Here is a 57,183-nt window from a genome sequence, read left to right as displayed (position 1 = left end):
GGCAACTACTCCGCCGTCGCCGACCTCGTTCTCACCCGCGCCGACACCATCGTGCTGCTCGACCCGCCCCGACACGTCGCCAAATCACTTGGCGCACCCTGCGCCGAGCCTTCACAGGCCAGGAACTCTGGAACGTCAACCGAGAACGACCCCGCGACCTGTTCACCCTGGACAAACAACGATCGGTGATCGCCTGGGCCTGGACACACACGGCAAAGCCCTCACCCGCTTCACCGCCGCAACGACCCCACCAACCACGCCCGGTCAGCACGCACTGCTTCCCCCACGTACCGATCCCCCGCTACAACTGAGCTTGTCAGTAAGACGCACTCAGGGCGCGCGGAACGGTGTAACCCCGGGAAGTATCAGTACTGGCGAACGGTGATGTCGCCGCTGGTCACCGGTTGTGTCGGAGCGAGGCCCGGCGCGCATGACGAGGACTCGGTCGCCGGCAGAAAACCGGCCAAGTCTTTGTTCCCAGGGCCGTTGTCGACCGCGGTCGCGTAGAACACCGATCCAGTCACGGTGCCGTCATCGACCCGCATCAGCAGGCCCGCGGTGTTACCCACGACGTCCGTGCAGATCACCTGGCCCTGTTGGAGCAGCTGGTTGACGACCGGCGGTGCCGGATGAGCCGCGACACGACCGCTGGCGTCACGGGGGTCCGCGCTGTGCTGAATCGCGCGACCCTTGGCCGAGAACACCGCCGTACTGAAATCCCCGTATACCTCTCCACCCCCACGGCCATGAGCCTGAGCGGTCGCCGGTACGACGAACAGGCCAACAGCCACAACGGCCACCGCGAAAGGAGTGCGCATCACGAAAGTCATACCCAGGAAACGACCCCACCAGCACTGCGTTATAAGTTAGACGACTGACCTGCTGGATTTCAGCCGTGTGGGTGGGCCGCAGCGACGTCCGCCACCGGTCCGCCGCTCGCTGAACCGCCCCCTCGCGGGCAGATCATGGCGAGGTGGTTGTTCGGGTGTGGTGAGTAGCGCGTCGATGGTGACGGGGCCGCCGCAATGTGGGCAGTCCCGCTGGGCCGCGATGCGCGGCAACGGCACCGCGGGCGCCGATGGGGTCACCGCCGGAGGCAGCGTCCCCAGGGGCCAGGCGGTACTGGTCGCGGATGTGGTGCGGTTGACCTCTCGACGGGCAGCCGCGCTGCGCTTGCACTCGCGCGAGCGCAGCCGAGGGCGCCACGGCGAGCGGCGCACCCCACTCGAACCACACCTAGGCCGTAACGGGCTAAGAAGCCAGTACCTGTGTCACCCAGGGGCCCGGTGCTACGAGCCTGTTCGCGCTCCCGCGGGTCGCTCGCCACCACGGTAGGTGGGTGTCATGAGGGGCTTAGCAAGCGATGCCATCCAGAGCATGCTCGATGAGCAGCCAGCCTTGATCCAGATAGTCCTGCCACCAGGCGCGTATAGCTTTATGACTACGGCGTTGGTAGACCTCGACCATCTGTGACCCGAGCTGAGGCCATGGGCTCCCACCCCGTGCCACCTGGGCCCTCGCCACCACCGGGATGAACAGGTCGACCTGTTGCCAGGCCATCCCCATGATGCGACGCTGCCACTGCACCTGCGACGCGGTCGGGATGGTCATGTTGCGCAACCGCTCGTTGGCCTCCAGCCGTACCGACAACGGTGCGGTGAGATCGTCCCTGGCCGCCGCGACACCCGCGAGGCGAGCGAAAAAGTCGTCGGACTGGGAACACACTTTCTCCGCCGCCAACTGCGGGTCAAGGACCCTGCGCAGCTCATAGGCTCGCAGCAGATCCGCGCGATTGACCGGTCGCACCCTGACCCCGTTCCCATGACGAACGAGCACCCCCTCGACCACCAGCCTCGCCAGCGCGGTGTCGATGACATCGAACGACACCTCGAATTCTTCCGCCAGCTCTCGCGGGGACACCTCACCTCCCGCAACGAGCTCGCCAGACCGAACCGCGCCAGCAACATGCTCAGCCACCCGGTCCACGCCCTGGAGCGACTCGACCGACGCCAGCCACCGCGCACCAACCCTCGCCACGAAACCTCCCCCGGCGACATCAAACCTCGGCCACCCACACGACGGCGAAGAAGTTGACCAGTCATCTATTACACCAAATATCTCATCAACCCTCCAATATCACAAACCCGAATACACCGACACGCACGACTTGCGCAAGAACAAGATGCGCGACGCAACGATTATCGAGGCTTCGGTTCGGGGACAATTCTCGCCGTGTCCGTTCGGTGGCTGACGTCCTGGACTTCCGGGGTTTTGATGGACCATGCCACCGCGGCTCCGATGAACGCGACGGTCGCGGCGATGGTGAATGTGTGGTTCAACCCGGCGGTGAAGCCGGTCTTGATGTGGTCGGCCAGTGCTGCTCGTGCCGGTTGTGGTGTCGCGGCGAGTAGTTCTGGGGTGCCTCCGCCGGCTACCGCGGCGGCGAATCCGGGGATTCCGGTTCCGGTGCCGGAGACCGCGAGTTGGGACTGGACTTCGTGGGCGAACAGCACGCCGAGGATGGCGATGCCCAAGGCGCTGCCCAGGCGTTGGAATGTGCTGTTGGCGCCGGAGGCCATGCCCGCCTGGTCCGGGGGTACGACGCTCATCGCCGCGGAGATCAGCGGTGCGCTGGCGAGTCCGACTCCGAGGCCGCCGAGCAGCATGCCGGGCATCAGGGCTGGCCAGCTGGAGTGGTTGTCCAAACCGCGAAACAGCAGCACCGAGCATCCACACACCAGCAGGCCGACGGTGATCTGGGTGCGTTCGGCGATCCGGGTGTGCAGGTACTTCCCGGACAGGATCGAGGTGGCGAGTTGGACCAGGCTCAACGGCATGAAGACGAGGCCGGCCTGGACCGGTGACATGCCGAGCACGGATTGAGTCCACAGGGCGAGGAACAGGAACAGCGAGAAAACCGCGAAGGGCATCGTCATCGCGGCGATCGACACCGCGAGGAAGGCCCGGTTGCGTAGCAGGCCCAGATCGAGCATCGGTTCGTCTCGCCTCAGCTCGATCACAACGAACGCCGCCAGGGCGAGCGTGGACACCAGGTACATCCACGGCGCCCAGGCCGCGGTGTCGATCAGGCCCAGCAGCAGGCAGGTCATGGCGAAGGAGAACAGCAGCACTCCGGGCCAGTCGACCCGTCGCGCGCGCGGGTTCGCCGACTCGGCCAGCACAGCCAGACTCAACCCGACGGCGGCCGCGCAAATGGGGACGTTGACCAGGAAGATCCACCGCCAGCTCAGGTACTCGGTGAGGACCCCGCCCGCGATCGGCCCGATCGCGGTCGCCCCGCCCAGGACCGCGCCCCATACTCCATACGCTGTTCCGCGGTCGCGGCCGCCGTAGGTTCTGGACAGCAGCGCCAGTGTGGTTGCGAACATCAGCGCACCGCCCACACCCTGGGCGACTCGTGCCCCGATCAGCAGCATCGGGGTGGTCGCCAGCCCGCAGGCCAGCGAGGTCGCCGCGAACAACACCAGTCCGATGAGGTAGCCGCGTCGGCGTCCATGCAGGTCAGCCAGCGTGCCGAAGGTGAGCGGCAAGACCACGAGGCCGACGACATAGCCGTCGACCACCCATTGCAGATCGCTGAAACGGGCGTTGAGACTGGTGGCCATCGCGGGCAGAGCAACGTTGACGATGGTCAGGTCGAGCAACAACACAAAGGTGCCCAGGCAGATCGCCACCAACGGCCACCACTTACTCATCCCGAACCCGTCCCTTTCCGGCGGTCACACTGGCGGGGTCGCCGCGTGCGGTACTGGGAACTGGTACCACCGGTATCGACGGACACAACCCACTGCTCGGTCAGTTACGCTGTATTCCTCCATGAAAGCTTCTATTTCGGCGGATTCCGCCAACCTCGATGAGTCGGATCGTGCGCTGGTACGCGCTCTTCAAGGCGAGGGACGCGCATCGTGGAGCCGGCTTGCCGCGACGCTGGACGTCTCGGAACAGACCGTGGCCCGCCGCTACCGCCGGCTGCACACCGCCGGTCTACTCAGAGTCGTCGGACTGCCCAGCAGCAGACGTGTCGGCTACACCGAGTGGCTGTTTCGCATCCAGTGCAACCCCACCACCGCACCGGCGGTCGCGGTGGCTCTCGCCGGGCGAGAAGACGTGCAGTGGGTACATCTCCTGGCCGGTGGCACCGACATCATCTGCTTCCCCCGAGCACGCTCCGCCCGCGAACGCGACGACCTCCTACTAGAGAAACTCCCGCGCACCGGTCGAGTCCTACAAGTGACCGCGCAGTCCATCCTGCGAGAGTTCCGCCCCGAAGAGCCGGCATCTACGACCGAGTCACCGAAGCCGCAACTCGACCAGGACGATCACCGCCTGCTGCGCGCGCTGGCCACCGACGGCCGCGCCTCGTACACCACCCTCGCCACCCGCATCGGCAAGTCCGAAACCGCGACCAGACGCAAGACCGAACACCTCATCGAAACCAGCAACATGATCTTCGAACCCGAAATCGACCCCGCACTGCTCGGACTCGACACCGAAGCCGTGCTCTGGCTCGCAGTCGCACCCGCGCAACTCGACCACCTCGGCCACGCCATGAGCCGACACCCAGGAGTCGAGTACGTCGCCGCGACCACCGGACCGACCAACCTCGTCGCCATCCTGCACTGCCGCGACACCGACGCCCTCTACGACTACCTCACCAACACCCTCGGCGCGATGCCCGGCGTACACAACATCGAAACCAGCCCACTGATCCGCAACATCAAACGCCGCGGCTTCATCATGGACGGACCCCGACTACTCGACCCCCCACCACAGAACTAAAACTGATGACCGCCGCGGGTGTGCTCTTAGTGCCATGGGGACATCAACTCCGCTAGCTGGACCCTCGCTCGAGACAGTCTGCCCCGGACCGAAGCCGGGCGCGTACCGATGATGTGCGCGATCTCCTCGTAAGACCGGCCGTGGACCTCATGCAACAACCACACCGCCCGCTGATTTGGCGTCAGCTGCCCCACCGCCTCCGACATCCACGCCGCGCTTCAACTTTCGAAACCGGGGCCCTCGTGCCCGCGTTCGCTTCACGAAGGCCCGTAATCGATCTTGTTGACTGCCGCGCGAGCGTAGCTCCCACCGATCACCACAACCGCCCTCGCCGCGAACCCACGGGATCAATGAATCACTGTCGGTTGGCAACCAGCCCAGGCCCTAGCTCTCAAGATGTCAATCTAGATCAAGCAGATCCAGTGCATACCTCTCACAGCCATCCAGGTGTTCCTCGACCGCGGCGCTGGCCCTGGCGGGATCACCATCCCGGAATCCCGCGATCAGACGTTCATTCGTGTCATCACAGTCACCAAGCTCGTGCGGGTGTGTACCCAGACGTCGATAGTGGACACCGAAGTGGGCACTCACCAGCCTCAGGAGCGGGATAATGGCACCGACCTCAGGGTATGAAGCACCAGGCATCAGCAAACCACCACGAATGACCGTATACAGCTGGTTGATCTCTGAAGGCCCGAGTTCACCAAACGCGATGAGATCCGCGTTGCGTTCCAGCTGGGCCAGCCCACGTGAACTGATCGATACCGCTGAGCGTCTCGCCATCGCCGGTTCGACGCGCCGGAGCAGGGCGAAGATGTCCCGAATGTCATGGCGCCCCAACCCCTCGCCTAGCAACCGAACCGGGTACGCCGCGCTGAGTGCACCACGCGATCCTCGCCCCCCAGTGATGTCCTCGACCGAACCACCGAGAACCGGCTCCACCTGGGCAACGTCGCTACCCACAGCAGGTAACAACACCCCGCCACTCGGCAAAGCTTGCTCGGCACCTGAACAAGGAACAAGGTAAAGAGTCATCCGCTCCGACTCCCCGCTGCTGCGATACGTCCTACTCCTATGAGCAATCGCCAGCCGACTTGAGCCTCTCCCCCACCCAAGCCTCAACCAACGACATCGCCCCTACCCACCTCATCCCGTGACTACACGAGCCCTGCGTGCCGGATCAACTATATTCAATCGTGGCGATCCCAGCGGGTGACCGACTAGAAGCACGTACTCGGCGTCGGCCGATACCCCGTGGGCCCGGAGGACAGCTTCCCAGGTTGGGGACCTGCCGACGTTCACCGAGACCAGCGCAGGGCGAACCACAGTTCCATCCGCGTCTCCGGGTCGGCGAGATCGACGCCGAGAGCGCGCTGCGCCTGGCCGACTCGCCGACGCACACTGTTGCGGTGCACGCCGAGCGCGGTCGCAGTCCGGTCCCAGCTACCGTGATGTGCCAGCCAGCTGCGCAACGTGTCGGACAGCGGTTCGCCGGAGCGGCCTCGGTCAAGCTCGCGCAGCGGAGCGAGGAAGCGCGCGGCGAAGTCCGCGGCCGCGGACGGGTCGACCGCGGAGTCCAGACCGACGGAGCGAGCGAGCACCGGCCGTCGCAACCCGATCGCCCGCTCACGTAGCACGCTGACCTCGGCCAGAGCACCCTCGAGCTGGTGTGCTTCGACCGGGCTCCCGCCGACCGCCAGCCAGCCGTGCTCGCGCAACGCCAGGAGATCCTCGATGCACGTGCGGGCCGACGCGATCGCGGTGAACCGAGGACCGTCGTGCACCTCGACCAGCGGAGTGCCCAGGTACGAGCACAACCAGTGATATCCGGCCTGGCTCTTCGCCGGTCCCGACCGGTACGGCACACCTGCCAGCACTCGGTACGGACCGGCACCCAACAGCATCGCCACCGACCGCGCCCGAGCCTCGCCGGAGAGCAGCATGCCGGTCAGTGCGGCACCAAGAGTCGGACTGACCGGGTCCACCAGACCGAACAGGGCGGTACCGACCGCGAGCACCGCACGATCCGCCCCGCTGAACCGCTCGGCGCGGCCAACGACCACCAGCTGGGACTCAGCAGCCTTGGGAAACACCGGCTGAGCCACCAGATAGCCACCTCCGATCAGCTGGGTGGCCGCGCTGCGCAGACCACTACCCACCCGTAACCGGGTCAGCAAGGCGCTGACCTCGCAGGGGAAGGGCAACGGCGCACCGTGCGCCACAACAGGTCTACCGCGCGCATCGACCAGACACACCCAGCCGAACAGTCGCTCAGCCAACCCCGCCGCCAACTCCTCGACCCCATGCACAGCCGCGGTGGTCAACCCTTCCCTGGCCTCCGCGACCCGCCGTAGATCACGATGGCCGATCTCGCTCAGTGCCATCGCGATCGCCCTGCTGACCGCGATGAACGGGGTGCTCTGTGGGATCACCAACAGCGGCATCCCCTGCCGTACACACGCCCGGCGCAACTCACCCGGTAGCTCAGTGCTGACCGGCGGCGTGATGCCGAACCCCAGGGCAGTCACGCCGGCAGCCGACACTCCACCCACGTAGCGATCGACCTCGGCGGGATCCGAAGGCAGATTCACCCCGGTGAGCATCAGTAACTCGTCACCGACCAGGTGGGCGGCCGGCTCGCGCAGCTCACAGGCATGCGCCCACCGCACCGGACGGTCGAGTGCCCCGACCGGCAGCGTCTCCGCGACCGGGGCAATCGCCAACTCACACGCGTTGATCACAGTGCGCAATGGAACTGTGGCCTGGGCATCGACCACATCCGCGTCCTGGGACACTTCGACCCACTCCCACGCCGAACCGGGTCACATCATCACATGCACGAGGGCGTGATTCCATACCTAATATAACGCCAGCTGTGACGCCGACCTCCGACGAGGGAGCTGTGATGATCAGGCTTGGCCTGCCGTTCGGCGATCCCTCATTCTTGATCGACCCCTATCCGACTTATGCGCAGCTACGCCGCGAAGCACCGGTCTGGTGGGCCGACGACGTCTCGGCCTGGATCGTGAGTCGGTACGAGGACATCTGTTCCATCCTTCGGAATCCCGAGACATTCAGCTCCGCGCGCCCTTGGGCCGGTCCGGACTACGACCGGAACTCCGGTGTGTTGATCGTGACCGACCCTCCTCGACACCGCCCCGAACGCCACAAGTTCACCGGCGCCGGTTCGTTCTCGGCGCGAACCGCGCATGCCTGGAAGCGGCGGGTCGAGTCCATCTGTCTCAACACGGTCTCCACGCTGAGCACGGACACTTTCGATGCAGTCACCGATGTCGCGTTGCCGAGTGCCGTCCAGTTGTTCACCGAATACTTCGACCTGCCGGAGCCCCGGCGTGGCACGGCGCGCTGGCAGGACGGGATCCTGCCCTTCTATCACCCCGGGACGAGCTCGATGATGCCCAGCATCCTCGACTACCTGAAAGAGCTGGTCGCGGCCCGGCGACGCGATCCGGACGGAGATCCGATCTCGGCCGCGGTGCTGGCCAACGAGGCATCCAGGACATTGAGCGACGAACAGCTCGCGTGGAACTTCTACGACGCGATACTCGCCGGAGCGTCCTCGACCGCCGCTGTCGCGGCCGAGTCGATCGGGCTGCTCGCCGAGCACCCGGACGCTCAGGACCCGATCCACTGGACCTCCCCCACCGCCATCGAGCGCTCGGTCAACGAGCTGCTGCGTTATGCCGGCCACATCCACCGGGTCGCGCGCATCGCGCGACGCGACGTGCACCTCGCCGGCCAGCTGATTCGCCAGGGTGACACGGTCCATGTGCTGCTCGCTTCCGCCCACCGCGACGAAGCGGCCTGGGAACGCGCTGACCAGCTCGATCTCTCCCGGCCGATGACGCCGATCAACCTCGCGTTCGGCCACGGCCCGCACATGTCGCCCGGCGCGACACTCGCCCGCACCTTCATGATCGTCCTGCTGCCCACACTGCTGTTCAAACGGCGTCCGTTGCGCCGATGCGGCGACATCGAACGGACCTACTCCCGATCGCTCATCAGCACACCGCAACGTATTCCGGTCACCGTCGCAGCCTGAGTCGGAAAGCTGTTCACGCACCCGAGAGAGGTCACGGACATGGTCATTCCCAACCCAGAATTAGCCAAGGTCACGGATAGTGAACCGAAAGCACAGCTGCTCAAGGTCGAGCAGCACGGAATCGACTTCATTCCGTACAGCGAACGGAAGATGACGCTCACCTCGCTGGGCGCCTATTGGACCGGAACGAGCCTGTACTACTTCAACTTCGTCATCGGTACCACCGTCTACCTCCTCGGGCTGCAACTCTGGGTCGCCTTCCTGGCAATTCTGACCGGCAACCTGCTGTATTTCATGGTGGCGCTGGGAGCCATTCCGGGGCCACGCACCGGAGTGCCCACGCTGACCCTGTCGAGGGGCGCGTTCGGGGTCACCGCGAACCGGGGGAATTCGATCCTGTCCTGGGTCGAAGCTGTTCTGTTCGAAATCCTCAACATCGTCTTCGGTTCCTTCGCCATCATTGCTCTCTTCGCCTTCTTCGGCTGGACGGACTCCGGAACGACCGGCAAGGTCATCGCTGTCGCGGCCGTTCTGGTCGTGTCGGTCACCGTCGCGACATTCGGCAAGGATCTGATCGTCTGGGTGCAGCGGTTCTTCGCTATCACCGTCGGCGTCGTGTCACTCGTGGTGATCGCCTTCACGGTGGGTCGCCTCGACCTGTCAGCACAGTTGGCAACACCGAGCCAGACGCCCGGAATCGCGGTCTTCCTCATCGGCGCCGGCATCATCGCCAGCGGCCCGCTGCTGTCCATGGTGATGGCGGCCGACGTCGCCCGCTATCTGCCTCAGCACATCTCCGGGCGGCGCACCTTCTGGACCGTGCTGGTCACCTCCGGCGGCACGTCGATGGTGCTGTCGCTACTGGGCGCCATGCTCGCCGCGCAAGCCGATCTGACCAAGAACCCGGTCGCCGGGGTCAGCGGTCTCCTCCCGACCTGGCTGTATCTGCTGTTCATCTTCGCGGTGATCGGCAGCTCGGTCGGAAACTGCATCATCAGCCTGTACTGCTCGGCGCTGTCCATGCTCGCCATCGGCGTGCCGCTGCGGCGCTGGCAGGCGACCCTGGTGGACGGCGTCCTATCCGCCATCGGCTCGTTCATCATCCTGTTCGTGACGACGGAATTCGAGCACTGGTTGAACAACCTGCTGTCCCTGCTGGTCATCTGGGTGGGTCCGTGGTCGGCGACCTGGCTGGTCGACGCGTTCCGTCGCCGCTGGACCTATGACGCCGTCGATCTGCACAGCGCGGACGGCGGCCGGTACGGACGGGTCAACCTCAGCGCGGTCGTCGCGACACTCACCGGCGCGCTGGCCGCTGTCCTGACCATGAATGCGCCGGCGTTCCAGGGTCCGTTGAGCGCGGCCCTGTTCGGCGGCGCGGACGTCGCGTGGCTCGCCGGTCCGCTCGTCGCGGCGGTCCTGTACGTCGTGCTGCCCGCCAAGCGGGTCGGTGCAACCCGATGATGCGCGATCGAGCCGACGTTCTCGGCGCTGGTGAAGCGCTCGTGTTCAGCCACGGGATGATGCTGGACCGGCGGATGTTCGAGCCGCAGGTCGCCGCGCTGGCGGACCGCTACCGGACGGTCGCGTTCGACCACCGCTCACGGACCGACGAGGGCGGCGAGCCGTTCAGCCTGTACGACCTTGCCGAGGACTGCCGCATGCTGCTCGACGAGCTGGACATCGAACGCTGCGTACTGGTGGGCATGTCGATGGGCGGTTTCATGGCGCTGCGCTTCGCGCAGAAGTACCCGGACCGGCTGCGCGGGCTGGTGGTGATCGGCGCTTCCGCGCAACCGTACGCGGACGTCGAGCAGGACATGTGGGAGCTGCATTTCGGTGCACACCGCGAAGCACAGCGGCTCGCCCCGGACTTCGCCCGCGCCGAGGCCGAATCGCATTTTGCCCTGCGCACCCGGCAGTACAACCCGCAACTGGTGGACCGGTGGGCCGAGCGCATCGCGGGGCGCGGCGGGCGGGAGACGTTCAACGAGACGCTGAGCTGGTCCCGGCAGGACGACATCCGGCCGGTACTCGCCACGATCACCTGTCCGGTCCTTGTCGTCCACGGCGACGAGGACGACGCGGTGCCGCTCGGCTATGCGCTCGACACCTATCAGCGGCTCCCGAACGCGCGGCTGCTCGTCGTCCCGTTCGCGGGGCACGCCGCCAACCTGGACGACCCGGACATGGTGAACCGGGCGATCGAGCTGTTCGTCGACTCGCTCGACTAGATCGGACTCGGACTGCGCGCTCCCGACGTCGTCACGATCAGTATGTGACTGGTCCGCGCAGGCAGTCTCGCCGCACCGTGACCAAGTGCTGCGAGCTCAAACGACCTGCGACTGCACGTCGGCCGCTCCTTCCGGCACGGTCCAGCGATGCCTCGGATCGCGACGGCCGGCACATGGCATGATACTTGCTATCACATGTACGGGGGCCGCAACGGGGACTTCGGGGACGCACTGCGCGGGGAGGCCAGCATGGGGGAACTCGAGACCGTCCAGGAGATCGACGGCTCGATGCTGGTCGAGCGTGTGCGCGACGATCTGATCGAGTCGATCCAGCGCTGTGACCTTCTCCCCGGTCAGGCAATATCGCTGCGGGCGACGGCCGAGCAGCGGCGGGTCAAGCTCAGCACACTGACCATGTTGCTCCGCCCGGACGAGCGGAACGGCCTGCTCTCCATCCGGGGCGACGTCGCGGTCGTCGCGCCGCTCGATGCCACGAGTCTGACCAGCGCCTTCCGGATCGGCCGGGCCATGGAGTCATCGGTGATCCCCAGAGCCTGCGAGCTGGTCTCGCCCGCTCACCTGGACCGCCTCGCCCGGCTTCTCCCCCAGGCCGAAGGCGTCTCCCGGGACTACGACACGCACTTGGTCACCAAGGCGACGAGCTTCTTGCACGAACTGGTCTTCCCCGCACTGACGGTGATCGACCGCCGGGTCGTCCTCTCCATCAACCACGTCTGCCGGCGCCACAGCAACGTTGCGATGCGCTATCTGGCCGGCCCGCGCTACGGCGCTGATTTCAGCCCGTACATCGATGACCTGCACGAGGTCGTCGGGCTTCTGCGCGCTGGCCATGTCCGTGCCGCAAGCTCACTGGAGCGACAGCTGTGCGGACGGAACATGGCCTTCGCCGAAGCCAGCCTCGAGATCCCGCTGCCGACGGACGACGAGCAGCCGATCGCGCAGGTCATCCCCATCATCACGGCCGCTGCCTCGCGCAAATCGTCCTGAGTCGGTCGGCCGAGTCACCCGACCTGAGGTCCTGATCACCTGGAGCTCGGACCTACCGGCGTTGACCTGCGGGAACGGCATCGGCACGACGTTAGTGAACGCTCACGCGAAGGGGACTTTTCAGCAATTTGTGCCAGCAAAGAGGTCGATTGCGTGTCCTTGGGTTGATGTAGCGGTCTAATCTTGCGCCTCCAGCAACGTCGCTGGCATCGGGTGTCCTGGAAGGGTTGACTGCGTTGTTGGACGCGCTGGATCGTCGGTTCGTCGGGGCGCTGCACATCGCACCGAGGGCTTCGTGGGATGACCTGGCATCGATCCTGGTCGCCGATCCGAGCACGCTCAAACGTCGCTATGACCGACTGTTGCGTGACCGGGTGCTCCGGGTGATCGGACAACTCAGCTGGGGGATGCATTCCACATCCATGCCGGTCCACGTCTTCCTCGACATCGTCGGCGATACCCCGCTCGCGGTGATCGAACGGCTGCGCGGGCTGCCTCATATGCAGAACCTTGCACAGCTGTCGGGCAGATATCCGGTCTACGCGTCGGTACACGCCCCGTCCGAGGAGGCCACCAGTCGTGCGGTCGACCAGCTGTTCGCCACGCCCGGTATCCGTAGGGTCAGCGCACTACCGTCGCTGCGCACGGTACGCCGAGGTTCGTTCTGGGACCCCCAGTTCGTGACACCCACCGAGCGGGAGGAACTCGTCGCGCTGGCAGATGTGGCCGCGCCCGGCGATTCGAACACCGTGTCGCCGAACAAGCCCCTGACCGCACAGGAGCGGGCGGCCGTCTCCGCCCTGGTGCGGGACGGTCGCGCCACTGCCGCGAGTGTCGGGCGAGCCGGGGGCCTGTCCGCCTCGGCCGCTCATCGGCTGGTCCGCAGAATCCTGACCGAAGGCTGGGTGAAACCCCGGGTAGAGATACAGCCCGAGAGCCTGGGGTTCTTCTGCAACTTTCACCTTCGACTGCGGGTCAGACCGGGGAGAACCCCGGATGTACTCGCGATGCTCGCGACCATGTCGCAGGTGCGTCTCGCCGCGCACGTCGCTGGGGACATGTCCGTGTTGTGCGCCGGCGTCGTCGCCGACCGCGCCGAGCTGGCCGCGTTCCTCGACCGGCAGGTCGCGGACATCCCCGAGGTCGACATCGCCGCCGTCGACGTCGTACTCGCGGAGCGTCGTCGCTACTGGCTCGACCGCGACCCCGTCCGAGGCCTCGGCAGTTTCACTCCGCCGGAACTGAACTAGAACGGGCAGATGAGAGGCGGCCCGATCGGGTCGTCCGTCCCCGAGTCACACACTGATCGAGGCGCTGGTTCCTCAGCAATGCGCCAGGTCAATGCGAACGTTCCTATAACTGTTAGCGCTGTGAGATGCACATGGAGCATAGCCATGCGAGTCCTGATCATCGACGATAACCGCACTATCACCAACTGGCTGCAACCGGTTCTGCTGCGAAAAGGAATATCCACTGTCGTACGCAAGTGCGGCCGGGGCGTATCTGCCGATCTCATCGGCATAGATGCAATACTACTGGAACTAGAATTACCCGACACCGACGGAATCTCTTTATGCCGACTCATTCGTGAATCATTCACGGTGCCGATCATCGCTACATCGAAGAGCAGGAAGATTTCCGAGAGAGTGCTCGCCTTGAACGCCGGCGCTGACGACTATCTCTCCAAACCGTATTTCACGGAAGAACTCGTGGCACGCCTCGAAGCGCTGCACCGCCGATATCGCGTCACGACCGAGGCAAGCCCCCCGATGCTGACGAGCGTCGCTGGCGTAAGTCTCGACCTGACGCGGAGGACCCTAGGCTCGGGGGCTGACGAGATTCAGCTCACCCCCAAGGAATGCGACATACTGAAGTTGTTGCTGTCGGCGCGAGGATCGATATGCGAACGCACGCGCATCCTGGCGAGAGTCTGGGGCCGAAATTGGCCAGCTGGTGACCGCACCTTGGACGTACACATGGCGACCTTACGTGCGAAACTGCCGCCGAACACTATTCACACCATCAAAGGAGTGGGATACCACATTGGCTCAAAAGATGCCGGCATAGGTAGCGAGAACAGTCGAGTGGCGCAATAGGAATCCCGCTAGAGCACATCCGCGTCTGTACCGAATCTGCTCGGCATCCGCCCGGCCGAACCGTTCCCAGTCAGTTCGAGACGCGGTCCGCTGCCTGGCGGTGTGCCCGCGGCCCGACGCCATTCCATCGCCGAAACGCGTGGCTGAAGTTTGACGTCTCCGAATAGCCGAGACGCCGTGCGACCTGCTCGACCGTGAGATTGCCGTTGACGAGCAATTCCTCGGAGATGCTTGCCCGCACCTCGTTCAGCAACGCTCGATAGCTGGTTCCCTCGTCCGCGAGCTGGCGGCGCAACGTCCGCGAGGAGATGTTCAGCGCGCTGGCGATCTGGTCCGGAGTCATCGGCGCATTCGCCCGAGCGGTGAGCAGTTGACGGACCTTGCCGGCTATGCCGAGATCGGTCACCCGACTCTCGATCAACTCCCGACACTGCCGCGCCGCAAACTCCGCTGTATACGGCTCGGCCTGCGGAAGCGGGTCATCCAGTACGGCCTGCTTCAGAGCGATACTGGATATCTCGGCATCGAACTCGACCGGGATTCCGAAAGCGTTCTCATACCGGTGCACGAGCGACGACGGTGGCGCGGGGAAGGCGAACTTGACCGAACTACAGGTGACATCACGAGCCATGGATTCGCGTTGGATAACGTTGATCGCCGCGAAATCCCGCTCCACTACAAACCTGCGCACCTCGGCCGGTACGTTGCTGACGTCGTACGCAAGGACGACTTCCTCCTCGGTCTCGTGCGTGATGTATCGACCGAATGAGTAGGTCAGCGCAACGAACCGCAGTCCGATCTCCGTCGCGACACGCATCGTGGGACTGCTGACCAGCGCGAAACCATAGATGCCGTATGCGGTCAGGTGGTAGCGACCGCCCGCAACCAGCCCAAGCCCGACCGTGTCGTCGATACAGGAGACCAGATTGGCGATGACCGCCAGTTCTTGGGCCCTGTCTATGTCCCCGCCGGCGCGCAGATCCTCAAGGGTCAGCCCGGTATCACGCAGGCAGTCTTTGATCGACATACCGTGCTCCACGCCGAGCTTGGTGAGCAACTGGACGCTGACCGGCGCACGACGCTGCGTGGACAACTCCACGATACGTTCACTCTCCTCACCGACCGGCTACCTGACCTATTATAATGTATACGGTCAGTAGTGGGGAGTCCCGCTCGGCCATCAGGCGACAGCGATCAGGCGACAGCGTCGCCGGTGGACAGCGTGAGGTGAAGGGTGTGACCTGAGGTGTGTTCCCCCGGCACAGTCCAGTCGATGTCCTCGATCCTGTGATGGACTCCGGCGTTGGCCCGCTCCTGGAGCCATCGGCCGGTCGCTATCAACGCAGTGCTCTCATCCGGAGCACACAGCGCAAGTACCTCCAAACCACCCTCGATCGGGTAAGTCACCACCTGCACGCCGCCTGACGTACTCATCATCGGGCTGGCGCTGAGGGCATACGCGTGCTCGCTGCTCATTGGGGCGCTCCTCGCTGAGCTTGGGCTCGTGGCTGGATGGGCTTGCCGCACGGTGGGGTCGTGATGATCTGGCCGAGCACCTGCCGAGCACGCTGGACTCGGCCCCGCTCATGACGGGCCTGCCAGTCGGCCTGTACTGGCGGGGTCTCCCTCAGGGAGAGGAAATCGCCGGCCATCCCGACAGAAGCGCCCCCCTGTTCGAGGAGCACCAGGTAGCCGTCCTTGTCGAGGTATCCGATGTCGCCGGTGTGCAGCCAGCCGTCGCGCAGCGCGGCCGCCGTGCACTCGGGTTCACCGAGGTAGCCCCGCATGACGTTGGGCCCGCGCGCGACGATCTCCCCCTCGATTCCGGCGGTCACCGGGTTGCCGGCGTCGTCGACGACAGCTACCTCGACACCGGGTATCGGGATACCGGCGGTGCCGGGCTTGCGGCGCCTGCCGAGTGGATTGGCGGTGAGCGCGCCGGTGGACTCGGGCAGCCCGTAACCCTCCTGAACGGCAACGCCATAGCGGTTCCTGAACGCCTGTGCCGCCCGGCTCGACTCGATGTCCGCACCGCAGGTGGTGAATCGCACCGAGGACGTGTCCGGCCGGACATGGCTCGGTAGCGCGGTGAGCGCTCGGTGCAACGGGGGCACGGAGGAGAAGTAGGTGATGCGCTGCCGCTCGACCGTTGCCCACAGCGTGTGCGGGTCGAAGTCGGGCAGGATCAGCGTCGAACCGCCCGCCGCGAGTGGAGCCACGACACTCGTCATGATCGACTCGACCGAGAAGAGCGGTAGGACGAGTAGCGCGCGCTCGTTCGGGGTGAACTCGTTGTTCGCCGTGATCATCGCGGCCGTCGTGGAGACGTTGGCGTTGTCGAGCATCACGCCCCGGGGACGGCCGGTCGGGAAGTCGGTGTAGGCGATCAAGGCCAACGCGCTGGGCTCGATGTGCTCACCGATGCCCTCGACCGGCGCCGCGTCCGCCAGGTCGCTCGCGTCCAGAACTACGTCGGTGTGCACCAGTGGTGCCGACCACGCGGTTGTCACCGCCACCCGAACACCCGCGTGGGAGAGCTGGTACGAGATCTCGTCCTCGGTCATCGCCGGGTTCACCGGCGTGAGTGCGGCGCCCAGCGACCAGGCGGCATACATCGTGACGACGAGCTCGACCTGGTTGGGCAGTACCGCCGCCACGACATCGCCCCTGCCGATCCCCTGTGCGGCCAGCGCTCCGGCGGCTCGCTGCACCGCGGCACGGAACCCCGCATAGTCGAGCTTGGTGTAGATGTCCGCAACGGCCGGACCGGACAGAGTGCTGTCCAGCAGTGGGCGCAGATGCACGGTCTGGGTGATCACGGGTCGTCCATTCATCTGAGGGCTGTGTTACTCAGGGCCGGTGTTGATGAGTCACGGACAGCACGAAAGCCGGAATGCCCTCGACCCACGGCTGGTTGGCGAGCATGTCGGCCACCGCGACCTGTCCGCGCTCGAACTCGCCGGTGGCGGCGTCCACGAGGCGATAGTCCTGTCTCGGGCGACCGAACGGCTGGGACTCCAGCACGATCACCCGCACCTCACCGGGGTCGAAGTCGCAGCGCCTCTGCAGCGCCTCGATCAGCTGTTCGTTGTGCAGGTGGCCATCACCGAAGTTCCAGCCCAACACGGTTCCGGCGACGAACTCTCCGTCCACCGGCACGTAGTCGGTCTCGTGATCCGGCCCGCAAGCCCGGGGAATCAACCCGAACAGGGCACGGCCGTGGGTGTGCATCGCGCGGAACGCGTAGCCCTTGTGCGAGAGCAGGTCCGCCACCTGTTCTCCATAGAGCTTGATCAGCTGGGTTCCCGGCAGTGTGGCCGCCTTCGGAACGTTCCGCTCGATCTTCTCGACGGCGGTCGGCTTCAAGCACCACATCGAGGTCGCCCAGTTGCCCGCGTAGTAGCGCATCGCGGGCAGGAACGAGAACACCCCGGGATATCTGTTGCCCAGCACGACCGGGGTGAGGACACCGACCGCGATCAGCCCGACCAGGAACGGATGGGTCAGGGCGGTGAGGCCGTACTGAGCGTTCCACACGAACAGGTACCCGATCCCGAACAGCATGTAGACGTTCCACTCGAGCGGCACCGCCATGGGCACACAGCTCAGGATGTGCAGATGGAACGCCACCATGACGGCGGCGGCCACGATCGTGACGGCGCCGCCGTTGGAGGCGAACAGGGCGAGCGGGACGAGGAACTCGACCGCGGTCCCGAGGTGAGCGAGTGCGGCGGAGACAGCGGAAGGGCGCAGGTCGTCGGGATGGCTCCGGTAGAACCTGCGCTTGAGCGCCTTGCCGCGCAGCAGTGGGCTGTTGGTCATCATCACCGCGACGACGTGCGGAAAGTGCCGGTTCAACTTCGAGGTCGCCGCCGCCCACCAGACGAATAGGAACAGCATCTTCGCGGCCACGATCATGTCCAGACCGGGCAGCAGGAACACGACCGCCATCGCCCAGTAGACCTCGGCACGGGCGGCGAGGAAGATCACCTTGTCTCGCAGACCGAGCATCGGCAGGACGATCAGCAGCGGCAGCAGCACCTGCGGCGACAGCGTTCCGATCGCGGTCGGCAGGTCGGTACCGGAGCGGGTGGCCGGCGAGAGTAGTGCATACATCGCGCAACCGAGCACCCCGACATACAGCGCGACATCGACGACGGTACGAGTGTCACCACCGGTGCAGGGCACTCTGTTCGGCCACGGTGGCAGCCGGATCGTGCCCGGCCGCATCCAGTGCAGAGGCCCACCGATCGGCGGGAAGAACCGCAGTGTCAACGGGCCGAACCCGCAGCCGAGCCCGAGTACCTCGAACAGCAGGGTGAAGATCACGACCTTCTGGAACACCACCGGCTCGGCCCACCAGGACGACAGCTGATGCAGCGAGCCGATCCCGGGCGTGAGCTGGACAAACAGCAGAGCGCCCGCGACGTAGGCGACGATCTTGACGACGTAGATGAGGTAGACGCCGTCCGGAGTACCGAAGCCGTGTTCAGCCCAGTGCCCCGTCATCGTCCTGATCCGCGCCATGCGGGGCTTTTCGCGCCACTGCGCGTAGTCGAGGTCAGGAAGTACCGGGCGGATCAGGTTCACGACCGCGTGACTCCTATGAGGCGTTCTGATATACGGATATATCGCATTGAGTATGCGAAGATAGCCGCGAGACGAATCAGGCCGAAGGTGCATCAAGGACACATAGTTGTGATTTGTGGCCACCAACAGCCACACGGTCACCACTCGAATCGGGTCGCACCACTCAACCGACCCTCGCGCCACGGCGGCACCTACCCGCGACTGGAACCACGTGCTATAACAGATTTAGTGGTCGGTTTGTGCTTGAGACAACGACGAAGGAGTCGGTGGCGTGGGCTTCCTCTCCCCGAAAATGCCACCGTTCAACGTGCACTTCTGGCATTGGGGGCGCCGCTCGGAGCGGATCAGACCCCTGTGCCAGCACTGGGGCGAACACGGTATCGGCCTGCCGGTATTGATCAACCTGTTGTACTGGCTCAAGCTCGTCGGCTATCTGGCGGGCGCGCTGTTGTTCATCACCGCGACGCCGGGAATCGGCCCGCTCGCCGAGATCGGTACCTGGTGGACGCAGCCCGTGGTGTTCCAGAAGCTGGTGATCTGGAGTCTGCTGTTCGAGGTCTGCGGCCTCGGGAGCGGCAGTGGCCCGCTGACGGCGCGCTTTCTACCCCCGGTCGGCGGCCCCCTGTACTGGCTGCGTCCGAAGACGGTGCGGTTGCCACCGTGGCCGCGAACGGTGCCCTTCACCCGGGGTACCTATCGCACCTGGTTCGACGTGGTGCTGTTCGCCGGCATGCTGAGCGCCGCCGTGTGGGCCTTGCTGTCCCCCGCCGACGTGGTCGGTGCCGGGTCCTCGGGCACCGTGACCATGCTGGGGCCCGTCGCGCTGCTACCCCTCGCGCTCCTGGTCCCGCTGGTCGGACTGCGTGACAAGACGATCTTCGTTGCCGCGCGCTCCGAGGTCTACTGGCTTCCGCTGTTGATGTTCCTGCTCCCGTTCGCCGACATGATCGTCGCCGCCAAGATCCTCCTGATCCTGACCTGGTGGGCCGCCGGGACGTCGAAACTGGACAAGACCTTCAAGTTCTGCCTGGCCGCGCAGGTCAGCCAGACACTGATCTCGCCACGACCCCTGCGCCGGAGCATGTTCCGCCGTTTCCCCGACGACATGCTCCCCTCCTGGCGGGCCAGCCTGCTGGCCAAGCTGGTCCCCCTGATCGAGTTCACCGCGCCACTGGTGCTGCTGCTGTCCACGAACCGGACGGTCACACTGGCAGCGGTCGGCGTGCTGGCCACGTTCCACCTGCTGATCATCCTGATGATCCCGATGGGCGGACTCATCGAGTGGAACGCGTACCTTCTTTTCGCACTGGTGTACCTGTTCATCGGCCACTCCGGGGTCAGCCTCGCCAGCGCTGAGCATTCTCTGGTCCCGGTGCTGGTCACGGTGCTGACGGTCACCCTGATCGTCTGGGGCAACCTGCGGCCGGACCACGTCTCCTACCTGATGGCGATGCGGTACTACACCGGTAACTGGGCAGTGTCGATGTGGGCGTTCCGTCCCGAGGTCCTCCCCACGATCGACAGCGCGGTGGTCAAGTACGGTGGGTTCGCCAAATCTCAGCTCAAGCACTTGTTCGGCGAACAGGTCGCGGAGGTGCTCGCGCACAAGTTCTTCACCTTCCGTTCCCTGTACCCACATGGCCGGGCCCTTTTCGGGCTCATACCGCGGGCCGCGGGTGCCGATCACGAGAGCTACTACGTCGCCGAGGGCGAGATCGTCGCCCACGCGATCGTCGGCTGGAGCTGCGGCGACGGCCACATCCACAACGAACAGCTACTCGGGGCGTTGCAGGAACGCTGCCACTTCCAGCCAGGTGACGTTCGGCTGATCGTCCTCGAGTCGGCGCCGTTCGGATCGGATCGACAGGAGTACCGGCTCGTGGACGGAGCCACCGGTGAGATCGAACGCGGCCACGTCCTCGTCGGGGACCTGGTCAACCGCCAGCCATGGGAGGTCGACAATCTCCCGGTACGCATCACCCGTCAGGTCGATGTCGCATCCACCGTCGCTGTCCACACCGAGGCAGTTCCCTACGTGCCGGCCCAGCTCGACGAACAGGACACACCCGACCACACACCAGCTCCGACCGCGCAGGCTCCCCTCCGCGCACCGCACGACAACTCGACGCGTCTGCACGAGTGACCAGCACAGGAGTACCCATGACACCGATCGCCGACCGTATCCCACCGCGCGCGGTCAACATCATGATTCGCACCCTGTACGCACTACCCGCACCGATCCGCAGGGCGATCGCCGGACGGCCGGTGCGGCACGACGGCCAGCAGCTCGATCTGAACGTACAGCTGCTGCTGCGGCTGACCTCGCTCGCCAGCGTGCCGCTCGACCAAGGCAGTGCGGGGGAGGGGCGTCGGCAGTATCAGCGGCTCACCGCGAGCATGGCCCGTACGCCTACCGACCATGTCCGCGCGCGGGACACGCACATCCCCGGCAGAGCGCACGACATCCCGGCGCGCCTCTACACCCCGACCGACAAGACCGGGTTCTCAGGTCTGCTCATCTACTTCCACGGTGGTGGCTGGGTGATCGGCGACATCGCCAGTCATGATCCGGTCTGCCGGTACCTCTCCTCTCGCGCGGGCGTGCGTGTGTTGTCGGTCGACTACCGACTGGCGCCCGAGCACCCGTTCCCCGCCGCGTTGGAGGATGCGACGGCGGCCTACGAACACGTGCTGAGTCACGCGCCCGCCTTCGGCACAGACCCGTCAGCCGTGGCGGTCGGCGGCGACAGCGCCGGCGCCAACCTGGCTGCTGTGGTCAGCGCGAACGCCTCCAGGGGCACCAAACCGCGGTTCACGCTCATGCTCTACCCGGTCACCGACGTCCTCACCCGCTACCGGTCACAGGACCTGTTCGAGCGCGGATACCTGCTGAGTGACGGCGACATGTCCTGGTTCATTCGGAACTACCTGACTGACGAGCAGCTCGCTGACCCCCGGGCGACAGTGCTGCTGCACGAGGACCTCACCCACTTTCCGGCGACCTACCTGGCCACCGCGGGGTTCGACGTACTGCGTGACGAAGGCGAGGCGTTCGCTAGCCGACTCGCCGAGGCAGGCGTGGCGGTCGAGCTGCATAGACAGGCCGACCTCATCCATGGCTACGCCCACATGGTCGAGCTGGGCGGACGGCCGCGCGAAGCACTCGCCGAAGCCGCGGACGCACTCCGTACCGGGCTCACCTCGGCACGCACCGCGGCAGCGGCCGACAACTAGCTACGGTCCATCACGTGTGCTGCCGCGTTACGAAGACCATGGTGATTCGTAACGCGGCAACAACGGCCTCGGGACCGGCGAGCTGAGTCAGTCCTGGTGGTCCTTCACGTAGCCCGCGAGCTTCGGCTCGGCCGGCACGTTCTTGTACTTGGCCATGGACCCGACTGACGCTCCGAGAAAGCGCGACTCATTGAGCAGCAGACTCGTCGGATTGACCGCGGGCATCACTGCCTTGGTACACACGGCGCGGTCGATGCGGGACTTGTCGGCGGGGCCATCGTGCGTGATCGCGTCCTTGGCCAGTGCGAACGCAACCGGGTCGGTGCTGCCCAGCATGAAGTGATCAGCGACGTGCCCGGGGCAGATGCTCTGCACCGCGACATTGCGGACGTGGCCAGGGCCCTTCGTGCTGAGTGAGGAGCTCGAGTCCGACGGCAGGTTCGGGACGACGATCTCGTCGGTGTAGGTGTAGATCTCGGTGTAGTCGATACCGGGGTAGGTCTCCTGCCCGGAGTTGAGCTCCGTGAGGAACTTCGAACCGACCGACTGCTGCCAGAAGGCCTCGGGGCAACCGTGCCGTGCCGCGCAGTACGTGTTGAACATCTTGGTGCCGTGGTTCGACGAGGCGAGACCGACGATCTCCTCGAGTTTGTCCCGGGTGTCCGGGAAGTACTTCAGCGCCCAACGGCCGATCATGCCGCCCTGGCTCCAGCCGATGATGGTGACCTTGCGGTCCGCCTCGTCGTACATGGTGCGGATCGCGTCCACCACGTACTCGGCGCTGATCTGAATGTCGCTGGTGCCGTTGTTCGGCAGGTTCAGGGTGCAGTACGGCCGGTCCAGGTCACGCAACGCGGGCTCGTAGTTCCAGTCGAAGTTCTTCTGACCCTGTGACGTGGTCCCGTGGATCAGCAGCACCGGGCTGCCGGTCCCGCCCCCCAGTTCGTGGCATTCGAGGGCCTTCTCGAGGCGGTCCGCCGACACCCGCAACTTCGGGCTCGAGTCCGTCGAAGCGGACGCCAGTGGAACACCCAAGGAGACCAGCGCGACGGTCGCGACAGCGATGCCCGTCGCCCATTTCCGTGTCCTGTACATACGCGCTATAACGACTAACAGTCCGCCAGGTGTCGCATCGCCAATGCAAAGGTCCAGCTAAGACGGGGTTTTCCGCTGGATGTACGCACAGGTGCATGTCCGCAAGTCGAGCGATCCGAGCCGATTGGGGACACTGTCGCGGCCACCTCGGGGCCTTAGTGGACAGTACTGTGACGCGAACGTGTCCACTGCGGATCTGGCCGGTAGCTGCGAACACGACGAAGCGGCGCGGCCTCACCACGGTAAAGACCATCATCGATCGACGCCGCACCGCCGCGGCCTCTGCATAGCGGTCTCCGACGATCACATCGGTCACGGAGATTTGCGCATGCTCGGCGTAACGGGCCGCCCGAGACCCTGCCAGGTCGTGTGCAACGCCGTCTGGCCGGCCGACACGACGCCCCTGGGTATGCCCGAGGTGACCGGGTTCCGACTTGATGGCGAACCGACGCCGTCAGTGGTCGACCGCGTCGCGCTCAACCTGGTCGAGATGGCGCCGCATCAGCATTCGAGCCTGATCCGCGTCACGGACGCGCAAGACCTCGAGCAGCTCACGGTGGACCGCGACGTGCTCGTCACGCTCCCTGGGGATGGTCTCACCCCACGCTCCCGCTCGCCCCGGACCGAGACACAGATACCGCGAGGTCGCATACAGCAGCATCTCGACCACTCCCATGTCCCAACGGGTCATCGCCGGCCACAGCAGATCCAGATGCACCCGGTGGTGCACCTCCCGGTGACGCTCGACGGTCACCCCGGGATCGGCACACGCCGCCAGCTGGTGCTCGACGCGTGCGAGACCGGCAGGCGTGTGCAGCTCGGCGGCGGACGACACGAGCACCGGTTCGATCTGCCTTCGCAGCCAGAGAATGCTCGCCAGGTCGCCGGGCGTCATCGGGGCGACCACGGCGCTACGCCCACGCTGGGCCACCACGAGGCCCTCGGCCTCCAGGCTGCACAGCGCCTCACGAAGCGGGATGAAACTGACGCCCAGCTGTCGGGAGACCTCGCGCAGGGACAGGCGCTCACCCGGTGCGAACCTGCCGGTGACGATGGCGGAACGGAGTGCATCAGTGACCCAATCGGCCACCGACCGCCTGCGCATCGAACCAGCATTCGCCAGCTCAGTCATCGGACGTCGTGCAGTCCGTCAGACGCCAGCCCATACTTGCGATAATATATCAATTGCTTCACTGCCGTCCAGCGAGTGAGTCGACTGCTCAGCGAGTGCTCATGGTCAAGTCCCCTCGTGAGTCGCACGCCGACGCCGGGCGGACGCACCGATGGGTAGGACGGTCGCCATCGGCTGATCGTCATCGGAGAGCTGCGGGTAGTCGAGACTCTGTTGTCCGAACGCATGCAGCCGCTCGAACAGCGTGAGCTGGAGGTCGACCGCGGGAGCGATCAGGCCCGCCCGCAGCAGGTTCACGATTTCTCGCTGCACGTCGCAGTAGGCGTGCGCGGCCCCGGTCCCGAGTGAGTCCGTCTGCAGGCCGGCAAAGACGTTGTAGCGCTTGCCATGATCGATCAGCATCTGTATCTCGCGTCGATCGAAACGACTCGCACCCGCGTACAAAGTCTCGATCACCCCGGCGCCGTTGAGCACGAAGTCGTCCGCGAAGTCGAGCCGGCCGGCGTCCGGCGGAGGCAGCAGGGACCCGATCTCGGCGAGATGCGCCGGCGTGAGCAGCTCGAAACTACGGGGAATCAACGCACGCTCGATGCGCATGCCGAACCGCTGCGCGGCGCTCAGCTTGTCGCCGTCGAGCGGCGCGACGATGGCGACATCTCCTCGAACGGTGAGGAGGTCTTCGTATTCGAGGCGCTGCACCAACAGAACGAGCGTGGCGAACCTGACCCGCTGCTCATCGGCCACGTCACGTAGCCGGATCGCCTGTCCGGGGCGCAGCTCGCAGCGGTGGATGGCAGTCCTGATCCCGTCCCGGACCAGTTCGGCGCCGCTCGGCCCATCCAGGTCATGGATTCCTCGCATGCGGGCTGAGCCCATCGCGCCATTCTGGGTGATCCGGTATCCGTCGCCTTCACCCTGCCCCGGCCGACGACCGCCCGCGACGTTGATCGAGTTCACAGGGCACCTCCCCGAAGCGCGGCGCTGCCAGCGAATCCGGCTCGTCCTCGGTCTCCACGGGTCGTTCTTCACCGGCCACCACACATACCGGTGGCTGCGTGTCTCCGCCCGCACGGTAGGTAGCACCGTATCCGACAGACTTGTTTCTGGTGTGCTTGATGTGGCGAATGATCGCTACCATATGACCTCAGATCGGCCACCGCACCGCCCTGACTCGGCGGCGTCGGCGAGACGACGAACGCCTACGTTCCGCTACAGTCGTCGCACGACCGAGGTGCCCTCCCGGGACTTGCGCAACGATACGGCCGGGGTACTGCAACGAGTGCAGGACGGCCAGCACTTGGTGATCACAGTCAAAGGCCGGTCGGTGACCTCCCTGGTGCCGCTACCGAGGTCACAGCGGCGCTGGCTGGGCCGTGACGAGCTGGTAAGACGACTGCGAGTAGCCCAGGCAGACCCGGACTGCGTGTCGACCTGGCCCGCCTTGCCGGCGACACCACCGATGACCTCGGACCCATCCTGTGACCGCCACCCGCGGCGTACTCGACACCAGTGCGTTCATCGCCACCGAGAACGGACGGACGCTAGATGAGGCCGCGCTCCCCGCCGAGGCAGCCATCAGCGTGGTCACGCTGGCTGAACTACACGCCGGGGTGCTCGCCGCAACCGACGTCACCACCCGAGCACTACGCATGGCCACACTCAACGCCGTAGCGGACATCGAGCTACTGCCCATCGACGAAAAGGCCGCGATCGCCTGGGCGACAATGCGGGCACGCTCGGCCGAAGCCGGCCGACGGATCAACATCAACGACCTCTGGATCGCCGCGAGCGCCGCCTCCCGTGACCTACCGGTCGTCACGCAGGACAACGACTTCGAACCACTGATCGAGCTCACCGACCTACACGTCATTTCCTGTTAAGAGCGCGCCCGCGCGTACCCTTCAGCACCCCGTATCGGCACCCTGGACGGGGAAACGGTCGCCGCGCCGACCCGTTCGGTCGAGCGTTCGGCCCCAAGTGGCTTGAGAAACTCTCGGAATCCCCAGTGCACGGCGGCGCGGTAGCCGTCCAGCGACCCGGCGGTGCCGAGGACGAGCGAGCCGGTGCACACCGAGGTGATGTACCGAGCCGTCCGGCCCCGGTCACCGAGGAAACCGCGAGCCTCCGGATTGGCGATTGCTTCTGTGGTCCCGAAGCCACCGGGGACGACCAAGATGTCGACCGTGCTCGCTGAAGTCTTCGGCCAGGAGCGCGCCGAAGCCATCCAGCTCATGCTCGAATACGACGGGTCGCCACGGTGTCGGGCACCGGGCACGGATTCAGCCGAGGTGCTCAGGCGACCCGGGGGATGCTCGGCACGATCGGGGCCGGGGTGTCGTCGTCGGCGGGCAGGTGTACGTCGCCGACCGCGATGTTGACCTCGACGACCTGCAGGCCGGTCATCCGCTCGATCGCGCCGATCACGTTGCGGCGCACACCGGCGGCGACCTCGACGAGTCCGACGCCGTATTCGACGACCACGTTCAGATCGACCGCCGTCTGTCGTTCGCCGACCTCGACCGAGACACCGTGGGAGACGTTGCTGGTGGCTCCGGGGATCCGTTCGCGCAGCGCGTCGAACGCACGGGCCGCGCCGCCACCGAGCGCGTACACACCGGGTACCTCTCGCGCTGCCAGGCCGGCGATCTTCGATACCACGACGTCGGCGACGCGGGTCTGGCCCTGGTCGCTGGTCAGTGCGCTCACCGACACGGTGTCGTTCTGCGACTCCGACGCGGTGCTGGTCGACGCGGTCGCGGTGCGGGTCATGGTGGACTCTCCTGAAATGTGGGGTGAGTGTCTGGATGGGGTGTTTCGAGATGGTGGGTGGTGTGGCCCGATGGGTGGGGCGGTGATCGCGGACTACGCGGTGTCGCGGCCCCACCCGCCGGCGGCAGCTACTTCTTGAAGGCGTCCTTGAGGTCCTTCGCGGCGTCCTTGACGCTTTCGCCTGCCTGCTTCACACCGGACTTGCCCTGGTCGACCTTGCCCTCGGCTTCGAGCTTCTCGTTACCGGTGGCCTTGCCGACGGTCTCCTTGGCCTTGCCCTTGAGCTCTTCGGCCTTGTTCGAGATCTTGTCGCCGAGTCCCATGATGTGACCCCTTCACCGTCGATCCGGCAGCCCACCGTTGTGGGTGCACACCGGGTCAGACATCACCGTTCCGGAAATGCTCACGCGGCCTCTGCGGTGATCTAGAGCACTAATGTTTCTGTCGTTGAGGCCGTGACTAATAGCTGGTCGGCGATGTCTGCCCTTAAGACAGCAAGTGGTCTCTCTAAGGAGGCGATGGGTGTCTCATCCAGACGCCGGGCCGGGCGGCACCATGGTGCTGACGGCAACGGCGATCGACGACGCGACGCTGGTGGTGCGCGCCCGCGAGGGCGACCTCACCGCGTTCGAAGCGCTGGTGGCCCGCTACCAGAAACGGATCTACCAGTTGGCGTTGCGGATGACCCGTGACAGGGCGGACGCCGAAGACGTCACCCAGGAGGTGTTCCTGACCGCGTGGCGGCGCCTGCCGGAGATACAGCAGGAGGCGGCGTTCTCCGGGTGGCTCTACACCACCGCGACCAACCGGTGTCTGACCCTGCTGCGCAAGCGTCGCCCGATCACCGCGCTCGACGAACAGGACACTCACGGCGAACCGGCCTGGACCGCACCGCTCGGACAGGATCCGCAACGGTCGGCGCAGACCATGGCGCAGCTCGAGGCCCTGTCGGAGGCGTTGGGGCAATTGACCGCCGCGCAGCGAGCCGTGTGGTTGTTACGTGAAGCGCACGGCCGGTCCTACGACGAAATCGCTCGAACAATGGACACCACTCCGGACTCGGTCCGGGGCAGGTTGTCCCGGGCACGAGTTCAGCTAGCGGAGTTGATGTCCCCATGGCACTAGAGCGGACCCGCGGCGGCCACCTACTGCCGTGTGAGCGCTACGTCGAGGACGTCCTCGACGAGCTCGACACCGGCAGGCTCAGCCCGCACACCCAGGACTGCCCACACTGCGCGACGGCGCTGCGCGGTATCGAAGCACTCCACGACGCCACCCAGACGTTGTTGGCCGATCCGGCTGAACCACCGGTCGGTCTGCTCGATCAGATCATGAGCGCGGTACGCGCCGAGGTACGCCGAGGCGATGCGCTGGCCCTGCCCACCACACGCCGCAACGCCGAGATCTCCACCCGAGCCGTGGCGAGCCTGCTGCGCTTCGCCGCGGACACCGTGCCCGGGGTACGGGCTCGACACTGCCACATCGTTCCCGGTGATCGGGCCGACACGGTCGACATCGACATGTCACTGTCCGTGCGCTACGGCAACACCGTCGAGGTTCTCGTCGCGGAAGTCCGCGATCGGGTCACCGCCGCGATGTCGGCCAACATCGGCCTGCGCGTCGGCGACATCGACATCGACGTCGTCGACCTCTGGGACGAGGAGTCGGGATGAGCAACGAGCTGCCCCTCCGGCGCGGCGACGCGCCTCCGGATGACACCCACGGACCCGAAGGGCTCTCGGCGTGGTCAGCCAGTGCCGCCACCGAAAGCAACGCCGTAACCGACGTTGAGATCGACATCGAGGTAACCGCGGCGGCGGTAGCCGCCACCGCTGCTCGGGCCACGGTGGGTGTGGCGCGGCTGCAACCGGGGGTCTGGGGGCTGGTCCAGAAATTCAGCCAGCAGATGTGGGAACGCGCCACCGGCAAGACCTATCCCGACACCGCCGGCGTCGAAGTCACGCTCGACGGCGACACCATCGCGGTCGAGGTCACGCTGGTCCTGCACGGGGGCTACCAGGCCGCCGCGGTCGCCGACGCGGTCCAACAAGCGGTCCCACCTGCCGTCACCGCAGCGACCGGACTGGCTGTCAGCACGGTCACGGTCCGCATCACCGACATCGACCTCACCCCACTTCTGGCCTGAAAGGCACTCCTATGCTCGCGTTCCTGTCCAAACGACTCCAGCTTTGGCTTCTGCTCGCTCTCGGAGTCCCGCTGATCGCCTGGCTGCTGGGCTTCATCGGTGACCGCATCGAAGCCCGTACCGGACCCACCACCACAACTCGCGTTCTGCGCAAGGCCCGAGGCTGGCTCAACCGACGCTCCCGGGGTCCGCTCGCCCATCACGACGAGACACCGGACAACCGACCTACCTGACGACATCACGCGCCGTAGCGCCCCGGTACATCTCGAACACACCACGCAGCCTGCCCGTAACCAAGTCACGGCCAGCGGCGCACGTACCCATTCAGCGCCATTCCGTCCACACCCATGCCCACGAGAAAGCCACGAGCTGTGATCCCACAGGTGAGCACCACGCTGCGTGATGACGCCGCCCCGGCCCGCCTTCTCATAACTGGCGAGGTCGACCTGGCCACCGCCGAACAGTTCCGTGCTGCCCTGACCGAGGCCATCACTCGGCACGAGCGGGTGATCGTGGACCTCACCGCCGTGCAATTTCTCGGCAGCATCGGGATCGGCATCCTCTACATCCACGCCCACCATCTCATAGCGATCCTGGTCAAAGCCGACACCATCATCAGCCGAGCCATCACCATCGCCGGGCTAGACCTACTCGTCACCGTCCTACCGCACCACACCTGACCCCGAACGGCGCCAACATCCGGAACAGCCTCCTGATGTATCGCAAATCGCGCCTATCGAGACCGCACACGGCGCAGGGGGCAACACACCAGGTCAAGGTCGGTGGTGGCTACCGTTAGGAGACGGTAGCTCACCTGGATCCGCATCCAGCGGTCCTGGCCCTGGGCTCAGCAGCTCGCCACCACGTTCGCCCGACTCCACTCCCTGCCCATCCACCCGCGGACTGAACCCAACTCCCAGCCCTCACGAATGAGACGGAGCACCCGGCAGAACAGCAGGCCGGACGCCCCACGCGCCCCGACCCGGAAACCTGAGACGATCATGAAAGAGAGATCAACTACCGCTGGTCATGAATAACCGGGGTAACTACACAGTCCCGCAGGATGCGGTGCGCGGCGTTCCAGGCCAGTGCCATGGTCGGGGCGGCGTTGTTCCCAGCGGTGATTGCGGGGAAGGCTGAGGCGTCGATGACCCGCAGTGCCTGTGTACCCCGGACCCGCAGGTCGGCGTCGAGAACGGCGTCGTCCGTGGCGCCCAGGGCGCAGGTCCCTACCGCGTGGTACCCGGTCATGCCCGCTTCGAGGGCGTGACGGACGACTTCCTCGGGCTCGTCCGGGTTGGGCAGAGCGGCCGGCGGTACGCCTTCGTGGGCCACGACGTCGGTGAAAGGTTGCTCGGCGAGGACCCGGCGCAGGCGACGGACGGCGTGTACGAGAACTTCCCGGTCGTGGCTGCTCTCGACATACCGAGGGTCGATGCGGGGGGCGTCGTCGATGGTCGGGCCGCTGATGTGCACCGATCCCTGGCTGGTCGGGAACGCCGGGTAGAAGGCGAGGGTCGCGCCGGGGCGTGGAAGGCCGGGCGCGGCGCTGTGCGGGGCGAAGTACAGCTGGGTGTCCGGCCCTGGTGAGTCCGGGTCTGCCTGGAACATGCCCATCACTGTGCTGCCGCCGTGGGAGATGACGCCGGTCCCGGTCGCCAGATACCGAGCCCAGGCGACCGCCCGTCCGGTGGCCGAGTCGAACACGGGGTCGTGGCCATGCGCTCCGTCGAGATGGATCGGGACGAAGAGGCCCCGATGCTGACGGAGACCCTCACCCACACGCGGGCTCTCCACCAGCAGGTCCACCCCTGCCGCGGCGAGGACGTCCGGCCGGCCCACTCCGCTGCGTTCGAGCAGAGTCGGACTGCCTACTGCCCCAGCGCAGAGCAAGACCTCGCGGGCGGCGCGAAACCACACCGAACGGCCTCGAAGCCGTGCGGCCACCCCGGTGGCCCGAGTACCTTCGAAGGTCACACGCTCGACCTCGGCCTCGGTGACGACGGTGACGGTGCGTCGGCGGCGGGCAGGGCGGAGGAACGCGGCGGCAGCGCTGACACGTCTGCCGCGTCGCGTGGTCAGCGGGGCGTAACCGATGCGTTCCCCGACCGTCTCGTTCACATCCTCGGCGTAGGCGACGCCGTCCTTCTCCAGCGTCTCGATGAACCGGTCGCTGAGCGGATCCCGTGGAGCCGAGATGCTCACCGGCAGCCGACCTCCTGCCCCGCGCTCGGGACCGGCGCCGAGCGCGTGGTCCTCGATTCCGCGGTATGCCTCACAGAACGCCGCCCAATTCCACCCGGCGAGGCCAGCGCGTTCCCACGCGTCGTACGACGCCGGGACACCACGGTTCCATTGCTGTCCGTTGATCGTGGTGGAACCGCCCAGGACGCGACCGAAAGGCCACTGTTCGCCGGGCGCGGCGCCCAAGGGCTCGGTCGTGACAACCCGAGTCCAACGAGGGTCGCCGGCCGTGACCTGCCAAGCGCTCGGGACGAGATGGCGAGGGTGACGGTCCGAGCCGCCCGCTTCGACGACCAACACGCTGTAGCGGCCATCGGCGCTGAGTCGCTCAGCGAGCACCGAGCCCGCCGCGCCGCTGCCAACCACGACGTAGTCGTGTGCCCGGACCGGGGAGGTTGCCATCACCGATCCTGCTCGACACGGCGGTTCCCGCTGGTGCCGCCGTCGCCCATGATCTGCGCTCCGGTGACGAACGTGGCCGTCGCCGCTCCGATCTCCTCACCACCACCGGTGACCAGAACGCCATGCCCGGCGAATCTACCGCTACCCACACCACACCTCCTTCGGCCAGGTTTCCACTGGCCCACAAAAGACCACCAACGCCTGTCTGCTGATCTACCTGCTCGAGTTCGACGGCTGCATCAAGCGCCGGTGCAGCATCTGGGAACGAACCAACGCCGACCGCTGGCAGATCGTCTACCGCCGAGGCACGCGTGCGCTCGCATCTGGGCGGCCCGCACCTGGGCGATGGTTTACGAGCACCGCACGCAGCGCGAGGCTGGGTTCGTTGAGCGTGTCGGGGTGCGCCATCATGGCGGTGACGGCGCCGACCCGACGGGCGACGCCAGGGTCGTCTATCGCCGCGAGCATGATTTGTGAGCGTAACCATCGGCGCATACGAGCCCAGACGGTGCCGGGGCCCGAGGGAGCAGTCCGTTCGAGGTCAGCGCCCGCCGACATCTCCCACGCCGCATCGACGACGACACGCTGTAGGGCGAAGAACTCGACTGGCATGCGTCCCAGATCGGGCTGATCACACAACCAGTACGACAACGTGGATGCATGCAGCGCGGCTGAGGAGATGCCCTGGCCCCAGGTCGGGTTGAAGGAGGCGACCGCGTCACCGACGGCCACAAGCCGCGCTGGAAGGTGAGCGAGCTCGTCATAGCGGCGGCGTTGGTTGTCGCGCATCCGGTAGGTCGCAATCGGAGCCTCCATCTCTCCCTGGACGGCCTCGGGGAACGGCGCGGGCAGTAACGCGCAGAGTCGGCGGAACTCATCTTCCGTGCGGCCTGGCCAGTGGTCCTCCAGACCGGCGAGCAGCACCATCCAGCGGTTGTCTTCAATCGCGCTGGCCGCGGCCGCGTAGAGGTCTTCGGGCCCAGCGCCCTGGCTGTAGCGGATCAACGCCAACCCCAGGTCAGGAACTCCTGACGCACGTGAGAAGACCCCGGTCACGTAATTGACGCCCGAGTACACCCGTTCCACCCGAGGTGGACACCACCCCTCGGCGGCAAGCCAGCCGGCCGTTTGACTGTGCCGCCCCATGGCGTCGACCACCAGGTCCGCCGCGATGGTCTCGGACCGTCCCTCGGCGTCCTCAACTCGCACACCACAGACCGCCGACCCGGCGAACTCCAAGCCTCGCGCCCGGGCGAGCACGATCCGTACCTGGCCCGCCGCCAAGGCACGCCGCCGGATGAGGGCTTCGAGAAGCTCACGACTCGCGGTCAGCTGGCGTTGGCCGCGAAGGGCTACAAGGCGAGTGTCATTCTGGTAACGGGCGGTCCGGGAGAGGTCCGACAACACTCCCCCGGCCGCCTCAGCCTCTGCCATGAATCCGGGGAACCAACGTTCGAGCTGAACCCTGCCCGCCGCAAGCAGGTTGTGAATCTGGCCGCTCTGCGGGACACCGCTACGCCGTGCGGCGCCGGTCTCGACGTCGTCGCGCTCCACCACGACCACCGTCTGCGCATGCTCACACAGGACCCGCGCGGCCAACAACCCCGCAATACTGCCCCCGAGCACGACAGCGGTCCCCATCCGCGCCCCACCGCAGGCAGCGGGAGCCGGCGAGGCCAGCCGATCAAAGATCGAAACCCGATTCAACGAATGCCCTCCACCAGTAATAGACCGCTATCCAGCGCTTTCGTCAGTACCGCGATCGAATGTCGACGTGAAGTCAAGTTTTATAGCGAGCGGTCGATGTCGCGATCAGCCGCGACGGAATCCGTGGGCATCGTTGGCTGACTGCGCCGCCCGCTCACCGATGACCACGCATGGGGCCATGGTGTTGCCGGTGGTGATCCGAGTAAGAACGGACGCGTCCGCGACTCGCAGACCCTGCACGCCATGCACGGCGAGGCTCGGGTCGACTACGGACACGGCGGGGTCGATGCCCATGGCCGCCGTGCCGCTCTGATGCCAGAAGGTGCTTGCGGCATCGCGGAGGAAAGTATCGAGACCGGCACCCGCCAGTGACCCGGGCATGACCTCGCGGCGGCGGAAAGTCCGTAGCGCCTCGCTGTTACCGATATCGCGGGCGAGCCTCACGGCGGCGCGAGCGGTCCGCAGGTCGGCCGGGTCCGCGAGTGCGCCGGACATGATGCGCGGCGGGTCCGCGGCGGCGGTGCCGCTGATCTCGATACGTCCCCGACTCGCGGGCCGGGACAGGCCGATGAAGATCGACCATGCATGCTCGGGCAGACCGAACCGGGTGGCATTCCCCGGTGTAGTCAGGGGTGCCTCCGGCAGAAACCCGAGCAGGTCAGGAGAATCCAGCGAGTCGTCGCTACGGGCAAGGAACATCGACTCACCGATGTTGTTGCGCGGCCGCAGGGGCACGGCGGCCTCCCAGACACAGCTGAACGCGATGTGGTCTTGGTAGTTACGTCCAACAGCAGGCAAATCGGCGACCACAGAGACACCGAGCCGGGTGAGCAGATCGGCGTCCCCAATGCCCGAGCGCATCAACAACGCCGGAGTTGCTATCGCGCCGAGAGAAACCACCACTTCGTAGCTCGCCCGCACCTCTCGCTCAACACCGTCGATGCGTACGACAACGCCTGTCACCCGGCCGGCGCGCACAACTAGTCGTTCCACCGTGGCGGCGGTCCGCACGGTCAGGTTCGGTCGATCCCGCACAGGGGTGACGTAGCCGCGATACACCGACTGACGGGGACCGTCGCGGATGATGGTGTCGGTGAGCGCGGCCACGCCCGCCGCTCTCTCCGCGGCCGCACCGTTAATGCTGTCGACGGTCTCGAGACCGATGCTGGTGGCGGCGGCGCACAGGGCGTGCGCGATCGGGTGCGGATCGCGCGGCGGGCTGACGTACATCGGCCCGCCCGCGCCTCGGTAGCCCGGATCGGCGACGCCGTGCCAGTCCTCGATCCGCTCCCGGTAGAGCTGCAACACGGCCTCGTAGCTCCACCGCTGGTCACCGGTCACCGTGGCCAGATAGTCCCAGTCACTCCGGTGCCCACGGACCCAGGCGAGCACATTGACGCTCGACCCTCCACCCAACCCTTTGCCCATCGACAACGGCAAAGCGCGCCCATTGAGGGCCGGATCTGGCTCGGCCGCGAAGCCCCAGTCACGTTCAGAGCCCAGGTTCTCGGGCCAACGCAGCGGATCATCAACAGTCGCCGCGTCGTCCGTCGGGCCTGCCTCGAGGAGCAGCACCCGCACGTCCGGGTGCGCCGAGAGCCGAGCCGCCACAACCGATCCCGAAGACCCAGCCCCGCACACGATGACGTCGTAGCTCCTCGACAGCTCTTCACACGCGATGGTCATCGCTTCCTCTCCTGAGGCGAAGCCGTCAGTTACGTTACAATGATTGACTGTAACGTACTGCGGCCGCCGGTCGGCGCGCTGCGCCTCGCGCAGCCCGCCCCGCTCGCCGCCGAGCACCTCGACCCTGGCGTTGACCGCTGCCCTGCCGTTTGGTCCGCAGGTCAATGTGCCGCTGCCAGATCCGCGAGCTGCCCAGGTAGGCCCGGTCCAGCTCGTCGAGGTGGAAGTCGGTCTCGCTCCACTGACTGAACCGCTCGGCGGGCTCGCCGGCGTGCAGCTGGGCCCAGTCGTCATCGGACATGCCCGTCGGGCGCACCCAGTCACAGGAGTCCCGCAGCTGGTTGAGGTAGCGGCCGGGGGTCATTCGTCGTCACACCGCATCGTCGAGGACATCGGCGGCGCGCTGGGGGTGCTGGTCATGACTCCGAAGCTCGGGCTCGAGGATCTACTCGAGGCGCGAGTGCTCCTCGAGCCCGCCGCGGCACGACTCGCCGCCGAACGCGCCGACGCCGAAACCATGGAAGCGGTGCTGGCCGCCGCCGCGGCCCCACGGGACCCCCGTGACCCCAGCGGGTTCGTCCCCCACCTCGACTTCCACACCACCATCCTGATGGCCACAGGAAACCTGATGTTCACCATGATGGGCCAGCCAGTGAGCGACGTGCTGCGCACGCGACTGCAGCGCAGCGCGGTACAGGGCAGCGAGTGGGACAAGGTCGACGAGTGTCACCGCGAGATCGCCGAACACATCTCCGCTGGCGAGGCCGACGCCGCGGAACGGAGCATGCGCCAGCATCTGGAGGATCTCAAACACCTGTACGAACGCGCGGGCCGCTGGACCGCCTCCGACCGCACTTCAGAGCCGTGAAGAGTCCCGAGCCACTCCGAATAGGTAACCTGGACCGAAGCCGTGCGGAATGTTCGAGGCGCCCCTACAAGACCGCCGGACGGATCCGCCAGGACACGTTCTGCGACGTCCGTCTGACTCTGACCTTCATTGATTGTCGTCGGCTTCAGGAAGACTTCAGCCTTCGGCGATTCGTCGCGGCGAATGACTGCACGTAATTGAGAGCGGCCGTGAGTGCGTCTCGCAGTGGCGAGATATCGCGATGAGCCAGAGTGAGTAGCATACCGCCCTGGAAGGCAGCCATCAGAAAACGTGACAGCGCGACGGGATCGGCGTCGGATCGTAGTTCTCCTCGTTCGCGCATCGACTGCAGGCCGTCGCGAAAGACACCTTCCCAGCGTTCGAAGCCGTCGGCGATCTCGGGGAGCATCTCCGCGTCCGTCTTGATGATCTCGCTGGCCAGTGAACCGAAGCTGCAACCACCGCGAAGAACTTCTACCCGTTGAACGTAGAAGTCGACCCACGAACGCAACGCGGCGAACGAATCCAGGCTACCCAACGTCGGGCCTTGATACAGCGCGATGATCTGATCGGTCCGCCACGCCATCACAGCTCGAATCAAATTCTCTTTCTCTGGAAAGTAGTGGCTGAGCTGCGAGCCGCTGACGCGGGCCGCCTCGCGTATCTGCTCGTTCGTCGTACTCCGCACCCCGTGCTCGTAGATCAACTCCGCGGCCGCTTGGATGATCCGGTTCCGGGTCGCCAGTCCACGCCTGGTCAAGGGCCTACACGTAGGCGTCTCGGATCGCTGGATCGCCGCCATGGCGTCACCGTACTCCGGACCGTCTGGCGGAGTCGGAGGTCATCTTCCTCGTCACCGTGTGGCGGGCCGAACAAGGCTGCACAGGCCAACCGGTTGCGATGTGATCGGCCGACCCTCGGCGTCGCGGACCCGTGCACCAGCGTCTCCGGCGGCTACCGCCTCCGCCCCGCGACCGGGTGGCGATCCGATTGACGAGTCAGCAAGACAGTCTCGGGTGCCGGTCGGATCCACCGACGGTTCGTGCCGCCGCGCCTTAGTTACCAGGTCAGCGAGCTGAAGCCGGGGCAGCCTCCACCATACCCTCAAGGCGAAATACTGGGCTGCACGACCCATTTACACTCTCGATACTGGGTTGTGCAACCCATTCATCTCTTCGGGCGCAGCTCGGCGCTCGACCGAAACTTCCGGGCGCAAGCGCCAGTTGAGGGCCATGGCGGGGGCGACGCTCGCGGGTCGTCCCGGTGTTCATCGGACAACACACTGAAAGGCCCCGACGATGAGGTTCCCGATAACAGCGTGGTCCTGTGGACTCGCGGTGCTCGCAGCGGCGAGCCTGGTGCTCGCCGTAGTAGGCACCGCCCAAGCCGATTCCGGATCCGACGTGGTCTCTGTTCCGGTGTCGTTCGAGGTCGTGACCGACAACCAGTCCGGATTGCCCTGCGCCGTCGGTGGCGCGATCCCGTCACTGCTGCCGATCGAACATCACGAGACCGTGCGCGGCCACATCACCGGGTCGCGCCACGAGTTGGACAATCACCGCCTCAACGGCACCGTGTATACCCACGGCGACGGCTACGACGAATCCTTCTGGCGCTATCCGCGCAACAACAGCTACAACTACGCCGACCAGATGGCTCGCCGCGGTCATATCTCGATCACCTTCAATCGCCTCGGCTACGGCGACAGCACAGCCCCCAACGGCAACGATATTTGTTTCGGAACCGAAGCATCAGTCGTACATCAGATCATCGGGCAGCTACGCAACGGTGACTATCGCGGTGCCCGCACACCACACTTCGATCGCCTCGGTCTGGTTGGCCAATCCGCCGGCGGATTCATCGCCGAACAAGAGGCAGCCGGATTCCATGACATTGATGCTCTGGGGGTGCTCGATGCCGGCGAGCTGAACGCCATGCCGTTACTTGCGATACGTAGCGGGCAGCAGCAGGTTCGTTGTCTCACCGACTCTCGTCATGGCTACGCCGGGCTAGAAGCCGACGGACGCCAGTTCGCCGACGACCACATCTACAACGCCGATCCGGAGGTCGCCGACTACCTGGTTTCACACCGCACGATTGATGCCTGCGCGGGTACCCGCAACGCGGCGCAAACCCTAGCCGGTGATGGCGTCCGTAATAGCCTAATCAAGGTTCCGGTACTGGTCCTCAGCGGCGCGAACGACAAGTTCTTCCCTCATCCACAGCTGCAGGCCAAGGCTTACACCCAGAGCCGGAAGGTCACCGTCGAAGAAGTTCCGGCAACTGGACACGCGGTCGCGTTCAGCCGCGAGTACCGCAGGTTCCAAGACAGCATGAACACCTGGCTCAACAGCAACCACCTGTGACGCCTCGGGGCGGCCTTGGCACAAGGATCGGCGCCACGCCCTCGGTGTCGAGCGGCTCCCAACTGATATCGACCCCTTCCCAAAGGTTGGTGTCACCACCTAAACCGACACACGTGGCACGCCCGCCGTTGGTCCAGTTTCATCTGACCGCCACACGACACCCAGGACCTCAGCGGAAGGAGAAGATCGGGCAATATGAGCCACGACGCTGACACACCCGAAGAGTCGACACCGTTCGATGGTCCGATTCCTGAGTTCTACGAGCAGCATCTAGTACCGTTGATCTTCGCTACGTACGCCGACGATCTCGCCTCAAGGATTGCCGGCTACCGCGGTGCCATTTTGGAGACCGCGGCTGGTACAGGCGTACTCACCCGCAGGCTGGTCCAGACACTCGACCCGTCAGCAACCCTGTTCGCGACCGATATCAGCGATTCCATGCTGAGGCGCGCCCAGGACATGGGTACGGATCGACCGGTGACCTGGGCGGCAGCCGATGCGATGGCATTGCCGTTTCCTGACTCGTCATTCGACGTCGTGGTGTGCCAGTTCGGGATCATGTTCATGCGGGACAGAGTCCGCGCGCTCGCGGAGGCACGGCGAGTACTGCGCCGTGATGGCGTCCTGTTGTTCAACACGTGGGACCGAATCGAAGAAAACGAGTTCGTCGGCGTGGTCAGCGACGCTGTCGCCGCACTATTCCCCGCTGATCCTCCGACTTTCATCAACAGGGTTCCCCATGGCTACCACGACCCCCATGCGATTCGGGACGACGTGCGAGCCGCCGGGTTCACTCGGTCACTGCGGGTCATCTCGGTGCAGGCCCTCAGTCATGCAGCCTCGGCGCGCAGCGTCGCCGTGGCGTGCTGTTGTGGCACGCCGCTTCTCACCGAGATCGAAACTCGCGATCGCTCAAAGGTCGACGAGGCCATCGAGTCAGCTTCCCGGGCCATCGAAGATCGCTTCGGCCAGGGGCCGATCAGCGGGAGGCTCAGCGCATGGATTGTGAGTGCCCGCAAGTGAGCGCGTGTGAATAGACCGATGAGTCGGGAACGCGGGCACACCCGACCGGCGTATACCTTGCGTGGTCGTTCGGCTGAGGTGAGCGTCACGTTGGAGATGTTGCGCGCGGTCACGCAGGGCCGGTCCGGCGTTGTCCTCCTGCGTGGCGAACCCGGAATCGGAAAGACCGCGTTGCTCACCACGGTCGTCGAACAGGCCGCGCGGCTCGGATTTCATACCGCCCATAGCACCGCGCACGAAGACGACCGGGTTGCCTCACTCGCCTCGCTCGCGCCGGCGCTCCGGTTTGGGGTCGCCCCGCTCATCGACTCAGCCGATTTCATGGATTTGGCCCGCCTGCATGAACAACCGCTGTGGCTGGCCGAGCGCTTGGCGATGCTGCTGGAACGGCGAGCCCAGGACGGACCGATCCTGTTGGCACTCGACGACGCGCACTGGTCGGACCCGCTGACCGCGTTCGTACTGAGAGTCCTACCCAAACGCCTACTGGCGGCGCCGATCGCCTGGGTCTTGACGACTCGGCCCGTGCCAGGGGGCGGCCCGGCCGCGCGGATGGTCGAGGCAGCCGCGCCGGACCTTCAGTCTCTTTCGGTCGAGCTCACGGCACTCGACTGGGACGCCGTCCGCGCTGTGGCCCTCGACAGACTCGGGAAGAACCCGGACGCGGCCGTGCTGCACAAGCTATCCGGGGCACGGGGCGACCCGTTTCTCACAGTGCAGTTGCTCGACGGACTGTTCGAGCCCGGTGCCGGTGAGGAATCAACCGCCGCTCGGGTGCCCACCGGGCTGCTGGAGGGTGTCCGTCGCCGTATGTCGACGACCTCCGAGCCGTGCCGGGAGGTGGTGAGGGTCGCCGCCGTACTGGGTCACGGTTTCCTGCTCAGCGACGTCGCGGCGTTGCTGGATGCGGCCGCGCCGACGCAATTGACAGACCCGCTCAGCGAAGCGATCGATGCGGGTCTGCTCACCGACGATGGCAGCAGCATCCAGTTCCGGCACGAACTGCTGCGCGAGGCCGTGTACTACGACTTGCCACCCTCGGCCAGGCACTCCGTGCACCGGGCATTCGCCGAGCGCCTGCTCACCGAGGGACGCGGCTACGCTCTCGCCGCGCCGCACGTGCTCGTCACCGCGCGGCGCGGCGACACCCTCGCGGTCGACGTGCTGCGTAAAGCCGCACACGAAGTACTCGGGACAATGTCCGTCACCTCGGCCATGTTCATCAGGCAGGCATTCGATCTGACCTACACCGACGATCCGGCTTGGGGCGAGATAGCCGCTGAAGTGGTGCGGATTCTGGGGGCCGCCCGTCAGTTCACCGAACAGCGCCGGTTCGCCGACATGCTGCTCGCCACGCCGATCTCCCCGGATTTGCACGCCAGGGTACGGCTCACGCTGTTGCCGAGACTGTGGTCGATCGGGCGGAGCACCGAACTCGCGGAACTGACGTGCGAGCTCGCCGACGATCCTCGTCTCGACGCCCGTCTCGCCGGTTATCGCGCCCTGGCCCAGGGCGCCACGATCGAAACCGCTGTCAGCGACGAGGACCCGATCGCCACGGTTCTAGCGAGGACGGCCGCCGCGCAGTGGGCGGAACGAGCGGAGTATCGCCGACGCGCCTACGAACTGTTCGCCGAGGCTCGCGCTCTGGCACAGGGCGTATCCGGCCACGGAGCCCCCGAGACCGGTCAACTGGCCGCACGTGAACTCATCGCCTTGGGCCGTCTCGACGACATCGACGGCGCGCTGGGCGGGCTAGCCGACGCGAACAGGTTCGGTGATTCCTGGCAAGCACCCCAATTGGCGCTGCTGCGCGGGCAACTACAGTTGGCTGCCGGTCGGGTCGACGAGGCGGCCCAGCTAGCGGCGGCCGCCACCGATCTCATGGCGGAGTTGCACGATCACGCGTTCGATCCCGCCCTACGAGAGCTGCTCGCGATGGTGGCCCTGTTGCGAGGAGACCACACCGAGGCCAGGACCCAACTCGCGGCGGCCAGCGACGTTCCGGGCGACCTGTCCTTGGTAAGCGCGGTACTGGCCGTCCACGACAACGCCGACGCGGTCATCGCGGAAGTCCGCGCGGGAGCGCCGCTCTGGTCAGAACAGTGGCTGGTCAGTCTGGCGTGCTCGGCACACCATCGAGGCAACCAGAAGAGCGTGCACGACTCCCGGGAGCTACTCGCCGATCTAGCCGAACGCAATCCGGACCTGGCCAGCTGTGTGGGCGCGCACCTGCTCGTCGAGGCGCTGTTCAACCACGATTACCAGGCCGCGCGTGACGCGCTGCGTACCAGCCCACGCACATTGTTGGTCCTGCGCGCCGACGAGGAGTTCGGCCGCTTCGAACTCGATGCCGGGGACCGGTCAGTGGCGTTGACTGTTCTCGATGCCGTTCGTGATCACTACGCCGAGCTGGGCGCCACCGCCTCGGCGTCCCGAGTGCAGCGCATCCTGCAGGCCAGCGGAGTACGTCGTCGACGGTGGACGCCCGCTCCGCAACGTCCAGAGACCGGTTGGGAAGCACTCACGGAGATGGAAAGACAGGTCGCGTTACTGGTCGCCGGCGGCCACACCAACCGCTCCGCCGCGGAGGAACTGGTGCTTTCCCCCAACACGATCAGTACCCACTTGCGGGCTGTGTTCACCAAACTTGACGTGCACTCCCGCGTACAGCTGGCCAATCTCGTGCAGCGCAACGACACAGATCGGCCGGACACCGGTCTGGCCCAGCAGCCGTAGCCGCTGAGCCAGGCCAAGTCTTGCCACCTTCGCGCTGATGTCCTACTGGGCCGCGTGCTCGATCACCTGGATGACCTCACCGGGGTGAGAGCTCGGTAGATCATGGGCGGAGTTCACCATGGTGATGGTCGCCTTCGCCCGCTCCGCTTCGAACCGCTCCGCGGCGGGCGGGATGGCCATGTCCTGGTTGGCCACGATCGCAAAGACCGGAATTCCCCCCGGGACGCCGGCAGCGGCGGGCTCGCCCAGCGCGGCCCCGGCCACCGGACGCTGAATTGCCGCCGCGACGGCGGCATCAGCTGCTGCGCGATCACCGGCAAACAGGCTCTGGAAGCTCGAGGGCTTGACGTAGGTGTCCATGGCGCCGCCGGGGTAGGACACCGCGTAGGTTGTAGTCGGGCCGAACAGCGAACCGGGGAACTGTGTCAGCAGCTGTTGAGCGGTCTCGCCGGCATCCGGTATCAACGCCGCGGCGTAGACCAACGCCTTGACCTGCTCCCGGTTCTGCGCGGCGACCTCGGTGATCTCGATGCCACCCAGCGAGTGACCGGCGAGTACCACCGGTCCGTGGATGTTCCGCACGATCCCGTTGAGGTAGGCGGTGTCACTGGCAATGCCCCGTAGTGGCACCGCCGGCGCGATCACCGGGTAGCCGTCGCGCTGGAGTTGCATGATCTCACCACTCCAGCTCGAAGAGTCCTCAAACGCGCCCGATACCAACACGACCGTCGGCTTGCTGCCCTGCTGTTCCGCGACCGTGGCCGCAGTGGGAGCGTCGGGGGAGGCGGTCGGTGAACTGTCGTGGCCACCGTGTCCGGATACGGCCACCGCAACGATCGCGGCCACGACAACTACTCCTCCGGCGACGGTGGCCGGAACCTTCCATCCACTCATTTCCCTACTCCTTCGCCAATCTCATGGGACGCTTCTCCGCTGGTCAAAAAGTAGGAAACCAGAAACCGTCGATCGGGCGCACCGACTGAACACAGCAGTTCTGACTTCTTGCTCGTCGGATTTCCCGGTTCCGACGCACCCATTTCTCACATAAACACAGGAGATCCACTCGCTGGGGTAGCCACGAGCCACACTGGCTGTCTTGACTTTTATCTGTACCGCGCGAAACCCACATCGAGGAGTCGAGATGTCAAACCTTCCCATCATCGACAAGGCCACCGCGACCGGTCAGGCCGCGACGCTGCTGTCCCAGGTCGAAACCCGTCTGGGCTCGCGCTGCCGAACATGCTCAAGGTCATGGCGAACAGCCCCGCGCTGCGCAGACCTACCTGAGCATGTCCGACGCTTTGGCCGGCGGGGTCTTCCCCACGGCGTCACCGATACCGAGATTGCCGAGACCGTCGGTCATGTCGCACTGAATGTGCTGACCAACTACTTCAACGTCCTGGCCGCGGTGGAAAATGACTGGCCAGTAAAGGTAACCCTCGACTGATCACCTTGCGCAGCTCGTACAATCTTTGACACTGAGGATCTTGTGCTTACGAAACCCTAACCATACGGACCTACGGAACACCAAGACGTCGCCGACATGATAGAGGTTGATGGTGCGACCGGGGAACGTCCTCAGCCTAGAAAAGGGAAATCGATGAGCGAATCAGAGGCCGGCAGCGTCGAGGTATTACGAAAGTCGGAGCATGAAACCATTCTCGATGGCGCACGCCGGATAGCACCACTCATCAGGGATCAAGCAGCGGCGGCCGAGGCGGCGTGTCGACTGACCGACCCAGTCGTCAACGCATTGCGAGAGAGCGGAGTCTTTCGCATGTCGATGCCGCGGGCGTGGGGCGGACCAGAACTAGAATTTGTTCAGCAAATTGAAATTGTCGAAGTACTCGCTCAGGCCGATGCCTCAGCCGGCTGGTGTGCGATGATCTGCTCGGACAGCGGCTTCTACGCTGCGATGCTCGACGACGCACCCGCGCTAAGTCTTTATAAGAACCTTGACTTCGTTACCGCCGGACTGCTACTCCCGGTTGGTCGACTAGAAACTGTGAACGGTGGATACCGACTGTCGGGTCGATGGTCGTTCGGAAGCGGCTCGAGCCACGCCGACGTTTTTGCCGCAGGGGCACTAGTTACCAAAGACGGCGCTATAGTACCTGACAGTAACGGCCAGCCCCAATGGCGAATCGCCCTGCTTCCAGCTGACCAGGTGCAGGTACACGAAGGAACGTGGCATACAACCGGCCTGAGCGGTTCCGGCAGCAACGACTATTCAGTAGACAACGTTTTCGTCGATCACGACTACACATTTAAGCTCGGCGAGACGAGGCGACCCGAAACCCTTTATCGTTGGCGCGGAGCCTATATAACTAATTTTGTCGGGGTACCACTCGGCGTGGCCGCCGGGGCTCTTGGAAGCGCAACTGAAGCACTGGTCGATAAAGTAGTGGATCCTGCTGGCGCCCTGGCACGCGACCAACCTCGAGCGCAGGCCGCCCTCGGTCGAGCTCAAGCCATGGTCGGCTCGGCACGTAGCTACGCGTATGACATATTTGGACAACTATGGTCAACGCTAGACCGTGGCGACGAGCCGACTTACGCTCTACGCGCCGCCATTGCCGGATGCCTAGTGCACACGACCGCAGCATGCCTTGACGCGGTCAGACTACTCGTCGAGACGGTCGGCACAGCGGGAATTCGGCGAGGATCCCCTCTCGAACGCAACCTGCGCGACCTCATTACTATCAGGCAACACATCTTAGGCCAAGATAAAATGGCCGAGTGGGCTGGTGCGCTGCAGTTCGGCAAATCTGTCGATTTTCCGATCCTCTGATCCGATGCTACGTATACTTGTAGTCGGTGGAGGGATCGGCGGCCTTACCGCGGCGGTCGCGTTACGCGCCGACGGTCACGAGGTATCCATCGTCGAGCAGGCCATACAGCTGCGCGAAATAGGCGCAGGAGTACAACTGAGCCCTAATGCCACTCGAATATTGATTCACCTCGGTTATGGCCCTGGACTGGAGCGTCTAGGCGTGCGGCAAGCCACCGTGCGGTTCTTACGCTGGCGTGACGATACCATGATCTGCGAGCAGTCCCGAGAGAAGGTGTCCGAACGATTCGGATCACCTTACTACACGATGTATCGACCCGAATTGATCGAGCTCTTAGCAGCCTCCTTACCGGCTGATGTCGTCCGACTGGGTGCAGCCGCCACAAACATTCACTTCGATCAAAATCAACGCCCCGAGATCGAACTCGCCGACGGTCAACTAATTGACGCCGACTTGGTGATCGGTGCCGACGGAACCCATTCCATGGTGCGTTCGACAACTATCGGTAATGCCCCTGCCCGGTTCTCCGGAATGTGCGCCTACCGGGCACTGGTGCCAATCGATATGGCACCGCCATCACTCGCCACGCAGACCGTCCACTGCTGGCTCGGTCCGGAACGCCACGTCGTTGTCTACCCTGTAGGCCAGGGCGGCCGCTTCGTCAATCTCGTCTGTGTAGTGCCCGATCCGGATTGGCCGCATGAATCGTGGACCGACCAAGCCTCGGCTGATCAATTACGCGACCACTTCGCCGACTGGTCGCCGATCCTGCGCAGCTGCTTGGACGCGGTCACCGATCCAGTATTCCGCTGGGCACTCTATGATCGGGAACCACTCGCAACCTGGTCGACACAATCCACAACATTACTTGGCGACGCATGCCATCCCATGCTTCCTTTCATGGCGCAGGGTGCGGCGCAATCGATCGAAGATGCGGCGGCGCTGGCTGCCCAGCTACGTGATCACGATAACGTCGCGGACGCTCTCACACGCTATCAGCAGATCCGAATCCCGCACACCGCTAAGATTCAACGCCTGTCCTGGACCAACAACACCGTCTTCCACTTGCACGACGGTCCAGATCAGCGGCGTCGAGACACCGCCTGGGCAACCCGTGACAACGACACTTGGCTACAAACCCAAGAATGGCTTTACAAAAACGACCCCAAGGCATTCTCCTAACAACGCCCCACGGAGACGCTCCGAACACAGATACCCCAGAAATTCGTTGGAATTTATCTCACGAATGGATCCGTCCTGGCTGACCGCTCGCTTGACGTGATTGGCCTCGACTTTATCGAGACCCACGCACTGTAGATCGAGCGGGTTGCGCACGCGGCTCGACGCTACGGTCCCAGCGGCTGGAACTCCCGCGTGCAACATCGCGTCGGCGCCTCCGACGATTGCTCGGGACCACCTCAACGTGGAGCTCCGTGACGCAACACCGCCTGACGAGGCGATCCTGGATGACCGTCGCCGGCGGCTTCCAGGACCAATCACCCGGTCGGTGAAAGATCGTACGATCGAGCTAATGACTCTCCCAGAGTCCAGACCGCCGCTCCCAGTAGCACGATATCTTTAAGTAGAAACTGGCCGAGCGCAGACAACGCAGGAAAACCTCCGGCGTCGAAATCTGGCACATCGGGCGTGGTGAACAAAAAACTCAATGTGCTTAGGAATAGAACTACGGCGATGGCACTACCGACCGAAGCAAGACGAGCTGATAGCAACATGGAGGCAATTAGAACCGCCGAGACGATTTCCACGACGCCGATCGCGTTGGAGAGCGCTTGCACACTCAGCAGATTGTTCATCCACGACATAAAAGGACTGTGAGGAATATACGCCTGAATGCGCTGCGCTTCGGTGGCCGTGAATTTTAACCCGCCGATCCAGGCAATGACGATAGCGAGGCCATAGCGAATTATATGACCGCCCACTTGCAGAAGATGGCCATGAAATTCCCGACTGGTCAATGACTTGCCGAACACAGCTCTCCCGAGTAGTCAATGGCGCCAACCCGCGAGATCTGTTGGGCTGGACGCCGCGTGTACAATTTATTGCATCCTTAGCGGAGCTCGTCGCACATCAATAGAGCGCCAGGCGTCGCGACTACCCTACTCGCACCATAAGAGCCGCACGCCGATTCCACTGAGGTAATCCTTCACGGCCCCGTCTAATGGGGATAGTGCGCTCCGGATCATGTTTCAGCCCTAACGTCTCATCTCAACTCGAATCCACCCTGGCCCCTGACGATCGACAAGCTCGGTGAGACGCGAAAGCGAAGGCACCTCGGCCGTCCTCTCCGGTCTGGCCACGGTGCTGTTGGCCATGCTGCTACGCAGCTCACGTGTGGCGACGACCACGGCCACGCTGTGGACGGCGGTGAGCGATGTGCGCATCCGAAGGACCATTAAGCAGGTCATAAACGATCGATCCCGGAGCTCCGTGGTCCATCGACCGGCTTCCCGACCGTCGCCCGGGTCGAGGACGAGATACCTGGGTCGCGCTGCTCGTCGAGCGCCACGACCTGGCCCTGGCTCCTCTCGGTGCAGCTGAGGATTCGCCAGGAGCTGGCCAAGCCGATGCCAATGCACAGGAAGGTCAGACCGACCAGTCCGAATATTGCGCCGAACAGGAGCAGGAAACGCCCCTTCGCCATGGTCACTCCGCCTTGGCCAGCGCCGCAACCGGACCCACCGAGGGCGCTGCGGCAGGTGTTTCTGAGTGCCTTGTCTAGGCAGCTAGTCGGGCTCCGGACAGGTGCCGAACGAAAAGCGCGCCCATGACTCGTGCCCCCTCTTCAGGACTGGCGGGAGCGTGTCCGGTCGCCGACTGGAGATCCTGCATCGATGTATGTTCAGCTTGCAGCAACAGCAGACCCAGCACTCGACCGATCACTCCCCTGAGGTCAATGTGCTCCGGGAGATCTTCGGTGAACTTCTGGCGCCAGTCAGGACGCCTCTCATCGAGTCCAGCTTCCAACATTGCGATCGCTTCGGGCGAGGCCTCGTGGCTGTACTCGATCACAAGGTCCCGCACCGCCTGCACGGCTTGCTCGGGGTCTGTGGCTTAGGGATGAAGTTGTCCAGCCCCGATTCACCCATAGCAAGCCAGAGGGCACCTCGGATCCTGGCGATTGTCGCCCGCGACTGTTCCTCAGATAGGCCCTCTTTGAAGCGGCCAGCTCACACGGACGCTTTGGGCAGCGTCATATCGCTGCCAAGGCGACAGTCCGAACACTGACCCCTGTCAGGGTAGGGCTCGACGACCATCGCACACCGGCCGCAAATCCAGGCAGAAGCTGACATCGGTGCGCCCGAGTTGCGCCCGAGACGACCGACAGCGGGTGACATATCACGACATCAGCCACTGGACCTGAGCTGCGAGAACGGCACATCCTGATCCTCGTCGGCCGTGCTCGACAGGCCTTGGAGCCACCTCTTAATCAGCGGGTTCACGCCGGACCATGACCATCATGCGTTCGGAGCGCAGCCGCTCCTCAAGGGTCGGGGGTCGTCGTGGCTAAGTGCGTCTGCTCCGCCCTGCCCAGCCCGGAGCTGCTGGAGCCCCGAGGCTCGGCCATGGTGTTCGAAGACATCGACGACCTACAAGCCCGCATCGACGACCCCGAGCTGAGCGTGGATGCCAACTCGGTGCTGGTACTCGAGGGTGCCGGACCGAAGGGCTACCCGGACATGTCCGAGATGGGGATCGTGCGCACCGGACCCTGCCGGCCGCCCGAGACACAGAGCGTCACCCCAGCAGCCGTCGCAAGAAATCGCGATGGTCGTCATAGAGCCGCGAGCACGCAGCAAGGGCACCCTCGAGGTCGGCGGGTTCGCGCCCGATCACACCATGCGCCAGGTCGACGTGGTCGGCGAGGATCTCGGCGTTCATCGTTCGCCCGTGCGGGCTGACCCGGATGGTCTGCTCGATCTCCCCCGTCATGTCCTCCCAGAGCCGTGACAGCAATGGGGAGTGCGCCGCCTCGACCAGCCTGCGGTGCAGCGCGAGGTCTGCCGCCGCGGTCTCCTGGTGGAGGGCGACGTGGCGGCGCAGCTCCTCCAGTGCCTCTGCCACCGCGGTGCGCTCCTGGTCGCCCGCCCTGCCGGCTGCCAGCCGCACTGCGCCGGCCTCGATGGCCTCCCGCGCGTCCAGTATGTCGCGCAGCCCGTACTCCGAGCGAGGTTCCGTCGTGACGTCCGCGCTGGTCACGAACGCGCCGCGACCCATCTGAATGTCGACGACGTCGAGCGTGCTGAGCATGCCGAGTGCCTCGCGCACCACCGGTCGACTCACGCCGTACTGCTCGGCGAGGACCCGTTCCGACGGCAGCTTGGTGCCCACCGGGAACGCCCCTTCGCGGATCCGGCCGAGGAGATCGTCCGCGATCCGTGATCTCATCGTGGAGTTGTTGGGTGCGGCCAATTGTTCCCCCTCCCTCTGGCCTGACCGGCTCAACCAGGAGGTTAGTCCATCGGTCCCGAACAGCGGGCCCTCCAGCGTTCGCCCCATCACGCGGTCCGCGCCACTGCGAAGCCGGACGTCACGACCTGCTCGACGCGTACCCGCTCGGCCGGCGGGAGGAACGCCGCGCGGGCCGCGGTGCGCTGGAACCGCTCCAGATCGTCGAGACCATAACCGAAGACCCGGACCAGCTCGGCGAGCTCGCGGGTGAGCGAGGTCGCACTGGTCAGCCGGTTGTCGGTGTTCACGGTGACAGCGAAACCCGCGCGGCGCAGCCGGTCGAACGGGTGCTGCTCGATCGCGGCACCCCAGGGCCGCACGGCTCCAGTGTGGACGTTCGAGGTCGGACTGGTCTCCAGCACGATCCCCTCGTCGCGCACCCGCACAGCGAGCTCGCCCAGTACCTCGTCGCCGTGTTCGTCGCGCTCGACGTCCTCGGCGATACGGATCCCGTGGCCGAGCCGCAGGGCTCGGCCATCGGCCAGCGCCGAGGCAATGCTCGCCGGCCCCTCCGACTCGCCCGCGTGCACCGTCACCGGCACGCTGTGGCGGGCCAGGTGGTCGAACGCGTCGCGGTGCAGGCTCGGCGGGAAACCGGACTCGGGTCCGGCGATGTCGAACCCGACGACGCCGCCGGGGCGGGCCGGATCGTGGTGGCGCACCGTGGCCTCGGCGACCTCACGACTGTGGGGCCCGTTGCGCATGGCGCACAACAGCTGTCTGGCGATGACCGGCCGCCCTACGGCCGCCGTCGACTCCATTCCCTCGGCCAAGCCGCGTCGGACCGCGGCGATCACCTCGTCGAGGGTCGCGCCGCCGGCCCGGCAGGCCTCCGGCGCCCAGCGCAACTCGGCGTACACGACGCCGTCCGCGGCGAGGTCCTCCACCGCTTCGCGGGCGATGCGGGTGAGCGCGTCCGGCCGCTGCGTGACGATCACGGTCAGCTCGTCGCAACGCAGGTACTCCTCCAGCGACCCAGCGGCGGCGCGTTCGGCGATCCAGGCGCGCAAGCCGTCCACGTCGGCCGAGGGCAGCCGGACACCGGCCTCGGAACCCAGCTCCAGCACCGTCCGCGGTCGCAGGCCGCCGTCGAGGTGGTCGTGGAGGGCGACCTTGGGCAGACGCGCCAAGACAGCGTCAGTCACGGGGCTCACCGGGTCACGTCGACCTTGCTGGCCGGGTGCGACCCCGGGTCGAACCGGCAATCCAGCCAGACGTCGACCAGCGGGCGCGGGTCCACCGTGAGCTGCGCGCGCGGGCCGTCCTCGTAGTCAAGTCCACCATCATCGAAACCGACGGCGAGACGGACACCGTCCGCCGCCGATCCGGTCGTCTCGACCGTGCTCACAGCTGTGCCCCCTGTGTCTCGTGGTGCGCGGCATTCCGGATGATCCGGTCGCCGACGGTTCGGACGATCAACACAGACGAGCCAGCCCCACATGCAAGACATCACCTGCGTAGTCGCCCAGTAGGAACAGCACCCCGACCCGTCGCCGGCGGCAACGCGGTGGCACGCGCAACGCCACCCGACGACACGCCGTCCGTGCCGGGCGTGCACGGCCACGAAACCCGCCGGAGTCTCGTCGACGTCCACGCACAGCCGAGTCATCGCGGGCCTCCCCGCAGCGCCGGGTGCAGCACCGAGCGCAGGTACTCACGGTTCGATGCGCTGACCGACAGACCATCGCCGCCGTACTGCTCGCACGTGAGCAGACCCGCGAAACCGGCACCGACGGCCTCACGAACGGCCCAGCGGTAGTCGATCAGGCCGAGCTCGAGCGACGTCGGCATGGCGACGACGTGTCCGGTGTCCGGGTCCTCGTCGCGCATGTAGTTCTTGACGTGCCAGTAGTTGGTGTAGGGCAGCACGGTGGCCAGCACCTCGGCCCAGGGCTCGATCGGCCGGTGCAGCCGGATCAGGTTGCCGGTGTCGGGGTTGAGCCCCACGTTGGGCATGCCGATCTCCTCCACGAGTCGCACCGCGCTCGCGGCCGTGCCGAGGAAGGTGTCCTCGTACATCTCGAGGGACAGAAGCAGCCCGAGGTCGGCGGCGTGCCTGCCCAGCTCGCGCAGCCGGTCGACGGCCCGCCGCCACAGGTCGGCGTCGGTCGGGTCGTTGCCGGCGCCCGGCCGGGTCCAGAACCAGAGCACGTCGCGCTGGGCGGGATGCAGGGGTTCGTGGAGGCCGACCGACACCACCGGGGCGCCGAGCGCGGCGGCGGCCTCCAGCGAGTCGTGCGAGTAACGAAGGTTGGTCTCACCTCCCTCTGCGGCGATGACGCTGCCGCGGATGAGCGCGACCGCGGCGACGCGCAGACCTGCGTCGCGAGCGCTGCGGGCAAGCGCGTCGAGCTCCAGGGCGGTGAGCTCGCCCGGCCGTAGCCACGTGTCGGTGATCTCGACGTGGTCGAAGCCGGCATGGGCGATCTCGGTGAAGGTGCGGGCCCACTCGGGCTGCCCGAGCTCGCGGACGGGGCCGAGGGAGGTGACCGCCGGGAAGTTCAACGTTCCGGTGGCGACCGGCCAGGACAGGGCGTCGAGTTCGGTGCGGTCGTGGGACTGGACCTGCCTGACGGCGGGCGCTGTGTTCGGTGTCGTGAGGGGCATCGCGGATGTCTCCGGTTGTCGGGTCGGTCGTGGGCCGGCGGCGCGGGGCCGCTCAGTAGAGACGCATCGCCTTGCCGCCCCGTAGGTGCCGGATCCCGGCAGCGGCGAGTGCGACGACGGTGACGACGTAAGGGAGTGCCTGCAGCGAGTCCGTCGGGATGCCGGTACGTACCTGCAGGACGGTCGACAAGGCCTGGAAGCCGCCGAAGACCAGCGCGGCGATCACGGTCCCGATGGGGTGCCGCACCCCCAGGTAGACGGCGGCGAGGGCGATGAAGCCGCGGCCCTGCGTCATGTCCCGCACGAAGGTGTGGGAGCTGAACAGCGACAGCTGTGCGCCCGCGACACCGGCCATCAGGCCCGACGCGAGCATGGCCGACCACCGCACCCGCTCGGGCGAGATACCGGCCTCGACGACCGCGGAGGCGTTGTCTCCCACCGCCCGCAGCCGGATCCCCGCGCGGGTGTTGGCGTAGGCCCAGGCGAACAGCGGCACGAGCGGGACGAGCAGCCACGTGATCGGCGACTGCGAAGCGAACGCATCCAGGACCGGGACGCCCTCGAGGAAGGGCAGCCGCACCGCGGGCAGTGGCTGGGCGGTGAGCACGCCGTCGGACCGGGTGAGTGAGTACAGGAACATCACCGTCGCGCCTGCGGCGACCAGGTTGACCGCGATGCCGGAGAGCACGACGTCAGCGCCCAGGGTGAGGTGGGCCCAGCCGAGCAGTGCGGCGAGCATCATCCCGGCCACCGCCGCGCCGAGCAGGCCGGTCCAGGGCCCGCCCTCGGTCACCGAGATCGCCGCGCCGGCGAAGGCACCGACGAGCATCATGCCCTCGAGACCGATGTTGACGATGCCGGCGCGGACGGTCAGCAGACAGCCCAGTGCCGCCAGGATGAGCGGGGTCGCGAGCTCAAGGACGCTTGCCGAGAACATCGTGCACCTCCTGTCGCTGTTGCGGTGCATGTGGCCGGGACGGGTCTCCGGAGTCCGGTGGGATGGAGGCGTCCGCGCCGGCGGGCGCGTTCCCGTCCGGGGGCGCGGTGTCCGTACCGGGCGGAGGGCCACCGGCCACCACACCCGTGGCGGGCCGGCCGCGCCCCTCCCCCGTCCTACGGCGAAGGGCCGCGGCGAGCGCGATGATCAGGAGGCCCTGGACGACCACCACGACGTCGCGCGGGACGTTCGCGGTGATCTGCATGACGTCACCACCGGTGCGCAGGTAGCCGTAGGCGAGCGCGGTGAGCGGGACGAGCATGGGCCTGTTCACTGCCAGCAGGGCGACGAGCACGCCGTCGAAGCCCAGTCCTGTGGCCATCCCGAGGATGAGCCTGTGTGTGCTGCCGAAGGCGATGGCGGCGCCCGCAACGCCGGCGACGGCGCCGGAGACGGCGATCGACACCCAGATCAGCCGCGGGACGTGCAGCCCGTTGGCGTGGGCGAAGCGGGGGCTGTCCCCGACCATGCGCAGCGCATACCCGAGCCGGGTCCGGTCGAGCAGGACACCGACCAGGATGCAGGCCGCAAGCCCCAGGATCATCGTGCTCGGGATGGCGGGGGCGGTCCCGATGGTGGGGAGCCAGTTGCTGTGGGGGAAGAACTTCGACACCGGGTACCCGGCACCCTCGGGCATGAGGAACTGCTTCACCACGAAGGCGAACAGGAATGTGCCGATGTAGTTCATCATGAGCGAGGTGACGATCTCGTCGGCCCCGAGGTAGGCCTTCATCAGTCCCGGGATCAGCGCCCACAGGAAGCCCCCGACGATCGCCGCGGCGATGCCGACGGGGATCGCCATCGGCGTGGGTCCCATCATCAGCGCGACGAGCCCCGCGAGAAGGCCGCCGACGAAGACCTGGCCCTCGGCGCCGATGGAGAACATCCCCACCCGGAACACCAGGCAGACGCTGGCGCCGGTGAGCATCAGAAAGCTGGCGTAGGACAACCACTGGGCAGCCCGCCCCGGGCTCGACACCGCGCCGGTCAGCAGTCCGCCGACCGCACCGATCGGGTCCGGGGTGGCCAAGGCCATCAGTCCGATCAGGACGAGCAGCGCGGCGGCGGTCGCCGCGGCGATCGCCCCCGTGGACCGCAGGGCACGTCCGGCGCGGGGGACGCGCGGTGTCACCACCGTGCTCATCAGGCCACCTCCTGGCGGTCGGTGCCGAGCATGACGGCGCCGAGCACCGTCACGTCGAGATCGGCGGTGTTGTCGTGCTCGCCGACGATCCGGCCGTTGCGGAACACCAGGATCCGGTCGGCGATGGCGAGAACCTCGTCGAGATCGCTGGACTGCACCACGACGCCCTTGCCAGCACCGGCTGCCTCCGAGAGTCGGTCGTGCACGGCCGCGATGGCGCCGATGTCGAGCCCCCGGGTGGGCTCGCAGACGACGATCACCTCGGGATCGGCGGACAGCTCGCGGGCCAGCACGATCTTCTGGACATTGCCGCCGGAGAGCCGGCCCGCCTCCTGCCGGGCGTCACGGCAGCGGATGTCGAAGCGCTCGACGAGGTCGTCGGCGTGGCGGGCGACCTCCTTGCGGCGCAGCAACCCGTAGCGGCTGAATCGCGGATCGCGCAGCCGGTTGCCGAGTAGGTTCTCCGCGATCGAGGCGTGCCGCGCGACACCGGCCACCAGCCGGTCCTCCGGCACGTAGGCGATCCGTCTGCGCATCGCCGCCCGGCGGTCCCACCGGCGGGCCGGAGCGCCGTCGGGCACCACCGTGCCCGAGGGGGCGGGCCGCACGCCCGCGAGAACCTGGCAGAACGTCTGGTGCCCGTGGCCGTCGATGCCGACGACCCCGAGCACCTCGCCGCGCCGGACGACCGCGTCGACCGCGCTGAGGCCGGAACCGCCGTCCGACCCAGGTGGCACCGTCAGACCGCGCACGGTCAGCGCGGCGCCACCGGGGGTGCGACCGGGGCGCGGCGCGGCCGACGAGCGACCCGCCTCGCCGACCATGTCCGCGACCAGGGTGCGCCGGTCGACCTCACCGATTCGGCGCCGAGCCACGACGGCACCGTGCCGCATGACGGTCACGTCGTCGGCGAGGGCCTCGATCTCGTCGAGCTTGTGCGTGATGAACAGGACCGAGGCCCCCGTGGCCTGCAGCCGCCGGATCGCATCGAACAGCCGGAGGCGTTCCTGGGGTGCCAGCAGGGCTGTCGGCTCGTCGAGGATGAGCACGCGTGCTCCGCGGTAGAGGGCCTTGAGAATCTCCACCCGCTGCTGCTGGGCGATGCTGATGTCGCGGACGCGGCGCCCGGTCGGGACTTCGAGCCCCAGCTCGGCAGCGAGCTGGTCGATCCGTCGCCGGGCTGCGGAGCGGTCGACGCCCAGCGGTCCGGAGCGCTCGGCGCCCAGCGAGATGTTGTCCAGCACGCTGAGCTCGGACACGAGCCCGAAGTGCTGGAAGACCATCCCGATGCCGGCCGCGATCGCGTCGGCGGGAGTGCGCAGTCGGCGCTGCGTACCGTCGACGACGATCGTGCCGGCGTCGGGCCGCTCCACCCCGAAGAGGATCTTCATCAGCGTGGACTTCCCGGCGCCGTTCTCGCCGAGGATCGCGTGGACGCTTCCCTGGCCCAAGGTCAGCGAGACGTCCTGGTTGGCGTGCACGGGCCCGTAGCTCTTGTCGATGCCACGCAGCTCCAGGGCGGGGGTTGCCCCGGCCTCCGGCCGCGCGGTGACGTGTCCGTCCTCCATGGTGCGACCTATCGCCGGACCAGGGCGGACTCGTACTTGCCCGCCGCCAGGTCGGCCGTCACCTGGGTCATCTTCTCCCGCACGTCGGCAGGGACGACCCGCTCGTAGAGCGGGGTCCTCACGAGCGAGACGGAACCGTCCTTCACCCCGTAGGCGGCCACCGTGCCGACGGGCAGCTGCCCCTTGCCCGAGGCGACGACAGCGTCCTTGATCGACTTCGCCACGTTGGTGTCGGCCGAGGTCAGCACCGTGTCCTTGCCACCGACCTGCGGGGACCGCGCCTGCGCCGTCGAATTGCCGAGGGCCCAGATGTCGTTGCCGGCGGCTGCCTCGAACACGCCGCGGTCGGTCTGACCGGCCGCGGCGAAGAGCACCTCGGCGCCCTGGGAGATCATGTCCTGTGCGACGGCCTTGCCCTGCACGGGATCGGAGAACGACCCGGCGAAGGCCGAAAGCACCTTCACCTCGGGGGCGACGCTCTTGACGCCCTGCTCGAAGCCCCGCACGTAGTCCTGGATCACCGGGATGTCCTGGCCACCGACGACCCCGACGACGCCGGTGCGTTTCACCTTGTCGACGCCCGCGTGCCGCGTGAGCAGACCGGCCAGGGCGCCGGCGAGGAAGCCGGTCTCGTCGTAGCGGTAGGTGATCGAGTAGACGTTGGTGCAGCCGCACCTGGCGGCGTCGACCTGCGCGTCGAACACCACGAACTTCTTGTCGGGGAACTGTGCCGCGGCCTGCTCGACCAGCTCGGTCATCGCGAACGTGCCCGTGATGACCGGGTCGGCGTTACTGCCCGAGAGGTCGTCAAGGGCGGGCTGCCACTTGGTGGGCTCGTAGCCCGCCTCCACCACCTTCGGGGTCCAGCCCGCGGCCTGGGCGCCCTCACGGGTCCCGGCGCTGGCCTGGTCGAAAAAGCCTCCGTCCCCAGCGGTGCCGGGGATGAGCAGGCCGACGGTGCCGGCGCCCGGCGGGGAGCCGGTGTCGGCCGACGAACAGCCGGCGAGCAGGGCCACCGACACGGCGAGCGCGACGGCGGCGCCGAGCAGTCGGGGTGTGCGCATGAGCGCTCCTGGGGGGTGTCCCTATGGCACTTGTCAAGCTGCGGCTGGGAGTTTCGGGGCGTGTGAGTTGCTTGGGTGTCGGTAGAGGGCGTGGTCTCGGAGCATGGCGTAGAGGACGTCGCAGCGTCGTCGGGCCAGGCAGATGAGGGCGGCGTTGTGCTTTTTCTTTTCGGCTCGTTTGCGGTCGTAGTAGGCGCGGCTGGTGGGGTCGGACAGGGCGGCGAACGCGGCGAGGAAGAACGCGCGTTTAAGTTTGCGGTTGCCGGTGCGTGCGGGGTGTTCGCCTTTAATGCTGGTGCCGGAGATGCGGCTGACTGGTGCGATGCCGGCGTAGGCGGC

At 66.1% G+C, this 57,183-nt stretch carries 57 protein-coding genes and 1 pseudogene; 24 read left to right on the top strand and 34 right to left on the bottom strand.

What is annotated here, in order from left to right; all coding sequences use genetic code 11:
* Nucleotides 1-365: 365 nt before the first annotated feature.
* The 3 genes from G406_RS0119615 to G406_RS48185 all read right to left on the bottom strand — a co-directional run bounded on the left by G406_RS0119615 (nt 366) and on the right by G406_RS48185 (nt 3,716).
* Nucleotides 366-704, bottom strand: a complete 339-nt coding sequence (locus tag G406_RS0119615) for a hypothetical protein (RefSeq protein WP_028935133.1) — start codon at nt 702-704, stop codon at nt 366-368.
* A gap of 649 nt (nt 705-1,353) precedes the next feature.
* A complete protein-coding gene (locus G406_RS0119610) occupies nt 1,354-1,977 on the bottom strand; it encodes a GntR family transcriptional regulator (protein WP_245607165.1) in 624 nt (207 codons plus the stop codon).
* A gap of 221 nt (nt 1,978-2,198) precedes the next feature.
* Nucleotides 2,199-3,716, bottom strand: a complete 1,518-nt coding sequence (locus G406_RS48185; RefSeq protein ID WP_084216202.1) for an MFS transporter — start codon at nt 3,714-3,716, stop codon at nt 2,199-2,201.
* A 121-nt stretch (nt 3,717-3,837) separates the two neighbouring features.
* Here G406_RS48185 and G406_RS57025 point away from each other — a divergent pair, with 121 nt between their 5' ends.
* On the top strand, nt 3,838-4,800 hold the full coding sequence (locus G406_RS57025; protein ID WP_037077436.1) for an Lrp/AsnC family transcriptional regulator: 963 nt from the start codon (nt 3,838-3,840) through the stop codon (nt 4,798-4,800).
* Between the two features lie 26 nt (nt 4,801-4,826).
* Here the strand turns inward: G406_RS57025 and G406_RS0119595 are convergent, their stop codons facing one another.
* The 3 genes from G406_RS0119595 to G406_RS0119585 form a co-directional block, all read right to left on the bottom strand.
* Nucleotides 4,827-5,006 carry an RNA polymerase sigma factor gene (locus G406_RS0119595; protein ID WP_028935130.1) on the bottom strand — a complete coding sequence of 60 codons (180 nt, stop codon included), beginning with the start codon at nt 5,004-5,006 and terminating at the stop codon, nt 4,827-4,829.
* A 193-nt stretch (nt 5,007-5,199) separates the two neighbouring features.
* Nucleotides 5,200-5,835 (bottom strand): GntR family transcriptional regulator, encoded by a 636-nt coding sequence (locus G406_RS57020; protein WP_156934995.1) that lies wholly within the window; start codon nt 5,833-5,835, stop codon nt 5,200-5,202.
* A gap of 263 nt (nt 5,836-6,098) precedes the next feature.
* The gene (locus G406_RS0119585; RefSeq protein WP_245607164.1) at nt 6,099-7,523 is read right to left on the bottom strand and encodes a PucR family transcriptional regulator; all 1,425 of its coding nucleotides are present in this window, start codon (nt 7,521-7,523) and stop codon (nt 6,099-6,101) included.
* Nucleotides 7,524-7,705: 182 nt separating this feature from the next.
* Here G406_RS0119585 and G406_RS0119580 point away from each other — a divergent pair, with 182 nt between their 5' ends.
* The 6 genes from G406_RS0119580 to G406_RS55875 all read left to right on the top strand — a co-directional run bounded on the left by G406_RS0119580 (nt 7,706) and on the right by G406_RS55875 (nt 14,201).
* Nucleotides 7,706-8,863 (top strand): cytochrome P450, encoded by a 1,158-nt coding sequence (locus G406_RS0119580; RefSeq protein WP_169736735.1) that lies wholly within the window; start codon nt 7,706-7,708, stop codon nt 8,861-8,863.
* A 39-nt stretch (nt 8,864-8,902) separates the two neighbouring features.
* Nucleotides 8,903-10,327, top strand: a complete 1,425-nt coding sequence (locus G406_RS0119575; RefSeq protein ID WP_028935126.1) for a purine-cytosine permease family protein — start codon at nt 8,903-8,905, stop codon at nt 10,325-10,327.
* Nucleotides 10,324-11,097: an alpha/beta hydrolase gene (locus G406_RS0119570; protein ID WP_028935125.1), complete on the top strand. Its 774-nt coding sequence runs from the start codon at nt 10,324-10,326 to the stop codon at nt 11,095-11,097. Before G406_RS0119575 ends, G406_RS0119570 begins: the two co-directional genes overlap by 4 nt.
* Before the next feature lie 249 nt (nt 11,098-11,346).
* Nucleotides 11,347-12,105: a GntR family transcriptional regulator gene (locus G406_RS0119565; RefSeq protein ID WP_156934994.1), complete on the top strand. Its 759-nt coding sequence runs from the start codon at nt 11,347-11,349 to the stop codon at nt 12,103-12,105.
* Nucleotides 12,106-12,332: 227 nt separating this feature from the next.
* Nucleotides 12,333-13,355: an Lrp/AsnC ligand binding domain-containing protein gene (locus G406_RS0119560; protein ID WP_028935123.1), complete on the top strand. Its 1,023-nt coding sequence runs from the start codon at nt 12,333-12,335 to the stop codon at nt 13,353-13,355.
* A 144-nt stretch (nt 13,356-13,499) separates the two neighbouring features.
* Entirely contained in the window at nt 13,500-14,201 is a 702-nt protein-coding gene (locus G406_RS55875; protein ID WP_169736734.1) for a response regulator transcription factor, read from the top strand.
* Nucleotides 14,202-14,271: 70 nt separating this feature from the next.
* Here G406_RS55875 and G406_RS0119555 read toward each other — a convergent pair whose 3' ends face one another.
* The 4 genes from G406_RS0119555 to G406_RS0119540 form a co-directional block, all read right to left on the bottom strand.
* Nucleotides 14,272-15,300 carry an AraC family transcriptional regulator gene (locus G406_RS0119555; protein WP_051342374.1) on the bottom strand — a complete coding sequence of 343 codons (1,029 nt, stop codon included), beginning with the start codon at nt 15,298-15,300 and terminating at the stop codon, nt 14,272-14,274.
* A 95-nt stretch (nt 15,301-15,395) separates the two neighbouring features.
* The gene (locus tag G406_RS0119550) at nt 15,396-15,677 is read right to left on the bottom strand and encodes a hypothetical protein (protein WP_028935121.1); all 282 of its coding nucleotides are present in this window, start codon (nt 15,675-15,677) and stop codon (nt 15,396-15,398) included.
* Entirely contained in the window at nt 15,674-17,035 is a 1,362-nt protein-coding gene (locus G406_RS48180; protein WP_084216199.1) for a class I adenylate-forming enzyme family protein, read from the bottom strand. Before G406_RS48180 ends, G406_RS0119550 begins: the two co-directional genes overlap by 4 nt.
* Nucleotides 17,036-17,051: 16 nt before the next feature.
* Nucleotides 17,052-18,791, bottom strand: a complete 1,740-nt coding sequence (locus G406_RS0119540; protein ID WP_028935120.1) for a DUF3556 domain-containing protein — start codon at nt 18,789-18,791, stop codon at nt 17,052-17,054.
* 271 nt (nt 18,792-19,062) lie between these two features.
* Between G406_RS0119540 and G406_RS48175 the strand changes: the two genes are divergently transcribed.
* Entirely contained in the window at nt 19,063-20,934 is a 1,872-nt protein-coding gene (locus G406_RS48175; protein WP_281172478.1) for a DUF3556 domain-containing protein, read from the top strand.
* 17 nt (nt 20,935-20,951) lie between these two features.
* Complete coding sequence (locus G406_RS0119530; protein WP_084216198.1) at nt 20,952-22,025, top strand: alpha/beta hydrolase; 1,074 nt, start codon at nt 20,952-20,954, stop codon at nt 22,023-22,025.
* Nucleotides 22,026-22,112: 87 nt separating this feature from the next.
* On the opposite strand, the gene G406_RS0119525 is transcribed toward G406_RS0119530, so the two are convergent.
* From G406_RS0119525 to G406_RS0119515, 3 genes are all read right to left on the bottom strand, one after another.
* Nucleotides 22,113-23,120: an esterase/lipase family protein gene (locus G406_RS0119525; protein WP_037077430.1), complete on the bottom strand. Its 1,008-nt coding sequence runs from the start codon at nt 23,118-23,120 to the stop codon at nt 22,113-22,115.
* 454 nt (nt 23,121-23,574) lie between these two features.
* Entirely contained in the window at nt 23,575-24,252 is a 678-nt protein-coding gene (locus G406_RS0119520; protein ID WP_037077427.1) for a GntR family transcriptional regulator, read from the bottom strand.
* 105 nt (nt 24,253-24,357) lie between these two features.
* Nucleotides 24,358-24,996 (bottom strand): hypothetical protein, encoded by a 639-nt coding sequence (locus tag G406_RS0119515; RefSeq protein ID WP_156934993.1) that lies wholly within the window; start codon nt 24,994-24,996, stop codon nt 24,358-24,360.
* Here G406_RS0119515 and G406_RS59760 point away from each other — a divergent pair.
* On the top strand, nt 24,899-25,801 hold the full coding sequence (locus G406_RS59760) for a type II toxin-antitoxin system Phd/YefM family antitoxin (protein ID WP_425414602.1): 903 nt from the start codon (nt 24,899-24,901) through the stop codon (nt 25,799-25,801). The genes G406_RS0119515 and G406_RS59760 overlap by 98 nt on opposite strands.
* Nucleotides 25,731-26,132, top strand: a complete 402-nt coding sequence (locus G406_RS0119510; RefSeq protein ID WP_028935115.1) for a PIN domain-containing protein — start codon at nt 25,731-25,733, stop codon at nt 26,130-26,132. The genes G406_RS59760 and G406_RS0119510 overlap by 71 nt, the downstream gene beginning before the upstream one ends.
* Here the strand turns inward: G406_RS0119510 and G406_RS0119505 are convergent.
* The 3 genes from G406_RS0119505 to G406_RS0119495 all read right to left on the bottom strand — a co-directional run bounded on the left by G406_RS0119505 (nt 26,129) and on the right by G406_RS0119495 (nt 27,344).
* Nucleotides 26,129-26,476 carry a DJ-1/PfpI family protein gene (locus G406_RS0119505; RefSeq protein ID WP_028935114.1) on the bottom strand — a complete coding sequence of 116 codons (348 nt, stop codon included), beginning with the start codon at nt 26,474-26,476 and terminating at the stop codon, nt 26,129-26,131. The genes G406_RS0119510 and G406_RS0119505 overlap by 4 nt on opposite strands.
* A gap of 68 nt (nt 26,477-26,544) precedes the next feature.
* Entirely contained in the window at nt 26,545-27,021 is a 477-nt protein-coding gene (locus G406_RS48170) for an Asp23/Gls24 family envelope stress response protein (protein ID WP_051342370.1), read from the bottom strand.
* A 128-nt stretch (nt 27,022-27,149) separates the two neighbouring features.
* Nucleotides 27,150-27,344: a CsbD family protein gene (locus G406_RS0119495; RefSeq protein WP_028935113.1), complete on the bottom strand. Its 195-nt coding sequence runs from the start codon at nt 27,342-27,344 to the stop codon at nt 27,150-27,152.
* A gap of 232 nt (nt 27,345-27,576) precedes the next feature.
* Here G406_RS0119495 and G406_RS0119490 point away from each other — a divergent pair, with 232 nt between their 5' ends.
* From G406_RS0119490 to G406_RS48160, 5 genes are all read left to right on the top strand, one after another.
* A complete protein-coding gene (locus G406_RS0119490) occupies nt 27,577-28,146 on the top strand; it encodes an RNA polymerase sigma factor (RefSeq protein WP_028935112.1) in 570 nt (189 codons plus the stop codon).
* Nucleotides 28,137-28,694, top strand: a complete 558-nt coding sequence (locus G406_RS0119485; RefSeq protein ID WP_028935111.1) for an Asp23/Gls24 family envelope stress response protein — start codon at nt 28,137-28,139, stop codon at nt 28,692-28,694. The genes G406_RS0119490 and G406_RS0119485 overlap by 10 nt, the downstream gene beginning before the upstream one ends.
* A complete protein-coding gene (locus G406_RS0119480; protein WP_084216196.1) occupies nt 28,691-29,167 on the top strand; it encodes an Asp23/Gls24 family envelope stress response protein in 477 nt (158 codons plus the stop codon). Before G406_RS0119485 ends, G406_RS0119480 begins: the two co-directional genes overlap by 4 nt.
* An 11-nt stretch (nt 29,168-29,178) precedes the next feature.
* A complete protein-coding gene (locus G406_RS48165) occupies nt 29,179-29,400 on the top strand; it encodes a hypothetical protein (RefSeq protein WP_037077424.1) in 222 nt (73 codons plus the stop codon).
* Nucleotides 29,401-29,550: 150 nt separating this feature from the next.
* The gene (locus tag G406_RS48160; protein ID WP_169736733.1) at nt 29,551-29,847 is read left to right on the top strand and encodes an STAS domain-containing protein; all 297 of its coding nucleotides are present in this window, start codon (nt 29,551-29,553) and stop codon (nt 29,845-29,847) included.
* Nucleotides 29,848-30,184: 337 nt separating this feature from the next.
* Here the strand turns inward: G406_RS48160 and G406_RS48155 are convergent, their stop codons facing one another.
* The 5 genes from G406_RS48155 to G406_RS55865 all read right to left on the bottom strand — a co-directional run bounded on the left by G406_RS48155 (nt 30,185) and on the right by G406_RS55865 (nt 35,570).
* Nucleotides 30,185-31,813 (bottom strand): GMC family oxidoreductase, encoded by a 1,629-nt coding sequence (locus tag G406_RS48155; protein WP_051342368.1) that lies wholly within the window; start codon nt 31,811-31,813, stop codon nt 30,185-30,187.
* Nucleotides 31,813-31,962: a hypothetical protein gene (locus G406_RS57015; RefSeq protein WP_156934992.1), complete on the bottom strand. Its 150-nt coding sequence runs from the start codon at nt 31,960-31,962 to the stop codon at nt 31,813-31,815. The genes G406_RS48155 and G406_RS57015 overlap by 1 nt, the downstream gene beginning before the upstream one ends.
* Nucleotides 31,963-32,107: 145 nt before the next feature.
* A complete protein-coding gene (locus G406_RS48150; protein WP_156934991.1) occupies nt 32,108-33,454 on the bottom strand; it encodes an FAD-dependent monooxygenase in 1,347 nt (448 codons plus the stop codon).
* Between the two features lie 171 nt (nt 33,455-33,625).
* The gene (locus G406_RS48145) at nt 33,626-35,206 is read right to left on the bottom strand and encodes a GMC family oxidoreductase (RefSeq protein ID WP_051342378.1); all 1,581 of its coding nucleotides are present in this window, start codon (nt 35,204-35,206) and stop codon (nt 33,626-33,628) included.
* A 34-nt stretch (nt 35,207-35,240) separates the two neighbouring features.
* The gene (locus G406_RS55865) at nt 35,241-35,570 is read right to left on the bottom strand and encodes a hypothetical protein (RefSeq protein ID WP_084216194.1); all 330 of its coding nucleotides are present in this window, start codon (nt 35,568-35,570) and stop codon (nt 35,241-35,243) included.
* Nucleotides 35,571-35,624: 54 nt separating this feature from the next.
* Between G406_RS55865 and G406_RS48140 the strand changes: the two genes are divergently transcribed.
* On the top strand, nt 35,625-36,074 hold the full coding sequence (locus tag G406_RS48140) for a FadR/GntR family transcriptional regulator (protein ID WP_084216204.1): 450 nt from the start codon (nt 35,625-35,627) through the stop codon (nt 36,072-36,074).
* Between the two features lie 145 nt (nt 36,075-36,219).
* Here G406_RS48140 and G406_RS0119435 read toward each other — a convergent pair whose 3' ends face one another.
* On the bottom strand, nt 36,220-36,876 hold the full coding sequence (locus G406_RS0119435; protein ID WP_028935109.1) for a TetR/AcrR family transcriptional regulator: 657 nt from the start codon (nt 36,874-36,876) through the stop codon (nt 36,220-36,222).
* 535 nt (nt 36,877-37,411) lie between these two features.
* Here G406_RS0119435 and G406_RS0119430 point away from each other — a divergent pair.
* The 3 genes from G406_RS0119430 (at nt 37,412) to G406_RS0119420 (ending at nt 42,202) form a co-directional block, all read left to right on the top strand.
* Nucleotides 37,412-38,440 carry an alpha/beta hydrolase gene (locus tag G406_RS0119430; protein WP_028935108.1) on the top strand — a complete coding sequence of 343 codons (1,029 nt, stop codon included), beginning with the start codon at nt 37,412-37,414 and terminating at the stop codon, nt 38,438-38,440.
* A 195-nt stretch (nt 38,441-38,635) separates the two neighbouring features.
* Nucleotides 38,636-39,463, top strand: coding sequence for a class I SAM-dependent methyltransferase (locus tag G406_RS0119425; protein WP_028935107.1), 828 nt, complete (start codon nt 38,636-38,638; stop codon nt 39,461-39,463).
* An 18-nt stretch (nt 39,464-39,481) separates the two neighbouring features.
* On the top strand, nt 39,482-42,202 hold the full coding sequence (locus tag G406_RS0119420; RefSeq protein WP_084216192.1) for an AAA family ATPase: 2,721 nt from the start codon (nt 39,482-39,484) through the stop codon (nt 42,200-42,202).
* A 42-nt stretch (nt 42,203-42,244) separates the two neighbouring features.
* Here G406_RS0119420 and G406_RS48135 read toward each other — a convergent pair whose 3' ends face one another.
* Nucleotides 42,245-43,096, bottom strand: a complete 852-nt coding sequence (locus tag G406_RS48135) for an alpha/beta fold hydrolase (protein WP_037077422.1) — start codon at nt 43,094-43,096, stop codon at nt 42,245-42,247.
* 247 nt (nt 43,097-43,343) lie between these two features.
* Here G406_RS48135 and G406_RS58420 point away from each other — a divergent pair, with 247 nt between their 5' ends.
* From G406_RS58420 to G406_RS55850, 3 genes are all read left to right on the top strand, one after another.
* Nucleotides 43,344-43,649 carry a carboxymuconolactone decarboxylase family protein gene (locus tag G406_RS58420; protein WP_084216191.1) on the top strand — a complete coding sequence of 102 codons (306 nt, stop codon included), beginning with the start codon at nt 43,344-43,346 and terminating at the stop codon, nt 43,647-43,649.
* Between the two features lie 153 nt (nt 43,650-43,802).
* A complete protein-coding gene (locus G406_RS55855) occupies nt 43,803-44,993 on the top strand; it encodes an acyl-CoA dehydrogenase family protein (protein ID WP_169736732.1) in 1,191 nt (396 codons plus the stop codon).
* A 4-nt stretch (nt 44,994-44,997) separates the two neighbouring features.
* A complete protein-coding gene (locus G406_RS55850; RefSeq protein ID WP_084216189.1) occupies nt 44,998-46,176 on the top strand; it encodes an FAD-dependent monooxygenase in 1,179 nt (392 codons plus the stop codon).
* 314 nt (nt 46,177-46,490) lie between these two features.
* Here the strand turns inward: G406_RS55850 and G406_RS55845 are convergent, their stop codons facing one another.
* Complete coding sequence (locus G406_RS55845; protein ID WP_084216188.1) at nt 46,491-46,985, bottom strand: YkgB family protein; 495 nt, start codon at nt 46,983-46,985, stop codon at nt 46,491-46,493.
* 431 nt (nt 46,986-47,416) lie between these two features.
* Nucleotides 47,417-47,656, bottom strand: coding sequence for a hypothetical protein (locus G406_RS0119395; protein ID WP_028935104.1), 240 nt, complete (start codon nt 47,654-47,656; stop codon nt 47,417-47,419).
* A gap of 859 nt (nt 47,657-48,515) precedes the next feature.
* On the opposite strand from G406_RS0119395, the pseudogene G406_RS59410 reads away from it, so the two are divergent.
* Nucleotides 48,516-48,698: pseudogene (locus G406_RS59410) on the top strand (hypothetical protein); the annotation flags it as partial.
* 52 nt (nt 48,699-48,750) lie between these two features.
* On the opposite strand, the gene G406_RS48130 reads toward G406_RS59410, so the two are convergent.
* The 9 genes from G406_RS48130 to G406_RS48115 all read right to left on the bottom strand — a co-directional run.
* Nucleotides 48,751-49,401 carry a FadR/GntR family transcriptional regulator gene (locus G406_RS48130; protein WP_169736730.1) on the bottom strand — a complete coding sequence of 217 codons (651 nt, stop codon included), beginning with the start codon at nt 49,399-49,401 and terminating at the stop codon, nt 48,751-48,753.
* A 110-nt stretch (nt 49,402-49,511) separates the two neighbouring features.
* The gene (locus G406_RS0119375; protein ID WP_245607163.1) at nt 49,512-50,609 is read right to left on the bottom strand and encodes an adenosine deaminase; all 1,098 of its coding nucleotides are present in this window, start codon (nt 50,607-50,609) and stop codon (nt 49,512-49,514) included.
* 5 nt (nt 50,610-50,614) lie between these two features.
* On the bottom strand, nt 50,615-50,812 hold the full coding sequence (locus G406_RS0119370) for a hypothetical protein (protein WP_028935101.1): 198 nt from the start codon (nt 50,810-50,812) through the stop codon (nt 50,615-50,617).
* A 257-nt stretch (nt 50,813-51,069) separates the two neighbouring features.
* Complete coding sequence (locus tag G406_RS48125; RefSeq protein WP_051342365.1) at nt 51,070-52,071, bottom strand: sugar phosphate isomerase/epimerase family protein; 1,002 nt, start codon at nt 52,069-52,071, stop codon at nt 51,070-51,072.
* A 52-nt stretch (nt 52,072-52,123) separates the two neighbouring features.
* Nucleotides 52,124-53,008, bottom strand: coding sequence for an ABC transporter permease (locus tag G406_RS48120; protein WP_051342364.1), 885 nt, complete (start codon nt 53,006-53,008; stop codon nt 52,124-52,126).
* Nucleotides 52,986-54,212, bottom strand: coding sequence for an ABC transporter permease (locus G406_RS0119355; RefSeq protein ID WP_028935100.1), 1,227 nt, complete (start codon nt 54,210-54,212; stop codon nt 52,986-52,988). The genes G406_RS48120 and G406_RS0119355 overlap by 23 nt, the downstream gene beginning before the upstream one ends.
* Entirely contained in the window at nt 54,212-55,780 is a 1,569-nt protein-coding gene (locus G406_RS0119350) for an ABC transporter ATP-binding protein (protein ID WP_028935099.1), read from the bottom strand. Before G406_RS0119350 ends, G406_RS0119355 begins: the two co-directional genes overlap by 1 nt.
* Before the next feature lie 8 nt (nt 55,781-55,788).
* Complete coding sequence (locus G406_RS0119345; RefSeq protein WP_028935098.1) at nt 55,789-56,844, bottom strand: BMP family lipoprotein; 1,056 nt, start codon at nt 56,842-56,844, stop codon at nt 55,789-55,791.
* 33 nt (nt 56,845-56,877) lie between these two features.
* Nucleotides 56,878-57,183: IS110 family transposase (locus G406_RS48115; protein ID WP_037077419.1), on the bottom strand; the 306-nt coding region annotated here is incomplete at its 5' end.

Origin of the sequence: Actinospineispora spinosispora DSM 44797, assembly GCF_000429025.1 — a bacterium.
Classification (GTDB): domain Bacteria; phylum Actinomycetota; class Actinomycetes; order Mycobacteriales; family Pseudonocardiaceae; genus Pseudonocardia; species Pseudonocardia spinosispora.
This window is presented reverse-complemented; position numbering and strand designations above follow the sequence as displayed.

Coding starts and splice junctions, on each gene's coding strand:
- G406_RS48185 (WP_084216202.1), bottom strand. CDS start 3,716: ATGAGTAAGTGGTGGCCGTTGGTGGCGATCTGCCTGGGCACCTTTGTG.
- G406_RS57025 (WP_037077436.1), top strand. CDS start 3,838: ATGAAAGCTTCTATTTCGGCGGATTCCGCCAACCTCGATGAGTCGGAT.
- G406_RS0119595 (WP_028935130.1), bottom strand. CDS start 5,006: ATGTCGGAGGCGGTGGGGCAGCTGACGCCAAATCAGCGGGCGGTGTGG.
- G406_RS57020 (WP_156934995.1), bottom strand. CDS start 5,835: ATGACTCTTTACCTTGTTCCTTGTTCAGGTGCCGAGCAAGCTTTGCCG.
- G406_RS0119580 (WP_169736735.1), top strand. CDS start 7,706: ATGATCAGGCTTGGCCTGCCGTTCGGCGATCCCTCATTCTTGATCGAC.
- G406_RS0119575 (WP_028935126.1), top strand. CDS start 8,903: ATGGTCATTCCCAACCCAGAATTAGCCAAGGTCACGGATAGTGAACCG.
- G406_RS0119570 (WP_028935125.1), top strand. CDS start 10,324: ATGATGCGCGATCGAGCCGACGTTCTCGGCGCTGGTGAAGCGCTCGTG.
- G406_RS0119565 (WP_156934994.1), top strand. CDS start 11,347: ATGGGGGAACTCGAGACCGTCCAGGAGATCGACGGCTCGATGCTGGTC.
- G406_RS55875 (WP_169736734.1), top strand. CDS start 13,500: ATGCGAGTCCTGATCATCGACGATAACCGCACTATCACCAACTGGCTG.
- G406_RS0119550 (WP_028935121.1), bottom strand. CDS start 15,677: ATGAGCAGCGAGCACGCGTATGCCCTCAGCGCCAGCCCGATGATGAGT.
- G406_RS48180 (WP_084216199.1), bottom strand. CDS start 17,035: ATGAATGGACGACCCGTGATCACCCAGACCGTGCATCTGCGCCCACTG.
- G406_RS0119530 (WP_084216198.1), top strand. CDS start 20,952: ATGACACCGATCGCCGACCGTATCCCACCGCGCGCGGTCAACATCATG.
- G406_RS0119525 (WP_037077430.1), bottom strand. CDS start 23,120: ATGTACAGGACACGGAAATGGGCGACGGGCATCGCTGTCGCGACCGTC.
- G406_RS0119520 (WP_037077427.1), bottom strand. CDS start 24,252: ATGACTGAGCTGGCGAATGCTGGTTCGATGCGCAGGCGGTCGGTGGCC.
- G406_RS59760 (WP_425414602.1), top strand. CDS start 24,899: ATGGCGACATCTCCTCGAACGGTGAGGAGGTCTTCGTATTCGAGGCGC.
- G406_RS0119505 (WP_028935114.1), bottom strand. CDS start 26,476: ATGGCTTCGGCGCGCTCCTGGCCGAAGACTTCAGCGAGCACGGTCGAC.
- G406_RS48170 (WP_051342370.1), bottom strand. CDS start 27,021: ATGACCCGCACCGCGACCGCGTCGACCAGCACCGCGTCGGAGTCGCAG.
- G406_RS0119495 (WP_028935113.1), bottom strand. CDS start 27,344: ATGGGACTCGGCGACAAGATCTCGAACAAGGCCGAAGAGCTCAAGGGC.
- G406_RS0119490 (WP_028935112.1), top strand. CDS start 27,577: ATGGTGCTGACGGCAACGGCGATCGACGACGCGACGCTGGTGGTGCGC.
- G406_RS0119485 (WP_028935111.1), top strand. CDS start 28,137: ATGGCACTAGAGCGGACCCGCGGCGGCCACCTACTGCCGTGTGAGCGC.
- G406_RS0119480 (WP_084216196.1), top strand. CDS start 28,691: ATGAGCAACGAGCTGCCCCTCCGGCGCGGCGACGCGCCTCCGGATGAC.
- G406_RS48165 (WP_037077424.1), top strand. CDS start 29,179: ATGCTCGCGTTCCTGTCCAAACGACTCCAGCTTTGGCTTCTGCTCGCT.
- G406_RS48155 (WP_051342368.1), bottom strand. CDS start 31,813: ATGGCAACCTCCCCGGTCCGGGCACACGACTACGTCGTGGTTGGCAGC.
- G406_RS48150 (WP_156934991.1), bottom strand. CDS start 33,454: ATGGGGACCGCTGTCGTGCTCGGGGGCAGTATTGCGGGGTTGTTGGCC.
- G406_RS48145 (WP_051342378.1), bottom strand. CDS start 35,206: ATGACCATCGCGTGTGAAGAGCTGTCGAGGAGCTACGACGTCATCGTG.
- G406_RS55865 (WP_084216194.1), bottom strand. CDS start 35,570: ATGACCCCCGGCCGCTACCTCAACCAGCTGCGGGACTCCTGTGACTGG.
- G406_RS48140 (WP_084216204.1), top strand. CDS start 35,625: ATGACTCCGAAGCTCGGGCTCGAGGATCTACTCGAGGCGCGAGTGCTC.
- G406_RS0119435 (WP_028935109.1), bottom strand. CDS start 36,876: ATGGCGGCGATCCAGCGATCCGAGACGCCTACGTGTAGGCCCTTGACC.
- G406_RS0119425 (WP_028935107.1), top strand. CDS start 38,636: ATGAGCCACGACGCTGACACACCCGAAGAGTCGACACCGTTCGATGGT.
- G406_RS0119420 (WP_084216192.1), top strand. CDS start 39,482: ATGAGTCGGGAACGCGGGCACACCCGACCGGCGTATACCTTGCGTGGT.
- G406_RS48135 (WP_037077422.1), bottom strand. CDS start 43,096: ATGAGTGGATGGAAGGTTCCGGCCACCGTCGCCGGAGGAGTAGTTGTC.
- G406_RS58420 (WP_084216191.1), top strand. CDS start 43,344: ATGTCAAACCTTCCCATCATCGACAAGGCCACCGCGACCGGTCAGGCC.
- G406_RS55855 (WP_169736732.1), top strand. CDS start 43,803: ATGAGCGAATCAGAGGCCGGCAGCGTCGAGGTATTACGAAAGTCGGAG.
- G406_RS55850 (WP_084216189.1), top strand. CDS start 44,998: ATGCTACGTATACTTGTAGTCGGTGGAGGGATCGGCGGCCTTACCGCG.
- G406_RS0119395 (WP_028935104.1), bottom strand. CDS start 47,656: ATGGCGAAGGGGCGTTTCCTGCTCCTGTTCGGCGCAATATTCGGACTG.
- G406_RS48130 (WP_169736730.1), bottom strand. CDS start 49,401: ATGAGATCACGGATCGCGGACGATCTCCTCGGCCGGATCCGCGAAGGG.
- G406_RS48125 (WP_051342365.1), bottom strand. CDS start 52,071: ATGCCCCTCACGACACCGAACACAGCGCCCGCCGTCAGGCAGGTCCAG.
- G406_RS48120 (WP_051342364.1), bottom strand. CDS start 53,008: ATGTTCTCGGCAAGCGTCCTTGAGCTCGCGACCCCGCTCATCCTGGCG.
- G406_RS0119355 (WP_028935100.1), bottom strand. CDS start 54,212: ATGAGCACGGTGGTGACACCGCGCGTCCCCCGCGCCGGACGTGCCCTG.
- G406_RS0119350 (WP_028935099.1), bottom strand. CDS start 55,780: ATGGAGGACGGACACGTCACCGCGCGGCCGGAGGCCGGGGCAACCCCC.
- G406_RS0119345 (WP_028935098.1), bottom strand. CDS start 56,844: ATGCGCACACCCCGACTGCTCGGCGCCGCCGTCGCGCTCGCCGTGTCG.